Raw genomic sequence first — 57,671 nt, forward strand, 5'->3', positions numbered from 1 at the left:
TTCTTTTACAACACCTGTGTCAACATACTCAATTACCCCTTCGGCTGTTACAGCTTCAAATCAAACATTCGTTTCTGGATCTGTCACATTTGGATTTTACACACGATCAGCGGATGTAACGTCACTCGTTCAAGCTGCTGGATCTGGATCTTATACAACAGGTTCTGTTCCTGGACTTGTAGATCCTTTAGACGCTTCTAATGGAGCCATTAATTCTGCAGGATGGACGCTTATTGTCGCTTATCAAAACGGTTCCTTACCCGCAAGAAATTTAACAATTTACGTAGCTGGTAACCGCGTTTCTGTAGAAACCGGTAGTGCAGATGTATCTGTCTCAGGGTTTTTAACACCTGCCGGGGGACCTGTAAGCGGGAGATTATTTTTAAGTTCTACTGAAGGGGATGCTGATTTAACTGGGGATCAAGCTTTATTTGGACCAAATTTCAGTTCATTAAATGCATTATCTGGGCCAAATAATGCTGTTAATAATTTCTTCGGTTCTCAAATTAATAATGCTGCAGGGAACTTAGATACAACTGGTACATTTGGAACGCGAAACCAGAGTGCCTCTACAAGTACAAATATCTCCGCTGGAAGACAAGGATGGGACATTACTTCCATTGATATTTCTCCTTATTTAACAAATTCCCAAGTATCTGCCTCAATTCGTTTAACTACTAACGGGGATGCATATATGTTAAATACAGTCGGTTTACAAATCAATATAAACTCACCTAATATACAAGCAACTAAAAGCGTGAATAAAAGTGTCGCTACAATTGGAGATATTCTAACCTATACAGTTACTGTTCCTAACACCGGGCTTCTTCCTGCAAATAACGTTACTTTTACAGATGTTCTCCCTAACGGTACTTCCTTTATACCTGGAAGCGTAACGATAGATAACGTACCACAAACAAACGCAAATCCGGTCGCCGGTATATCTCTGGGGACAATTAATAATGGCTCTTCTCGTACAGTAGCTTTCCAAGCGACTGTCGTTTCTCTTCCAAGTCAAAATCCTATCTCTAACACTGCTAATATTACATTTCAATATACACCGATTGCCGGAGGAACGACTTTTAACGGTCTTGCAACAAGTAACTCTGCAGGAACACAAATTAACCTCGCAGATATTAATGGTACAAAATCAGTTAACAAACTTTTTACCGATATTGGTGAAACATTAACTTACAGTATTGCCTTAGCTAATATAGGAAATATCGCTGCAACGAACGTTATATATACAGATCCGATTCCTAGCGGGACTACTTTCATTCCAGGGAGTGTAACTGTTAACGGAGTTACTCAAGCTGGAGCAAATCCCGCTAATGGTATATCAATTGGACCTATTGCTGCAAATTCTACTACTACTATTTCCTTTCAAGTATTCGTTCCTTCTATCCCACAAACAAATCCAATATTAAATAGTGGTACAACAACATATCAATACATTCCTGTACCAAACCAGCCGGCAGTAAGCGGGACTGACACGACGAATATTGTCTCCACGCAAGTGAATAATGCTACTGTAACAATGACGAAAGCAGTAGATAAAAACTATGCAGATATTGGCGATACACTGACTTACACTGTTGCCTTTACAGGTACAGGTAATACGAATGCGAACAATGTTATTTTTACAGATGTCATTCCTACAGGAACAACTTTTGTCCTAAACAGTTTAACAATAGATGGCTCGACACAAGTTGGCGCTAATCCCGCTAATGGTGTGAACATAGGATCCATCCCAACTGGCACAACCAAAAGTGTTTCATTTCAAGTAGTAGTAAACACAATACCCGTGTCAAATGCCGTATCTAACGGATCAAGCGCTTCTTATCAGTACACCGTTAACCCTAGCCAATCACCCATTATGAAAAACATTTCTTCTAACGTCGTTACTACTCAAATTAACAATGCGAATTTAACATTAACAAAGTCTACAAATAAACAATTTGCCACAATTGGCGAAACGATAAGTTATACAATCCTTATTACAAACAGTGGAAATACGGCCGCCAATAACGTTCAACTAACAGATCCACTTCCAAATGGAACGATATTAACATTAGGTTCTGTAACGCTCAACGGAGTTTTGCAAAATGTAGATTCTCTCGTTGCTTTACCTATCGGCACAATTCCTGGCGGAGCTACTTTCACCTTATCCTTCCAAGTAACAGTCATCAATATTACTGCACAAAACCCTATCATTAATAACGCTTTCGCCTCTTATATTTACACTGTAAATCCAAGCCTGCCACCAACTTCAAAAACTGCAAATTCTAATTCTGTTACATCAACAATTAGACTAGCAAATCTTCATGCTAATAAATCTGTAAGTCAAACGTTTGCGGAAGTTGGAGATGTATTAACTTACACCTTTGCTCTTACAAACGATGGAAATGTTACAGCGAACAATGTATTACTATCCGATTCCATTGCGAATGGCACTTCCTTTGTACCTAACAGTGTTATAGTTAACGGTGTTACTCAGCCGGGCGCAACACCAGCTAGCATCAATATTGGTAGCATCAATGCTAATACTACAATTACAGCTTCATTCCAAATATTAATAACTAGTATTCCAAATCCTAATCCTATTTTGAATAGCGCTTCCATCACCTATAACTTTATCGTTGATCCAAACGCTTCTCCTGTAAGTACAAACACAACTACAAACACTACATTTATCCAAGTTAATGATGCAAATGTAATTTCGGCAAAAACAGTGGATCGAGCGTTCGCTACTGTTGGAGATATATTAACTTATACCGTTATTTTAACTAATACAGGAAGCGTTTCTGCTGATAATCCTACTTTCATAGATATAAATCCAGATGGTACTACCTTTATTCCAAATACTTTTCTTATTAATGGCGTTTTGCAAAACAATGCAGATCCAAATATAGGTGTCCTGTTACCTTCTATTCCTGCTAGCGGATTAATTACCGTTTCTTATCAAGTAACTGTCACTGCTTTACCAGCCCAAAATCCAACAACTAATTCATCGAGCACACAGTATAGTTTCGTTCTAAATCCAGGTGATCCACCAATTATAGAAACATCTTTAAGTAATACTGTAAGTACACAAATTAATTTAGCAAATGTAGTTATTGTCAAAGAGGTAGATTTAACTATTGCCGATGTCGGGCAACCAATCACATATACAATTTCCTTAGCTAACCTTGGCAATACTACAGCAAACAATGTTGTTGTTACCGATATAATCCCTCCCGGCACCACTATCGTACCAAATAGTATTTTTATAGGTGGCGCTTTACAGCTAGGTGCAGACCCAAGTACCGGCCTTCAAGTCGGCTCCATTCCTGCAGGTGGTTTTACAACGATTGTTTTTCAAATAAGTGCAAATGGGCTACCTTCATCAAATCCAATTCAAAATAGCGCTTCACTTCAATATAGCTTTATCGCTGATCCAAATTTACCTGTTGTTGTGAAAAACGCTACTAGTAATATAGTAACTACACAAATTAATACTGCTAATATTGTTGCTACAAAACTAACGAGCACAAACTTCGCTGATGTTGGCGATGTCATAACGTATGCAACGATTTTAACGAATAACGGCAATATCCCTGCTTCTAATGTAACGTTTACAGATATCATTCCAGCGGGTACCCTGTTCATTCCTAATACTGTAACGATTAACAATGTCCCTATAGCAAATGCAAATCCTGCTAACGGTATTTTTATCGGTACGATAGGAGCGAATTCATCACGAACCGTTGCATTCCAGGTTCTTGTACCAACTATCCCTGCTGTAAATCCGATTACAAATCAATCAGGCACAACATTCCAATATACGTACGATCCATCCAAGCCAGCTGTAATGCAGATGGTGGCTTCTAACACGGTACAGACAACTATTAATAACGCCTCAATTGCCGCTACAAAATCTGCAGATAAACAGTTTGCTAACGTAAATGATATTATTACGTACACGACTACTTTAACAAATAGCGGGAATACACTTGCATCAAATATAGTATTTACAGATGCCATTCCAAGTGGGACTTCATTTATTCCAAATAGTGTAACAGTAAATGGTACTACACTCCCTAATATAAATCCAGCAAATGGCGTAGCAATTGATCCAATAAACCCCAATACAAATACAACAATCTCATTTCAAGTAATAGTAAATTCCATCCCTAGTCCAAATCCAATCCCGAACCAAAGTAATACAACGTACCAATATGTCGTAAATCCTAACTTACCTCTAGCATCCGCCAATGCGTTAAGTAACGTAATAACAACTCAAATTAATAACGCTACAATCATCGCTACGAAGTCAGTGAATACACCGACCGCTGCAATTGGAGACATCGTAACCTATACGATTGCAGTTACAAATACAGGTAATATCCCTGCTAGTGCTACAGTTTTAACAGATGGGCTTGGACCAGGTGCATCCTTCATACCAAATTCCGTTACGATAAATAATGTTTCCCAACCTGGATTAGATCCTTCATTAGGTATTCATTTAGATGATATTTCACCCGGAGGAACTACTTTTCTTACATTCCAAGTAAAAATTCTTGAGATTCCTCCTAGCGGTACTTTAACGAATAACGCCCTTGTAAATTATGAATATACAGTGAATCCAAACCAAACACCTGCTGTGGGAAGCACTGTAACAAACACGACTGCTACCCCAATTATTGACGCTACTTTAGTTTTAAATAAAAATGCGAGTACAACTTTCGCTACAATTGGAGATACGATTACATTCACTTCATCTGTTACAAACACAGGAAATACTACTGCAAACAACATTATTTTTACAGATACAATTCCAAACGGTACTGCCTTTGTCCCAAATACATTTAAAATAAATGGTGTAACCGTCCCGAATGCAAATCCACAAAACGGTATCAATATTGGTAACTTGAATGCAAATGCATCGATTACACTCAGTTTTCAAGTAAACATTACAACACTTCCAAACCCTAATCCAATTCCGAACAAATCATCGGTTCAATATAGTTTTATTGTAGATATTAATGAACCACCTGTTTCACGAACAGTTAAATCCAATAAAACTTTTACACAAGTAAATACTGCTTCCGTTATCGCAACAAAAACTGCGAGTAGTGCATTTGCTGCTGTTGGAGATACAATTACGTATACAACAACCCTTACCAATAGTGGAAATACAACTGCAAACACACCTGTTTTTATAGATATATTACCACCTGAACTTTCATTCGTGCCTGATAGCGTACAAATTAATACCATCCCACAACTTGGATTTAGGCCAGATAACGGGGTTCCTTTAGACCCAATTCCAGTTGGAGGAACGACAACCATTAGTTTCCAAGCCATTGTCGGTTCAATACCAGCTTCAAACCCTACGATGAACCAATCTAGTACAACATACTCTATCATTGTTGACCCTACCGAGCCGCCTGTTACAGAAACGGCTACTAGTAATCCGGTCTTAGTTCAAATAAATGAAGCAATCATTCAAGCAACGAAAAGTGTGGATCGTATCTTTTCTGACGTAGCACCTGGAAATTCATTTTTAACGTATACTGTTTTATTAGAAAATATAGGGAACACGACTGCTACTAATATCATTTTTACAGATCCGATTCCAAATAATACAGTATTTATAGAAGATAGCGTTCGAGTAGGTGGGGTTTTATTACCTGGAGTAAATCCAGCGAATGGGATACCAATTGGAGATATTATTGCAGGAGATTTTATAAACGTCACCTTCCGCGTGCAAGTAGTTAGTATTCCAAATCCAATTTTCACAATTGGGCCTGGGGGACCAAACTCACCGGTTGTAAACGGTGCTTCTATTAATTATCAATTTATGACAGGACCTAATTTACCACTCGTTTCACGAAGTACAACATCCAATTCTGTTTCGACACAAATAAATTCCGGGGAAATTGTAGCGGTTAAATCCGCGGATAAAAATTTCGCAACGATCGGCGATACAATTTCTTATACAATTACATTAAATAACCCTGGAAATGTCACTTCACAAAATATAATTTTCACAGATATTTTACCTGACGGAACGACATTTATTTCCGGGACTCTTACAAGCGATTCTGGTACACAGCAAATTGGAAATCCAGCTAGCGGGATACAGATTGAAAATATAAATCCAGGTGGAACGGCCATTATTACTCTCAACGTACTTGTTACAAACATTCCAAGTATAAATCCAATTTCTAATTTTAGTTCTGTACAATTTGCACATGTGGTCGATCCTAGCCAACCTGCCGTATCACAAACGAATGTATCTAATGCGGTTTCGACAACAATTAATAGCGCCATATTAAATACGACAAAAACTGTTGATAAATCTATTATTTCCGTCGGTGATACACTTACGTATACAACTACGATTACGAATACAGGAAATACACCTGCTACAAATATAACTTTTACAAGCGCCATTCCTCCTAGCACTACTTTCGTACCAGATTCGGTCACAGTAAATGGCATCCAACAGCTTGGTGCACAACCAGCACTTGGATTAACTATACCAAATATCGCTCCTGGCGCGACAGTAACCGTTACTTTCCAAGTAAATGTTATTTCTGTTCCCCCTTCAAGCTCGATTATGGGTAACGATACAATTTTATATTCTTATACTGTTGATCCAAACGGAGCTCCTGCTACTACTTCTACTTCAACGAATATTGTTACAAACCCTGTATTAGATGCTATGATTACGATAATTAAATCAGTCGATCAAACACTTGTAACGCTAGATGATACCATTACCTATACGACAATTTTAACGAATAGTGGTAATACAAACGCAACTAATATTACTTTCACTGACCTTATACCAGATGGTACAACGTTTATTACTGATAGCGTTACAATAGATGGCATCACGCAAATTGGTCTTAATCCTAATACAGGTATAACGATTGGAGCAATCGCTCCTAACAACTCAATATCAATAGCATTTCAAGTTACCGCTACTTCTACTCCTGTTCAAAATCCTATTGCCAATTCGGCTAGTGCTTCTTACACATTTATCGCTGACCCTAATGCCCCTATTGTTTCAAGGAATGTTACTTCAAACACAGTGTTCACTACAATTAACACAGCTACCATTCTTTCATTAAAACAAGTCGATAAATCTTTTAGTCGTATTGGAGACACACTCACCTATACTGTTACTTTAACAAACAATGGAAACTCATCCGCACAAAATGTTATTTTCTCAGATACAATGCCGAGCGGAACTACATTTATTGCAAACTCATTTTCTATTAACGGGGTTTCTCAAAGTGGTGCGGACCCATCGAACGGTGTAAATATCGGGCCTATAACAGCTGGGTCTACAGTAACTGTTTCATTCCAAGTAAACGTGGCGTCATTACCAACCGAAAACCCAATTGTAAATTTCTCATCAACATCGTATCAATTAGTCTCACCGCCTGATGCAGAAACTTCAATTAGTAATCCTGTTTCAACACAAATTAGAGAAGCTATATTATCTATGACGAAAAATGAAAGTCTATCCTTTGCAGATGTCGGGCAAACTGCTTTTTACACTACTTCTATTGCCAATGTAGGCAATACGGATGCAACTAATATTGTATTCACAGATGTATTACCAAGTGGACTCACATTTGTTCCTAGCACATTAACTGTCAATGGCATTTTACAACCTAATGCGGATCCAAATACAGGTGTATTACTTGCAGCACTTCCACCAAATGAAATATATAGTATCGTCTTTCAAGTTACAGTGAACAGCATTCCACCTATTAATCCAGCACCGAATACAGCATCAACGACATATGAGTTTACTGTTGATCCAGGTAATCCGCCGGTATCGAATACAGCTAGCTCCAACACTACACTTCTTCAAATAAACAACGCAAATATTATTAGCACAAAAACAGCAAATCTTACTTTTGCGGATGTTGGTAATACAATAACATTTACACTTAACCTTCCTAATACCGGAAATGTTGCTGCAACTGATGTAACGATTATCGATATACTTGATAGCAATTTAAGTTTCGTTCCAAACAGTTTCACAGTTAATGGGCAAACCATTCCAAACGCTGATTTATCTACTGGTGTAAATATCGGTTCAATTAATGGTGGAAACACATCAATCGTCACATTCCAAGCCATCGTTTCAACCCTCCCAATCAACAATCCTATTTCTAATTCGGCTCTTACCACTTACCGTTATATTGTTGATCCAGATCAGCCGTTCATTTCAACCTCTAATCAATCTAATACAACGACAACACAAGTTAATAGCGCTATCCTTACTGCACAAAAAAATTCAAATGTGGAAACAGTAGATATTGGGCAAGATATTGTCTACTCAGTTACGATTACAAATAGCGGAAATGTTAGTGCGACGAGTGTTATTTTTACCGACCTAATTCCAGACGGAACTTCATTTGAACCGAATAGTTTTACACTTAACGGAACTACCATCCCAAATGCAGACCTAATTACAGGCGTTCCAATTGGTGATATCGCGCCAAACCAGTCTGTCATCGTAACATTTCATATTAGTGCCGATGAAATTCCGCCTATAAATCCAATTACCAATCAAGCTAGCGTTAGCTTCCAGCATATCGTTAATCCGGCTAATCCACCTGTTTCAAAAAATATTACTTCTAATAGCGTTACAACAAAAATTGAGAGTGCTATTTTAAACACTATTAAAATAGGAGATAAAGCTTTTGCAACGATCGGTGATACGATTACGTATACAACCACTATTACGAATACAGGAAATATCTCTGCTAACAACGTTGTTTTCTCAGACCCTATACCGACATGGACACAATTTGTTGCAGGATCAGTCATTGTTGATGGCACTTCATTACCATCCGCTTCTATCATTGACGGTGTTGGCATAAATACAATAACTCCAAATCAAATCGTAACAATTATGTTCCAAGTCCAAATAATAAGCAATCCAACAACCTTCACACCTGAACTCCAAAACTTAGGATTTGTTAACTTCCAATATAACGTAGGCAATTCATTACAGACTCAGCCTGGCAATGTGGAGACGAACGTCTTCGTTACTTCTATTAATTCAGCAATACTTTCAGCTGTAAAAACTGCTAATACAGCCTTTGCGAATATCGGAGACACAATCACTTATACAGTTTTGATTCAAAACAGCGGCAATACAAACGCTACGAATGTAAATTTCTCAGATCTTATTCCAGCTGGAACGACCTTTGTTGAAAATAGCTTTTCTGTAAATGGAAGTATCATTCCAGGGGCAAATCCAAATAACGGAGTTAATATCGGAACCGTTAGTACGAACAGTTCCTTAACTGTTACTTTCCAAGTCATAGTTACATCTACTCCACCTTCGAATCCAATTACAAACGTTGCATCTATTCAATACGAATTTATAGTTAATCCGGCCTCTCCTCCTGTTACAGGCACGATAAATTCTAATAGCGCTTCAACACAAATTAATAACGCGACTGTTACAACTGTTTTAGAAGCAAATCGTACAATCGTATCTATCGGAGATATAATTACGTATACAGCAACATTAACGAATACTGGAAACTTCCCTGCAAATTCTGTATTACTCATTAACGGAGTTCCTGAAGGGGCATTATTTGTTCCAAATAGTGTCACGCTTAACGGGATTTCACTTCCAGATGCAAGTCCAACTCTCGGTATTCCAGTTGGTATTATCGCACCAGGTGATTCTGCTACTATTACGTTCCAATTTCTTGCAAGTTCTATTCCACCGCAAGGAGCGATTATAAATCAAGCAATTACAAGTTACACGTATATTGTCGATCCAAGTCAACCTCCAGTTACAGCAATATCCTCATCTAATACGGTTAATACAGCTGTCGTTGATGCATCGTTATCCGCAATTAAAAATACAGATTCTCTCGTACAATCTACTGATGGTACAATCACTTATACAGTAGTCGTTCAAAATAACGGCAATACAACTGCAAATACAGTTACTTTAACAGATTTGGTCCCAGAAGGAACTGCATTTATTCCGAATAGCGTGACCATTAATGGCGTTTCAGTTCCAGGTGCCGATCCAAACGTAGGAATACCATTAAACTCCGTTGCGCCGTCAGAAATTGTCACCGTCACATTCCAAGTTATCGTTCAATCCATTCCAAGCGTGAATCCAATTTCTAATATAGCCCGTATTGACTATACTTTTATCGCCGATCCAACCTCTCCTATCATCTCTCGAACAATTACGTCTAATCCAGCTTTCACACAAATTTCGGATGCGAATGTTCTTTCTTTAAAAGCAGTTAATGCACAACAAGCAACAACAGGTGATATTTTGACTTATACGATAACGCTAGAAAATACCGGAAATATTCCAGCTACTAATCTCATATTTTCAGATACTATTCCAGAAGGGACTACATTCGTAGAAAATAGTTTTACACTTAATGGAACAGTTATACTTGGTGCAAATCCAAATGTAGGGGTTGCTTTGCCTAACCTAGTAGCAAACGCTACTCACCTTATTTCGTTCCAAATTCTTATTAACGATTCATTCTCGCAAGAATCGATTACAAATCAATCCAACACAACATATTCAATTCAACCAGATCCAAGCCAGCCGCCTATTACTGAAACATCTACAAGTAATATCGTCATTACAAATTTCGTGCAAGCACAATTGACAATTACAAAAACGTCCAATCCAATAACTGTAGATATTGGCGGAACTATACTTTATATTTCTGAAGTGAAAAATATCGGCAATGTTGACGCAATAAAAATTATTTTTACAGATTCTATTCCAGCTGGGACTACATTCGTTTCCGATAGTGTCACAATTAACGGTGTCCTGCAGCCAGGTGTAAATCCAGAAAACGGAATACCACTTGGAACAATTCCAGCAAACAGTTCCAAAACGATACTATTTCAAGTGCAAACAAACAATCCACCTACTGAAACCGAAATTGTAAATCAATCTTCTGCAAATTACCAATATGTAAGTATTCCTACAGCTCCACCGGTGAATCGCTCTGCAAATTCTAACATTGTTACAACATCACTTCAAAATGCAAATATTATTTCTGTTAAAAGCGCGGATGTAACTTTCGTATCAATTGGGCAAATTATTACCTACACAAATACACTACAAAATATAGGAACCATTCCAGCTAACAATACCGTGTTTATTGATAACATTCCAGAAGGTACTATATTCATTGAAGATAGCTTATCAATAAATAATGTGATTCAGCCTGGCGCGAATCCTGAAAACGGAGTAACTCTCAGCACGATACAACCAAATGAAACAGTCACTATTTCATTCCAAGTACAACTTACAAATATACCGTCCGGCAATACAGTCATTAATATTTCAGACACTTCGTACGAATACCAAATTGACCCTAGCTCTCCGATTATTCAGCGTAGATCGTTATCAAATGCAGTAAACACGGAAGTGCGGACGGCAAATGTTAGTGCAATTAAATCCGCCAATAGATCCATTACACGCATCGGTCAAATCATCACATATACAGTCGCCGTTACAAACGCTGGTACAGTACCTATTACAAATACTCTCCTAATTGACGCAATTGCTGCTGGCACCACATTCGTTCCAAATAGCATCCTTGTAGATGGCATACCAAGACCTAACGAAAATCCAATTACCGGTATCAATCTTGGTATTATCCTTCCAAATAATACGATTATTGTTACGTTCCAAGTAAATGTAGTCTCTATACCTTCTCAAAATAACATTAATAATATCGCCGTCATTCACTATGAGTATCAACCAGACCCAAGCTTACCACCAATTTCAGAAACGACCTCTTCCAATACTACAAATATACAATTTATTGATGCTATTCTTATCGCTACAAAATCCTCTAATAAAGTATTAGCTAACATTGATGAAACCATTGAATATACAGTATTCATTCAAAATAATGGATCGACTACAACTAACTCCATCTTTTTTACAGATACTATCGAGGATGGAACTGTATTTATTCCTGGAAGTGTAATAGTTAACAATACTATAATTCCTGCAGCAGATCCGAATATCGGCTTTACCATTCCTAATATCGCGTCAGGTCAATCGACAACAATAACATTCCAAGTTTCCGTTACGAATTTACCTGCTGTAAATCCAACACCTAATACTGCAAACATCGTCTACGACTTTATTTTCAATCCTGACTTTGCACCAATTCAAAAATCTACTACTTCCAATACTACTTTCGTTCAAATTAATGACGCTGATATCGTTTCACTGAAAACTGTTGATTTGACTTCTGTAACGATTGGTGACATTTTAACTTATACAACAACTTTAACGAATACAGGGAATACGGATGCTACTGCGGTTGTATTTACAGACAATATTCCTGATGGAACAACCTTTATAAACGGTAGCGTTTTAGTAAATAATATTCCTCAGCTTAACGCCAATCCAAGTGCCGGTATACTTGTAGGAACGATTGCTTCTAACATTTCTATCCCAGTCACGTTTTCCGTTACTGTGTTAGCTCTTCCAGCTAGCGGTCGTATTCAAAATCAATCCACTTCTCGTTATACAATTAATGGTGAAGAACAAATATCGACTAGTAATATTACCTTCACTGAAGTTATTTCTGCTAATGTAATTGCAACAAAAACAACGCCTATCCAATACGCTGACCTACAAACTATCATCCCTTACACAATTTCCATCACAAACAATGGGAATATACAAGTAGAAAACATTATCGTTACTGATATCATTCCAGCAAATACGAGCTTTATAGAGAATAGTGTTATTGTGAATGGCAACGCTCGGCCAAATGACAATCCACTTAGCGGTATACCAATTGATAACATTCCGCCTAATACGACAGCAACTATTCTATTCCAAGTCCGGGTTACTTCCATTCCGCAAACAAATCCAATCTCTAACACGAGTACAATTGAATATGAATACACGGTACCAGATAGGCCACCTATTACCGAAACTATTATTTCATCAGCTGCCGTAACAGAAATTCATCACGCGAATTTAAATAGCAATAAAACTGTTGACCTTGCATTTGCAACGGTCGGTGATACGTTAACGTATACGATTACACTAAATCAAACTGGTAATGTTTCAGCAGATGATGTAGTCATTCAAGATATTATTCCTCAAGGTACTACGTTTATAGAAAATAGTGTCATTGTAAACGGAGAAACTGTTCCGGGAGTTAATCCAGTAAGCGGCATACCAATTGGTACTATAATTGTAGGTGGAGATGCCATCGCTTCATTCCAAGTAACTGTAACTTCTATTCCAACACCAAATGAACTCAACAACAAAGCAATTACTACTTTTAACTATATAGTCAATCCAAATAACTTACCTGTTACAAATACGACTACAACAAATACTGTCACAACAACTGTCCAAAATGATAATGTCGTTGCCATAAAATCTGTTAATGCCACGAATGCATTACCTAGTCAAACTTTAACGTATACAATTACAATTACTAATAGCGGTAATGTAACGATTGAAGATCTTCTTGCCATAGACACCGTACCAGTAGATACAATTTTCATTACTGGCAGTGTTACGATTAACGGGATCAATCAGCCTAATGCGAATCCTGAAAATGGTATTCCATTAGGAAACCTTGCTCCTAATGAATCTGTTGTCATTACGTTCCAAGTAACAATATCTTCTTCGACTCTTCTACCTGCAATCAATAACGACGCTTCTGTTTCCTATACTGTTACCATTGATCCGAATGAACCACCTATTACAATTACAAAGCAAACCAATACCGTTACAACAACGATCGTTGATCCAATGGTGCGCATTGAGAAAAACGCTGACAAATCTTCTGTCGTTATAGGAGATATTATTACATTCACATTAGAGGTATTTAATCATTCCCCAATTCCTACAGTAAGTACTTCCATTTTAGATACGATTCCAGCGGGTACAACATTTATTGAAAATAGTGTAACAATTAATGGAATACTATTTCCAAATATTCGACCAGACACTGGTATTAACATTGGTTCCTTATCGGCAGATGGAGTAGCAACTATAACATTTAAAGTTCTCGTAACTTCTATCCCTTCAAACAGTACAATTATCAATTCCGCAACAGTTACAGCTGCTTTCCAATTGACACCACAGGATCCGATTATTACTTTCATCGTTAATTCGAACATTGTTCGCATACCAGTTCAATTTATAACTGCAACTGTGCTTAAAAACGCTTCCGTTAGCTCAGCTTATTTAAACCAATATTTTGATTATACGGTGCATATTACGAATACTTCAGAATTTTCAATTACAAATATTTCATTACAAGACACCATTCCAGCAGGTTTACAATTTATGAACGGTACGGTCTTCATTAATGGGGAACGCTCTCCACTAGCGAATCCGAATATCGGTTTCCTAGTCGCTACTAATTTGGAACCGAACGAAACAATTATCGTGTTATTCACAGTACAAGTGATAAGTCCACCTATTAATAATGAATTTAAAAACACGGCAAACGTTTCTTTACAACTTCAAATCTCTCCAACCGATCCACCAATCACAGTAACCATTACAAGTAACGAAAACATCGTCACCTTTATTCCAGAAAATCCAGATGAAACACTTCCAAATTTAAATTGTTTCTTTGACGGTGAACGTTTCATACGCATTACTCCTCGAAATATACGAAATTACTTTTGGACTTGGATTTGGTGGCAGTAATTCAGTACAACAAAAAAGATTGTATTTTGGTTGATTTGGACCAAATTACAATCTTTTTTTCATTCCACAGACTACACATTTCTCTTTTAAATTGAATTTATCCCGCTATTTGCGGGTAGTAAGGCTCCCACCTCAAAATTCGGCGAATGCGAGGAAGTTAGGTGGAGTCGGGCTGCCCGTAAAAGCCCCATTATGCGGGCTAATAATCAGTGGGGGATGGACAAAACCCCACTGATGAAAGTTTCACTTTATCACGTCGCCTAGTACTCGTCCAAAATTATACAAAGACAGGATCATCTCACGTTATTTTAGTCGTAATAAGCTGACCAACTTCATTAATAGTAACTTTCCATTTCGCTCCACTAGCAGTCTTCATAATTACACCTTGACTCGCTTCCAGCTCAATATCTCCAAACATTCTTCCGCCAGTTGTCGCTAACCAAGCATTTCCATTTTCCATAGAAGACCTTGCAAAAATACGATTAATTCGAAAACGCTTATGGTCTTGAGAGTAACCACTCAATGTAATTCTTACTTTATATAACTGATTAGCTTTCATATTCGATATAACTGTATCTCCAACATTTAATGGAACATCTGCCGCGATAATCCAACTCCCAGTTGCACTTAATGCATATTCAATTTTAATTTTCTTTGGGCTCTCTCCCCATCCAAAGTACATCCCAATACAATTCAACATTTTGATCGGATTTTTCGTAAAGTCCAATTCAATAACAACTGGATTACTATCTGGAACATCAATATAATTCACACTTTGTTCATCTATTAAATTAAAACAATTAGCGATATTTCCTCCGTAAGGTAATTTCCCACTTACTTGCTTAACACTATACTTCAGCTGAGCATTTACTAAAATATCATCTTGATTTCCTATTAAATGTGGTTTATTCAGCGTCAAAGGTAACTGAATCCGAAGTGATTCTTCATAAGTAGACTTACAAACATTGTATTGTCCGTTATCTACAATAGTTGTTGAAAGTAAATTTGAAAAAAGGTAGTTACGATGGGAATTGGAAGAAAATTCAATTACTATTTGTTCACTACTCATCCTGTACGTATCCCAAATCATACAGTTGAATGTATTATAAGCACCTGAACAACGAATTGCTTTTTTCGTTTGTTGTCTACATTGCACTTGAATATCATGAAACGTATTTCCTGAACTTTCATTTGGTAAATCACTATTCCCATCTACTTCTATTCCATACTGACATCCATCAATAAATATAGATTGAAATACATTTGCGTTAATCCAGCAAGGTGTATTTATATTGTCTACATATTCCGTTTTTAAATATATTGCAGTTTGAAAATTTTTAACTTGAACATAGTTAACTTGAAAGAAACTAATATAATCCCACGCTTTTTGACAATAAAAATGTATAGCTTTTCCTTTATATGATGGTGTGGTATTTATTATATTTATATTTGATATGACAGATTGATTAGGCACTTCTATTTGTTGTGAACCGGAAACATAAATAACAGATGACTGAAATACTTGATTAATAACTTGAATAGTACCGCCAGTTATAGAAGCATTACTTTGTAACTCAAACGCATTAAAATCTCCATCAATTTGCAGCGTTACGGTAGGATCTAACTCTAATCTTACGTTGGATTTAATAACAATCGGCTTCAATATTTTATACGTATTAACCCCTGTAATTCTTACCGTCGAAATTCGGTTCGCTACACAATAATTAATCGCTTGTTGAATCGCTAACGAACTATCACTTCCTGAATTCGGAACTGCACCAAAGCAATCAATATGAACACTATTTTCTGGCGCATACTCCTCTTGTGAAGAAATATATTCTGACAAAATAAATTCACTCCTCATATTGCCTTTTTCATATAATATGTGAGTTCTCTCTTAAAAGTTTGTATCATAAAAAAAACAAACGACCTCCACGGTCATTTGTTTAATTCATATATATCCTTCGTTTCTTCTACCATTTTAGTTAACGAGAAATTTCTTTCCGCTTTTTCTCGCGCTTTCACTCTAATATCATTCACCTTTTCTTCATTTCCTTGTAATTCCTCCAGCACGTCTGCGAATTCAGATTCGCAATATTCAGATATTAAAACACCTGATTCTCCATCTATTACCGCTTCATTTATTCCGCCGACATCTATTGAAACCATTGGTGTTCCTGTAGCCATTGCTTCAATTACTACCATTGGAAACACTTCACGAAAAGATAATAAAAGTAATACATCCATATTTCCTATAAACTTATGTGGCTCTGAAATATTTCCTAACATCTTTACACTTTGTTGCAAGTCATATTTTTCTATTTCTTTCATAATAGATTCTTTCTCTGGTCCATCACCAGCAATATAAAACATAAAATCATTTCTCTTTTTTAACACATTTGCAATTTTAACAAATAGTTGATGATTTTTCTCCTTGGATAATCTAGCTAATATACCTACTTTATAAGTAGATTCTTTCTTTTTCTGCTGGAATAAAAATTTTTCAATATCCACACCGTTGTAAATTGTCTTTACTTTCTCTTCAGCTACATGAATTGAAATTAAGTTATTCTTTTCAAATTCACTTACTGTAATAATATTGTTCACATATTTATTCATGACATAACGAAAAAGAATTGGCATTTTCTTTTCTAGTATCGTTACATTATGTTTCGTATACACGATTTTTATCTTTCTTTTAATAAACTTTTGAAGTAGAAAAGCATATAATACCATTCGCAAACTATTTGCATGAATAAGTTCTATCTTTCGTTTATAAATCTCTTTTCGTAAGTAATGAATATTTCTCAAATGATTCCATCGACTAAGTAACATGAAATTTTCTTTTCTAGTAAGAGATTGATATAATTCTCCCTCACCTGCAGCTGTATAAACCGTAATGTTTTCATATTGCAAATTGTTTTCCAATTTACAAAAGTAACTCTCGGCTCCCCCAGTTATCAATTTATCTGTCATCAACAATATATTCATACTTGCGTCTTCCCAACTACATTGATTTTATTTTTTCTGTAAGCATGATAAGCATACTTACTAAAATAAAAAAAGATTTGCAATGAATTAAGTGGTTTTTGTGCTCTTAACAGCTTCCAATATCGGAAGGCCGCCCTTATTTTATTTCTTGAAACAGAATTTGTAACAATTCTATATTTTGCCAATACCTGCTGTATCCCTTTCGCTTCATATCCTTTATATAACAATTGTAGCCATAACGCTGTATCTTCAGGCTGCACACTGGGCATTTCAATACAAGGAATCTTCTCACGATCAAGCATCACTGTTAAACACCCAATAATTGTGTTTCCCACTAAATAATGATAATCAACAAATTCCGGTACGTTCACCTCTCTATTCAGATCATTATTATTTTCATCTATTAAACTATAGGACGTATACGAAAACGCAACATGTGTTTCTTCCATAAATAACAATTGCGTCTCCAATTTATTTGGTAGCCAAATATCATCACTATCTAAAAAAGCAATATACCTTCCTCTCGCTTCTTTAATCGCTATATTCCGAGCTTTAGCAGCCCCCATATTTTCTTCTAATGATAATAACCGAATTCGTGAATCCCCTTCTATCATCTCTTTAATTTTTACAGCTGAGTGGTCCGTTGAAGCATCATCAACGATAAGCATTTCCCAATTTTTATAAGATTGACTCTGCACAGATCTGATTGTCTCACCAATAAAACGTAAACTATTATAAGAAGGTGTTATTATAGAAATACAAGGCACCTCGTTATGTACTGATAGACACTTTACCATCTATCATTCCCCTTCCTTCATATGTTGAAATGTACTTCACAACAACTGCTAAAAATAGAAAGAAAGCTTCGTTAATAATAAGTGATAATGACATCATCTGAAATAAAAATGCAATCATAGTCAATAAAAGATATGGCTTTTCACAAAACAAGTTATACTTAGTCAACTTCACCATTAAAATACATAAAAAAGCGCTATATAAAAGAAAACCAATTGTACCCGATTCAGATAAAATTTCTAAAAATGTATTGTGCACATATAGTTTTTCATTGAACTGATACTCATAATAATTCGAAAAATTAAAAGCACCGATACCGATATATGGATTAGATAAAAAATATTTGAAAGCAGCTTCCCATAGTGTAAATCTGCCACTCCCATTATCGCGTGAAAAATCAGAAATTCGACCGTTCAATATATCATCTAGTTGTCCACCCATTACTACATTCGCTAAACTAAAAATAACAACACTAAACAATACTAAGCCCATTATTATTTTTACTTTTTTGGCAAAACTGGACATGCATACATATACAAAAATGACGAGCACAATTGCTAAAATACCACCTCTTGAAAAAGTTAATAAACTCGTTGTAACACATAGAATCAATCCTATTACGTTGGTGATATTATATAAATTTGTCATATAATACATAAAAAATATTGTATTATAAAAAATAAAGATGTTGGGATCATCTAATAATCCAATTAATCTCGGATATCCTCTATCTACTAATAATCCAGCATAAATCTCTCTCTCTTCTCCGCCATATAATCCAAAATGTTGTAATCCAACTATATAGAGTATGAGACTTACAATATTAAATACTAATCCTACATAGACAATGGCTGACTCGAGCACTACTATTTCGGTGTTCCCCAGTAAATTCCTCATAATAAAATAACATCCTAAAACAAGTAATACGCCGAAAATCATACGAATACTAGCACTTAAATATATAGAAAGAATGCCACTTAAACAATAGATGAAATAAAACAGTAAAAATACAACTTCATGAAAATATAGCTTTCGAATATAAAAATCTTTAATTGTTAAACAAAAATAAATGACTAGAAAAATCATATATATCTTCAAAGAAAACCCTATATATATGTTGTATTTACTTAACATAACAAACAAGATTAGAAGAAAAGTCCATTTCATTGAAATTTGCATATTATTTTCCATAGGCTATATCTCCTGCTTCGTAATATAATCCTTTTCTCGTATTTTTCTTATAAATGAAAGAATAAGTTTTTTTAACTCATAATCATATAGGAATATACCAACTACTACGATAAACGTATTAAGAACAAGTGCAATCAAATTATATGTCTTTAATACATATTGCACTCCAATAAAAGTTACACCAAAATAAATTGTATACGGTATTACAATTTGGAATACAATTTTTTTCCTCACTGTACTTACTGCTGTATATCCAATCAAAGCCACTATTTCAAATAAAATCATAGCGTAAGCCGCTCCTCTAACTCCACCAATGCTACTGAAGCTATATAGCATAATTCCTCCAATTACTAAAGCAACACACTGTACGGCAGTTCTCTTATTTTGAAATCCACTCGTTGTTAAACCATCGGCAATAGCAACATTTAAACTTTGTAATACAATGAGAAAAGATAGTATTTGGAGCGGCTCTACTGCATTACTCCATTCCGCATGAAAAAATATAGAAATAAAATAGGGTGCTAAATTATATAAACCTATCGTCATACATATTCCCACGACCGCCATTGATTTTATTTGAATCATATTTAATTTCGTATGCTCTTCTAAATTATTCTGGTTATAGTGTTTAAAGAGCACTGGGAAAAATGCCCCTGCAATTACCCCTGGCACTTGATATAAAGCCGCTGGCATCCGATAAGCTACCGCGAAAACACCCACCATACTTAATGGTAATGTATAATTGAGTAAGATGGGTGCTAATTGTGGCGTACTCATTATTAAAAACCCACTAACAATAAAAGGACCTAATTTCCAAAACAATCCTTTATGAATTGCTACTTTCATATTAATGTTCGTCTTTTTTCTCATAACGTATATGCTAAATAAACCGCCAATCATATAACCAAAACCATATAAGCGAGCTGTTATATACACTGGTAATTCTCCGAAAATGCAAAAGCATGTAATTATAATGACAACTGTTGCGGATACAACTTTAATTAGTGCTATATATTTCATACGTTCCATAAGCTGAAAGTAGGCAATCCCTATATTTTGACATGTAAGGCCTATTAACATCAGGAACATTACGTTTAACATCATATAAATTAAATTCTTATCCTCGTACACATAATGAATAGCTATATAACCAATTACAGAAATAAAAATAAGAAGAAGTATCCTTATCTTTATGTATGAAGATACAATCGTCCCTAAATCTACTCCATCCTTTGCCCCTTCTCGAAGAAATGTATTACTAAGCCCTAAATCTGTAAAAAATAACATTACAAACGTAAATGCTATCGCAACACTAAACATCCCGTAATTTTGTGCATTAAAAAAGTTGGCTAAAGCAATTAAGCTAATGGCTTGAAGAAGATTAGCTAAAATCGTACTATAAAATAGATGTACAATATTGTTTAGAATGGATCTACCCATACCAGTTCTCCTTTGCATGTAACCTACTTATATTTGTTGTGTATTAATTTAATATTTACATAAAATTATATTTACTATGTTTTTTATCTTGCGCCATTCCCATTCAATACAATAAAAACTGTCTTACATAAAATACGAATATCCATTCTAATCGTCTTCACTTCAATATATTCCATATCAAATTCCAACTTTTCTTTCGGATCAAGATTATATCCTCCATTTATTTGTGCCCACCCTGTTAACCCTGGTTTTACTAATAAACGGTGCCTGAATTCTGGAATATTAACTTCGAATTTTTCATAAAAATACTCTCTCTCTGGCCTAGGACCAACAAAAGACATATCACCTTTTAAAATATTTATAAGTTGTGGTAATTCATCCATTCTCGTTTTTCTTATAAACAATCCAACCTTTGTAATTCTCGGATCATTTTCATTTGCCCATTGTGGTCCGTTCTTTTCAGCATCGCTAACCATCGATCTTAATTTAAATAAATAAAATCTCTTTCCATTGATTCCTAAACGCTCTTGAAAATAGATTGGAGCCCCTGATGTTTCTAAAGCAATCAAAATACAAAAAAACAACATAATTGGTATCGTAAAAAGTAACAATATGAGTGAAAATATAATATCAAACAAGCGTTTTACACTTCGATTCAAAACCTTATCCTTTTCTTGAGCCGGAATAGCATACAACTTAGCTTGATTTGTTTCACGAATCATGGATCGTTACCCCCAAATTCAAGAATATAAAACTATACCTAGCAATTCACATTCTTTTCTCTTTATGTCCGCTATTACTTTTTTCACTGTACGCAGCGAATCTTTTCGTTTTTTGACTGCCAAAATTACTCCATCACATTTCTCCGCAATAATATACGTAGCAGGAAGCTCAAATACTTCGGATGAATAAAAGAAAATATAATCAAAGTCTACTTTCCACTTGTCTATTACATTATCAAATTCATCCATAGCAACTAAGGGCGTCCCAGTATGTACATTTTTTTTTGCGGGAATACAATATAAATATTCAGAAAAAGAACTAGAAAAAGATTCATAATTTAAGGCGGAAGAGCTTAATATATCGTTTACTGTTGTCATATGGTTGCTGTGTAATAGTAGATGGAGTTTAGGATCAGAAAAATTCATATCGACAAGTAATACTTTTTTTTTCATTTCCGCAAAAACTAATCCCATATTTACTATAAGTGAAGCAACAACACCTCTATCCTTCGTTGAGCTAACTGTGAATACTCGTTTTCCTGATTTTTTCAATTCATGATATATAGTATAAAATTGCTCTTTCATCAGAGCATCATGCGGATCGAATGGCAGCTTTTTCTTTGTCTTAAACATCGACATGTTCACCTCGATATATAGATGATTGCTTATCAACCTCTGTAGGTTTCTTTTTTCTTTTCGGTTTCATATTTATATGACCAATAACAGAGACTGTCGTTATTTTCTCTAAATCCTGTTCCACGTATATACGTTCATCAAAATAATCTCGAAATACAGCTAAACCTACACCAACAAAAAAACTAACAATTAAAGAGATAGGAATGATAAGTTGAAATTTCGGAAACAGCTTTTCAGCTTCTTCCTGTAACTCTCGGTCAGTTAATATTTTTACCCCCTGTACATTCGTATACTGTTGAAAGCTTTTTTGAGATTGTTCTGCCAATGACTTTACAATTTCTTTCACGATTTTAGGATCCGAATCTTTTACTGTAACAGTAACAATTTGTGAGTTGTCCGTATTCAACACCGAAATTTTTTGTGCTAATTCATAACTTGATTGTTCTAATTTCAAAGTGTTTCTTACTGTCGAAATAATAAGTGGACTTTTTAAAATGTCAACAAACGATGTTACAAGTTGCTTATTTTCTTGTGTTTTATTCGCTGTATTTTCCTTATTAAACTCATCTAAATTTCCAACAAGAATTTGCGCTGAATATTGATACGAAGGCTTTAGCACATACATAGAAATAATAACTAGAGAAACGGTTAAACAACACATCGTCAAAATGATCGTTACGAATCTTCTTTTCAGTAACTGTTGAAAATCTTTCATACTAATTTCTTGCTTCAATGATTCCACCGCCTTTTTATGAATAGCATCCTGTTAATCATTTTGTACAGATAACCCTTTCTTTTCTATATCTTCTTGTTTTGTTATATACTTTCCTAATCTGAATGAAAATTTCTCTACAAACAAATATGAAATCGTTGCAAGTATAAAAGAAAGAATGAGCGACATAATCAAAATAATAGTTAGCGGTAATATTTCATTGAGCATGTATATTAAGGAAAATAATGATATAAGATGATACAAATAAAGACTGTAAGAAATTTTTCCCAAATACAACAAGTATTTATTGCGTAGCAAGGTTGAAAATGTTGACACTGAAAGGCTTAATATGACAAATAGACATGCGCTTATCGCTACTACGTAGTCTCGAAATATAAAATTATTGAGCACTTTAATTTCTCCAATAAGCCCTTCATACATATAAAGTAAAATCGCAAATAAAAACCATGTAATTTTCGTATTTTTAGTACAATTACTATAAAAAGCTATTAAATTATTTTTATACTTCGCAACTAGTGCTCCTAGTAAAAACAGCACTGTGTAATGCAACGTTAATACATAGCTTGTTAATGTTAAACTCGAGCGAAATAAAAATAATATCACGACAGAACATATACTAAAACTAAACAATGATAGTAATGAACCCCTTACTGTTTTGCGTAAACAAACCATCAAAACTAACGGGAAAATTATAGATATTCGCATTTCATGTACAAGTGACCAAATCACACTGTTATATGTATCTGTATTATATTTCCCAACCAATAAAACATGCTGTGCTATTAGACTTAAAGAACTTTCAATCGTCCATGAGCGATTAAACCATTCGCTTAAATAAGAAATACCATATTTACTTATTGTAGTCTGGCATATAATAGCTATGACTATTGCCACAATATATGGAATGTATATTCTGCATATACGTTTTAAAAGGTATGATCCATAGCTACTATTTGTTTTTTGAATAGATTCATACAAAACAAATCCACTCAAAACAAAAAAGATAATAACAGATTCGTTACCACTACTAAAAATAAGACGTGCAGGCGTTTCTTTTAATAGATATACAACAAATGGTTTATTATCTTCATAACTGTAATTTTGAAATGCTGAGAAAATCATCAAATAATGACCAATCATTACTACCAATGAAGAAATTCCTCTTATAGAATCCAGTTCTTCATGCCTCTCCATCGTTTTACATCAACTCCTAATGAAATGATAATAATCATTTCAAAGCGACATCTATATTCATATTCCTCTCCTTTCTTTTCATTCCAATTTTTCATATTAAAATGATTTTATAGTATAAATTTGAGTGTATTGTAACATTTTTTGTAATATTATGAATAGTAAATCTTAAAAATTGGTATATGCCAATTTCAACCTCGAAAAATTGGTAATATTGTTAGAAAAACACTATAAAAATATGTTGCATACTTACAAAATTAAAGAGAGGACTAGTGTTTTTTCAATATAAAATAAAAAAGATAGCCTTTATTTATAGGCTATCTTTTTTATTTTATTTAATTATTAGCACCATTATATGCTACATGTCGTTTCTCAATCCGTTCTTCAATTTCTTTCATATTCTCTTTATTAGTTAGTAGGGATTGTTTATTTTCTATTAATAATTGTTTAAAGGATTTTCTCACTTTTTTTCGCATGTTTATTTTCCTCCTTGGGGGATGGTTTATATAAAAGATAAGGAATTATCTGTGTGTTCTTATAATAATTGATTGTTGTGAATTCCATTTGAACTTCAGATGAAAATTCCGTTTATTTTCTGACAACTTTGTGAACAAAAAAAAGAAAGGTTAATCAAAAATATATTTGATCAACCTTTCCATGCTCTTTAAAGCATATTAATTAATATTTCAGGTCTTCCCCAATTCATTTCGTTACAAACAAAGCGTAGTTTTTCTTCGTCCATTGTGTGTAACCCTTCTTCTAATAAGCATGAAATTGGAACTTCACAATGAATTTGCGCTAATTGTAAAGAGATATTTAAATTCTCTAAATCACTTTCAATTTTTGTGCGCTGCGCTTTCGTTAATGATGCTATATTTTCTAGCACTGCCGATACTGTCCCGTATTCTTGAATCAGCTTATACGCTGTTTTTTCACCAATACCTTTTACACCCGGATAATTATCACTTGTATCTCCCATGAAAGCTTTCGCATGAACAATTTGCCAAGGTTCTACACCTTTCTCTTCCATGATTTTTTCCGGTGTGTAATACTCGTAATTTCCAATTCCTTTACGAAGAAGCATAACTGTAACATTCGTATCAACAAGTTGAAGTAAATCTGTATCACCTGTCAAAATATAAACTTCCGCTTCATTGCAATATTGTTTTGCAAGCGTACCGATACAATCATCCGCTTCATAACCTTTCATACCGATTACAGGCATAGATAATTTCGCAGTCATTTCTTGCACTAAATCAAATTGCGGAATTAATTCTTCCGGCGGTGCTGCACGATTTGCTTTATAATTCGAGAAAGATTCCGTTCTAAATGTCGTACTTCCCATATCCCAGCACGTTACAATGTGCGTTGGTTCGATTGCTTGTGTTGCTGTTAATAAATGCTTCATATAACCATGAATCCCATTCGTCGGGGTACCATCTTGTCGTTTCATAAATTGTCCATATACACTTGTTGCGTAAAAAGCACGAAATAATAGTGCCATACCATCAACTAATAATACTTTTTTCATAATTCCTCTCCTACTAACAAAAAATAATAACCTCACGTTATCACGTAAGGTTATATATAGATTACCATTCTACGTTTTTGTTCAACTTTGTCTATTATACATTGTTTTTGTATATTTAGCATCATTAACACATTAAGACATTCTACCGTAGCAAGTATGAAGTATTCCTGAATACGTATTTTTACCTGTCGAAACAACTACAGCCTTTGCATTTCCGTCAACAATATACGTACCTTTGAAACATACATTTTCAAGTTCAAGTGGATTATAGTCTTTCATCCGTTTTAATGGAATAAATCGTTTACGTTCAAGATGATAGCAACTTTCAAATTTCTCAATACTAGCATCGTTTCCTGTCAGCATAGATTCATTTACTAATAAATCATTTGCATAAATAATACGTACATCTGCTGGCACTGTATCGCCCTCTGCAAGAAAAATCATATCTCCAGGTACAAGCTCTTGTACTGGTAATTTCATCATTTTTAGTTCACTGTTTAGCCCTGTTACGCTACAGCCAGCTACTCTAGAAACAGTAACTGTTTCACATTGTAATTCATCACCCATATTTTGTTTTGAAAGACCTGGGATCATTCCACTTAGCTTCATCATTACTTCCGCAATACGCGCTCTTTTTGAAGTTAATTCATTTCGGCCGTATACTTGAATACGCTTTTGTGCCTCTTTCATAGATAGTCCGTCTCTTGTTGTTTTAAAATACGCAAATACAGATTTTACATCTCTTGTTGCGATTTCAATTAATAAATCTTTATTTTTTTGAAGCATTGTTTGTTCTTTCATTGCTTTTTTACTTAATTTATACGAAGTGTTACCCACACTTTTATTTACATATAACATATTATCGTCTCCTCCTTTACAACATAGGAAGAAACGCTTTGTTTCTCAATTTATCCACTTTACTGTGAAAGTGTCTAGCGCTTAAATACTCGAATAAACGCTACATTATGATAAATATAGAGGGAGGAACAAGTCGTTTCCTGCCTACATCATATATTTTTGATTTGAAGTATATGGGTAACGGAACCGAGTCAGAATTTGACATGCTCCTCACCTCCTCTTTAATTTTTTAGTTATAATCTATACTATGAAATTACTCATAGCTTGCTAACAAAAAAGACCCTTACTCATAAGAGAGCAAAGGTCATTGCATACACAAATAAGCGATTCCTAATATAATACAATTAGAAATCTATGGACCTCTCCCTCGCCGAGTTTTAGCACTGTATAGCATAGGTTCATTACCAGCTACGTTAAGAAAAACCTTAATTCGATCATTCCTGTTGACCCATTGGCGTCTCTCGACATTTTTGGGCAGTAGCATTTCTCTATACAGGAGCCTCACCTAACAGAGACTTATTATAATTACATAGAAAATGTTACTCTTATTTAAAATAGATGTCAACACTTTGTATGGAAACTTTTCCTTATTACAATAACTATCTCGAGTTTAGTACACTAATACGCATCCTGCTCAGCGTTCGGCTACATAAATTAATTGAACACATATTGCAAAAAATTAGCAAATGAAAAATAAAACCCTTACGTTAAAATGTAAGGGTTTTAATACGTTACACAACCAGCAATTACAATTCCGATGGAAAGTGATAAAAACATAAGGAAAAGACCAACTGCTTGATTATCTTCTTCAAGACTTTTATTAATATTAAAACGTGGTGTAAGCCATTCCGCTAAATAAAAGACAATAATTTGAGCTAAAATCCCAACAGCTCCCCATGAAACCATATCAAGAATTGAAATAGAATTAGCAGCCGTTGAATATAAAACGATAGCAAGACCAAGTAGTCTTCCTCCAAGTACATAGCTTACCGCTTTATTCCCTTGAGCCATTAACTTAAATTCCTTAACTTTCGTTGTCACTTCCATAAGAAAAAGACCGATACACAAAAGTACAAGTGATACTGCTAAATATAGTAAAAAATTAATCATTTATTTTCCTCCTTCTTAATACCTACCGGTAAATAATACGATTCATTTCCCGTAATTTTTTCTCCGGCACGTATACCGATGCTGCTCGCTTTTCCAGCAATTAAAAAAGCCCCAAACACGTACGACAGCTTCTCAATTCCTTTTTCAGTTTCCAAAAATACAACTGGAAGCTCTGTATATTTCTGAAATATAGGCAGTGACGATTTATACGTTTCATGTGCATTTCGAATCATAATATTTGTATCCTTATCACGAATCGTAATCGTGTCACCTTCCCTACCGAACGAAGGTTTTTGAACGAACGGACTTTTCCCAAAAAATAAATCTGGCTCTAAATATGTAGGAAGCATATATTCTTTAATCCACTTTTGTTCCTCACTTGTGTAAAAAGCACCTTCTTCTGCTAATCCCCAAATAAGACATTGAATTGATTTCGGCTGAAGTAAAAAGGCCGACAAAGGATTTATAATAAAAAGCTTTCCTTCTTTTACAAGTTGCAAAAGTTCTACTCCCACCAAATCCCCCGTTTCGGGATCTTGATCTTCAATTAAGTCTTCAATTGGATATGTTTGGCGATACAAAACATCAATTGGTACACCATCTCTATCTACTAAAGCATCATCTGTAATTCTAAGTTCTGTCATTGGCATTACTTTATTTTCAACATGACATAGCCTACTTAAATACATAGTCGTATTCCAATCTTCTATATGTTCAGGATGAGCTGTGAAAACAACATTTGGATCTTCCATTCCTTTTGTAAACTCCATTACGGCTTTTGTAATACCAGAAGAAAGTAAGCGCTCTTGATTTGCATTTGGATCATCATAGTCAAGTTCTTCACAAACTTTTCCATTCATTTGAAAGCATTCCACAATAAAAGTTGGAGTATCACTATTAAACTCAAGCATTTTAATACGATTATCCTCTGTTAAAGCAAAATCAAATCGTGAAATAACAGATTCAGGATACATCCCTTTCAGTCTAATAAAAGGCAAGCTTGCAGTTGGAAAACCGAGTTCAAGAAGCTGTTCATTAGATAAATTCCGAAGAATTCTAGCAGTCTTAAAAAATATTTTTCCCATTCGTTCAGTTGCTACTTGTAATTGTTTCATTGTTTGCTCTGTTATCGGGAAAACATGAAACAAACTATACTCACATTCATATAAGTCCGACCAGAAATGAGGATAATTCGAATAAAATTCTTTTCTTTTCTTTATGTATTGCGACATATTTTAACCTCCAAATCCACCTTTTGAACCGCTTCCAATTCCACCTTTAAATTCGGCCGAAGATTGATAAGTTTTAAACTCTGATGAATTTTTGAAGGTGGATTTATTTTGATAGTATGTACCACCATAAAAGTAATGTCCACGATAACCTGAACTACTATCATCACACTGCCAAACACCAAGCTCATCATCCCAATCCCAATCAGAACAACTATTATCATTCGGTTCGGGGGGAATATCTTGCGCGCAGCCAAATAAAGTGCCCGTCATTAAAGATGTTAGGACACCACCTACTAGCCATTTCGTTTTTGTCACCTTTGCACTCCCCTTTTTAAATTATATTTCTATTATATAAGATGTCATGATAAAGTAGAAGAAAAAGGAAGAAGAGGGATAAAATGCGATTGGAATATCGGCTCAATGATGAAACAAACGGGTATCCAGCTTTATGGAACTACGCAAATATTTCTAATTCTGAAATTGTCGCGCGCATGACTTGTGAATATTTTATAAAAGATGGAAATACATATATCGTTACTGCAACTTCAGTAGATCCAGACGGGACAGCAGTGTTATATATACAAAAAGAAGTTTTTTCCAACGACCCTTCAGATCCTACATACTCGCACATAGGTTTTGAAATTAGAGAACTAAAGGAAACCTGCTCAATTATGATAGAAAGTAAAGATATTTGGAATTACGAGGATATCTTACCCTCTCTCCATTCAGATATTATATATATTCAACGGGATGGAATACATTTGGAATTCACCCTCGATTCAAGAGAAATTGATGAAGACCGCAAGTGCTATATTTATTATGGGAACTTTACAGGTAAATCTAGATAACATGAGTATATTTATTCAACAAAAAAACCTTACGTATAAAACGTAAGGTTTTTTATATAGTCCCACATATGCCGTTATCTATAGATGTCCATAAACCTGCTTTCACAGGTGGATGTTCTCACAAATGTTTGTAACTTCCTTCTTAAAAAGATGGCCTGCTATCTACATTTAAATATTGAACTTCCGCATTATACTTATTGGTTTAAGACATACACAAGCTACGTACACCGTAGGAATTTTATATACTATTAGTTGAAATAAGACCCCCGCAAGTGCCGTCTCTCGTAAATGTCCAAAAACCCGCTACTCGCAGGTGGATGCCCTCACAGTTACCGTATATCTTCCTCCACAAGGAAGGCTTGATAATGGTCACTAAATATTGAGCTTCCGTAAAACTAACATCGGTTTTAGACATAAATAAGTTACGCACACCGCAGGATGTATTATTTACTTGTCGTTATATTATCACATTGTTTCCAATGTGTAAAATATAATTTTTTTGAAGCAATCTCTTGCTTGTGACCTTATTTTAATACAAATTATTTTTGCATGCAAGTGATTAATCTTCTTCTTTTGCAATTTGATTTTCTGGATAAGAAATCCAATCACTCCAGCTACCTGTATACAATTTAACATTTTGAAAACCAGCTAATTTTAATGCAACTATGTTCGGACACACTGTAACACCAGAACCGCAATATACGATTGTTTCCTTCTCTTTATCAAGATTTTGGAAACGCCCTTGCTGTTCCTCTTCGTTTTTAAAGTGTCCCGATTCTAAAATCCCATCTTTCCAAAAATAGTTTACTGCCGTCGGAATATGCCCTGCCTTCGAATCAACGAGCTCTTCCGCACCAGCATAACGTTTTGGTTCCCTAGAATCAATTAATGTCATATTTGCACCTGCACGAATTTTCCCTCTCACATCTTCCATCGTTACAAGCATATTTTCTTGTATTTCCGGTATAAAAGGTTTTCGTGCAATAACTGGGATATTCGGCGTTGTGTGTAGTCCATTCTCTTTCCAAGCTGGAAATCCGCCATCTAATATATATACTTTCTCATGTCCTACATAGTTTAATAACCACCAGAGACGAGAAGCATTTGCACCCGCTTGACTGTCATATGCAATTACTGTCGTATGTTCACCAATACCAGCTTGTGAAAGCTTGTCTGCAAACTCCTCAATATTCGGCAATGGATGGCGACCACCATGTTCTGTTACAGGACTTGATAAATCTAAATTCAAATCAAAATATAACGCATGAAGAATATGTTCTTCCTCATACTTTTCTCTACCCCAATTAGGATTCGCTAAATCAAAACGACAATCGATTATACGGACATTCTCATCTTCTATATGCTCACGTAACCATTCGACTGTAACTATCATCTTTAACGACCTTCTTTCTCTTGCAAACGACTTACATACTCCATAACCATTTCTTCTGTAACAAATTTACGCTGCAGTGTAACACCATTTTTTGCAAGATCATTAATTTGCTTTGTTACAACATTAATGATATCAACCGAAAATTCTTTCCCCTTTGACGCAAGAGATACGGCTGCTTCAATAGCTGCTTCACGCTGCGCATCTAATTGTAAACATGCTTTTACACTTTCATTTTGTTTACGAGAATGTGCTGTAATTGCTTTATGTACTTCCATCTTCTCTTCCCCCTAAATAAGTTATACGTTCTTATTCAATTCCATTGCAAGCCGAATCATATCGCGACATACAATCCCATTTTCAATAATCTCTTCTTCATAATGCTTTGAAAAGTAATCAAAATCAATAGAAAAAATACGAAATCCACATTTTTGATATAAAGCAAGTTGTGAAACACTAGAATTGCCTGTACCAACTTCAAGTTTTGACATACCATATCCTTTAGCAGTTTCTACGGCATGACTTAATAGCTGCTTTCCAATCCCTTTTCCTTGCAAATGCTCTACAACCGCAATATTCATAATTTCCATTGTCCTTGGTCTTGTTTCCAAAAGCACATATACACCGATGATTCTTTCTTCTTGTTTAGCTATATACGTAAACCCTCTCTGTACATATGCATCAATTTGGCTTTCACTTGGATCAGCAAGAAGTAATAAAGATTTCGGTATAGCTTCTTTCGAAATACGCTCTATGACAACAGACATAAAAATTCCCCCTCCTCTATTGTTCTAAACCCCCCTTGTCTACCATAGATAATAGAAAGGAGGGATTCACCATGGACAACAATGAGAAAAAATGCAACGTCATCTCTATTGATGGAAAGAAAAAGAAGAGCGACACATATTCCTATCCAAAATTAGTAGTAGAAAACAAAACGTATGAGTTTTCTTCATTCGTCTTATGCGGTGAAACACCAGACGGCAGACGCTTAGTTCTTACCCATATGATTTCTACTGATGAGTTTGCAGGGTTTGTAAAATCTTTAGATACTGTACTACAAAAGAAAATTGAACGAATCTTTTTTTCATAACAGCTATTTAATATAAATTTCTTTTTCAATTTCTACTAACTGCTTTTGTAGCTCTTCTTTACTTTGTTCGTATAGTGATACATCAATTGTTTCAGCTAAAGCGAATAATATACTTTCATAATAATTCTCAACATCTTGCTGCATCACTTTTTGGAATAGGTTCCATTTTGCATCCCACTCTTGTTTATAATGATGAACGAATAAATCTTCTTCATCAACTACATAGTTTGATACGAAAGGTTCTAACACTCCTTTAGCGTCTTCTTGCATAAAAGCTTTATCATTTTTTTCAAAAAAGCTTTTCTCATTTTTAAAATGTGCTAGTGCCTTTTTAAAATCTTTTATTTCTATTGAAGGAAACGGCTCTTTATGTGTAATAATTTTATATTCATAATCCACTGTTCCACCCATAGAAATCGATTCATTTTCCACTTTGCAATTCACAACAATTTCATCCTTTGCACGCTTCATCGCTTCATCTATCCATTTTTCAAGACGTAATGATGTCGCACGCATTTCTTGTAATAAATCATGTTGAATAAATGAAACTAATTCCATTACACATTGCTGTAACTGCATTTTCACATTCCCATCTGTTCGTAACGACGCCGGATTAATAAATTCAGTAAACACATCGTTATAGCGTAAAAATAGACGTTGGTGTACATAATAAAGCAATTCTTTCACTTCATTTTGCATTGCTTGCTCTTCAGCAAGTACACTATATGATGAAATAATATGAAGTAGCTGATTACGCTCTGCTTCATATTTTTTTGTTTGCTTCTCTTTCTCATCATTTCCCTGCTTTGCGCCATTTATCATATTTACAAGAAGCTGATTCGCTCCTTGCAATGCACCATATAAAGCATGCACAGATACAAGCATTAAATCCCTCATCATAAAGGACGTAAATGATTCTTCAAACTTAGTAATCCCGGAGTTTTGTAAAATACCATACTTTTCTTTATCAATACTTTTCCCTTGCTTTTCTTCAAGCGCACATAAACTTGAAATTGCAAATAAACGTGGATTTCTAATACCGTATTGCAGGAGCTGATCCGCAATATAACCTTTTACCATTTCAAGTTCTTCTTCAGATTGTGCTAAATCGGCAGCATTTATTAAGAAGAACATTTTATCAAGTGCAAATGTATCCTTTACACGACCGAGCTGAATTAAAAATTCACGATCCGCACGAGAGAAAACATGATTATAGTATGTTACGAATAAAATAGCATCTGCGTTTTTAATATACTGGAATGCAACATCCGTATGGCGCGCGTTAATAGAATCCGCCCCTGGTGTATCTACAAGAGCTACTCCTTGCCTTGTTAAAGCACAATCATAATAAAGCTCCATATACTCAACAAAGCATGATTTTTCTTCATTAGCTACATAATCAGAGAACTCCTCTAATGTAACTTGTAATTGTTCCCCTAAATGATTAGCAACTGCCTCATATCCTTTTTGTACCGCTCGCAAAAAGCTAAATGTTGTTTTTTGCTTCCCGCTTGGTGAAGGGTATTTCATAATTTGATCAATTTTCGTTAACGCTTCTTCCAATGTAGCAATTTCATAGTGAAACATTTTATAAACAGCTTTCATATCTTCTAACAGCGCTTGCTCTGACTTAAACTGGACAATTACCGTTCCATGTGGTTTATCTTCTGTAACTGGCAAAATTTGATTTATTGTTGCTGTCGTTGGGTTTGGCGATACAGGAAGTACCTTTTCACCGAGCAATGCGTTAGCAAATGATGATTTCCCAGCACTAAAAGCTCCAAATAACGCTACTGTAAATTGCTTCGTTTCTACACGCTGTCTTTTTCCAACTACTTCTTGCTGTAGATGTTTCAGTGTAGGCAATGGATCTAATATCGTTTCAGCTTTCTTCACTTTTTCTAATATACGCTGAATATTTAAAGCTTTCGTTCCTTTAATCTCTTCTTCACTAGCCGCTACGTTATCATTTACAATTTCTTGCTCTTGTAGTGTAAACTTCTCACTAACAACTTGTTTTTTACTTTGTAATATTTCGTCTATTTGCAATCCATCTGGTATAGAAACATTTTCATTCCAAATATCTCCTAAATAGCTCTCATATTCCTCATACGTCTTAATGTATTGTAATTTTGTTTCTTTTGCTGTTTGTAACATCGTGTATTTTTCAATTTCTTCTTCAATACGAGCAATCTCTATCTTCACTTTCTTCTGCAATATACCCGTACTTTTTCCAAAGATTTGCTGAGATTTCATAAAGTATCTTTTCTTTAACTCATTTGCAACGTCAGCAGTATAAAGAAGTAAGTAATCACCGGTAAATCCAGCCCCCTGTTTAATTGTTTCAGCCAACACTTCCGGTCCGAAAGCAATTTCTAACGCATATATGTCTTTCCCTATTTCCTCTGTAAATAACCCGTCTTCTTTTAAGAAGGCTACAATAAATTCTTTCACATGAAAATCAAGTTGCGTTTCAACAGTCTTTTGAAGAGCAGAATAAAAAGCATCTACACGTCTCTGTTTTTCTTGCTCCGTCTTTCCTTTCGCAAATAACAAACCAACTTTAAACTTCGTTAATTTCGTTTCTAAATATTTATTTGCCAATTCTCTCATTTCAAATGGCATTAAATACGCGTTATCTAATATGGCTTGTAAACCTTTTATAAATTCATTTCTCACATCAGATTCTTTACTAGCCACCCGATTTTTATTTTCAGTTAACTCTTCCTTTTTTTCAACTATCTCTGAAAGTGACAGTGGTGATGTTAATTCTTCTTCATATTTCATGAGATGTTTTTCATTTTCAGAAAGAATAAACGAACAATGTTCTTGCAGTAAATATTCTGTTTCTCGCTCCATTCCCTTTCTTACATACTGCTCTTTTTCTTTCATGATAGAAAAGATTAATGCTTCTAAACTTTGAATTTCATTGTATGGATGATTCATCATTCGCAATGATGTATAGAAAATACCATCTACTTCAATATCCCAGTTAGAAAAAGACTGTTTTACACTATCTCTATACTCTTCAAACGATAACTCATTTGCTTTATGTTTATCTATTTGGTTTACAACGAGATAAACCGTTTTATTACGTTGTTTCAATTCTTTAACAAACTGTAAGTTAACCTCTGATTGGACATGGTTATAATCCATCATATAGAAAATAACATCTGCTAGATGCAGTGTTGATTCCGTCGCTAATTGGTGGGCATCATCCGTAGAATCAATTCCGGGCGTATCAACTAACATAACCCCATCAGGAATTGGCGCATCATTTCGATAAATATGAACACCAATTACTTCATCACCGTCTTTACATATTTGTTTTAATTCTTCTGCTGAATATGCGCCGTCATATTCATACTCTTCTCCAGACTTAATCGTTACAACAACACGATCAGATCCTCTTTCAATTTTAACAACGTTAGCACTCGTTGGAATCGGACTTGTCGGTAATAATTGCGCTTTATATAGGTGATTCATCATTGTCGATTTCCCCGCAGAAAAATGACCACAAAAAGCTAGCATAAGCTGCTCTTGTTTATATTTTTGAATCACTTCAAACAACTTCAAACTATTCTCTACATCGCCGTTTTTTTGCCACTCTTCATAAAAACAAACAAGTTTTTTCATACCGTTTGTCTGTACTATGTTTGTCATCCCCTTGTTCCCCTTTATCCAAGATGTATATACTTTATCCCGCTATTTGTGGGCAGTAAAAACCCGTTTCGTGCGGGCTAGTAATCAGTGAGGGATAGACCTCCCCGCTGATTAAAGTTTCACTTTATTATCATACTAAATTTTCAGCATATTCACATCAAAAATAAAAAATCCCTTTCATTCTTTTTACAAATGAAAGGGATTTTATGTAATATTATTCATTTTGTTGTTCCTACTCCATTTAATACATACTTTGTAACACCAACATATATAGCAATCGTTCCTGCAACAAGCGCATACACCATATTAACACACCAACCTTTTTTGATAATGATTATCACTTTTGAATACATTTTATCATTAAAGAGAATCATTATCAACAAATTTCTAAAAAAAGAAAGCTCCTTCGGGAAAAGGAGCTTTACTGCCTGTTTTAAAGAAGTTTAAAACTTGCTGTGCACTCTTATTATATCTCATAATACACATCTTAGCAGTTTTAAAAATTGGAAATAACCTATATACCCTCCTCTTTACATTTTGTATAATAGAGTGAAACTGTAATTAGTGGGGATATTTCCCATCCCCACTAATTATTAGTTGAACCAATCGGGCTTTTACAAGCAGTCGATCTCCCACCTAACTTCCTCGTATTCACTGAATTTTGAGGTGGGAGTCTTACTGCTTGTTAATGCGGGATAAAAGGGAATTACTTAACAAGGAGGAAAATAATGACACAAAATATTTCACAAGGCGAGAGGATACATTCCATCGATATTATTAGAGGAATAGCTGTACTAGGTATTTTTCTTGTTAACTGGCCAGTTATCGCTGGTGTTGATTCTCGAGATATTTCCGGCGTTTATGATGGATTAGACAGCTATATTCGCTTATTTTATGACATGTTTATTCAAACGAAGTTTTATACTATTTTTTCATTTTTATTCGGATTAGGTTTTTATATCTTTATGAATCGTGCTGAGGCGAAAACAGATCGTCCGAAAACTTTATTTGTTCGCCGCTTGCTTATTTTATTATTATTTGGGTTCTTGCATTACGTTCTTTTATGGGACGGAGACATCTTACATAGTTATGCCATCGCTGGATTTTTCTTATTGTTATTTTATAAGAGAGAGCCTCGTACTATTTTAATATGGGCATTAGTTTTACTAAGTATTTTTCAATTTTTCATGCTAATCGCTAGTATAGTGGTTGCCTTAGTACCAAAGGCAGAGTTAGGGTTTTCCTTACCGATCATGCCACTTGAAGACTGGGTGTCACAAATACAAAATCGTTTCCATGCATTTTATTCTGAAGGAATTGGACTAAATGTATTCATGCTCCCAGAAACAGTTGGACTATTTTTACTTGGTTTATACGCCGGCAAAAAAGATATTTTCCGCCGCACGAAAGAGTTGGATCCAAAGCTTAAAAAATGGCAAATCATTATGTTCATTTTGACATTACCAATGTGGTTCTTCATGGTCCGTTACTTCTTATCAAAACCATCTTATGAACCATTTTATATGCAGGCCTTTACAATGTTTAGTGGAAAAACATTATTCATATTCTACATTTTCACGCTCATGCGTTTATTACAAAAAGAAAGATGGCAAACATTATTACGTCCGTTCCAGTATGTCAGACGAATGGCGTTAACAAATTACATCACGCATACGATTGTTACGTTACTTGTATTCGGCCTATTTTCCAAAAATTATTATCCCGCTCCATTATGGGTGGGACCACTATTTTGCATCGGCTTTTATACGTTACAAATCTTTATTAGCCACTGGTGGCTTTCACGTTACCAATATGGGCCACTTGAGTACATTTGGCGTCTTGGTACGTACGGGAAAATGATGCCACTTAAAAAGAAAAGCAAGGTCTCATAATGAGACCTTGCTTTTCTATGCTTCTCTTACTGCACTTTGCATCGGAACTGGCTCTTCTTTTACTTTACGCTGCGGCACCATATTAAATACAATATTTAAAAGTACTGCTGATGCACTTCCAAGTACAATTCCGTTATCTGTCAAAATACGAATGTTTTCCGGAAGCTGTGAAAATAACGTTGGAACAACTGTAACTCCAAGTCCGATTCCGACAGAACATGCAACAATTAATAAATTTTCTTGTTTTCCAAAATCAACACTGCTTAACATTTTAATACCATATGCCATAACCATGCCGAACATTGCTAGCATTGCACCGCCAAGTACTGATTTCGGAATAATTGTTGTAATGGCTGCGATTTTAGGAATAAACCCAAGAGCAATTAACATACCACCACAAGTATAGATAATGACGCGATTTCTTACTCCAGTTAATTGAACAAGTCCTACGTTTTGAGAATATGTTGTGTATGGAAATGCGTTAAAAATACCACCTAGAACCATTGCTAATCCTTCTGCGCGATAACCTTTTGTTAATTCTTTTTCACCGATCTTTTTATTACAAATATCAGATAATGCAAAATATACCCCTGTTGCTTCCACAATTCCTACGCAAGCAACGAGAATCATCGTAATAATTGGCGTTAATTCAAATGTTGGTGTACCGAAGTAAAATGGCTGAATACCGTGGAACCAATCCGCTTCTCCAACCGCTTGCAAACTTACTTTCCCCATAAATGCTGCAACGATTGTACCGAACAATAGACCTAGTAAAATAGAGATTGAACGAATAAATCCGTCAAAGAAACGATACATAATAATGATAAATAATAAAACACCAAATGCTAACGCTAAATTTTCTAGACTTCCGAAATCTTTACTTCCAACTCCTCCAGCCATATCATTAATAGCTGCTGGAACAAGTGTAACCCCAATAACTGTAACGACAGATCCTGTTACAACAGGAGGAAACAGTTTTACAAGCTTCCCAAATAATTTCGCGAAAATAACAACAAATAATCCCGCAGCAATAATTGCTCCATATATAGAGGACACGCCGTATTGTTTACCAATTGCAATCATCGGTCCAACCGCTGTAAATGTACAACCAAGTACAACCGGAAGCCCAATACCGAAAAAACGATTTGATAATGCTTGTAAAATCGTTGCTACGCCGCACATTAATAAGTCAATCGATACTAAATACGTTAATTCTTGTTGATTTAAACCAAGTCCCCCGCCGACAATAAGAGGAACAATAATTGCGCCAGCGTACATGGCAAGCATGTGCTGAATACCAAGCGATGCGATTTTAAATGGGTGCTGCTTCATCGTTAGTTCACCTCCGCAGTTTCTTGCTGTACAAATGTAACTGTGCCGTTATCAAGTGATGCAATTTCTGCTAGTGATTCAACACGAACACCCTGTTCACGCAGCTTCTTTCCTCCATCTTGAAATGCTTTTTCAATAACAATGCCAATTCCCGCAATACTTGCCCCGGCTTGCTCTACTAAACTCATTAAACCTAAAGCAGCCTGACCATTTGCTAAAAAGTCATCAATAATTAATACATGATCATTTTCGTCAATATGATTTCGAGATAATGAAATCTCGTTCGTTTCTTGTTTTGTAAATGAATATACGTTTGCAACATACATATTATCTTGTAACGTTAACGATTTACGCTTTCTTGCAAAAACTACTTTTACACCAAGCTCTAAAGCAGCCATAACCGCTGGTGCAATGCCTGAAGATTCAATCGTCACGATTTTTGTAATGTTCTCTTCTTTAAAACGCTTAGCGAATTCTTTTCCGATTTCTTGCATAAGTACTGGATCAATTTGATGATTTAAAAATGCATCTACCTTTAATACATCACCAGATAAAACCTTTCCTTCGTTCAAAATCTTTTCTTGTAATACTTTCATGTTAGTTCCTCCTCTTATGCAAATAAAAAACTCCAAAAGCCGCCACCACTCGTTACAAGTGAGAGACGTGCTTTTGGAGTTTCGCAAAAAAGAATGCTAAACAAGCAAATATATTCGTCCTCACTCATAGTCAAAGTATTTACGGTACTTCGGTAGAAACTTGCAGGCCATATCCCCGCGATTATATGAGTGTAGCTAACTTATTTATTTATAGAAGGATTATAACGCACTTTTTTCACTTTGAAAAGCATTTATCGAAAAAACACGTACGAATTTTATGAAAATACCATTTTCGTTCGAGTTTTTCAAACTTTCACATTTCATATTACAACGTCGTTAATATGATAGGACCATCCTTCGTAATCGCAATTGTATGCTCATATTGAGCTGATAATTTACCGTCCATCGTTCTTGCAGTCCACCCATTTAAATCTACTTTAGAATATCGCATACCTACATTTACTATGGGCTCAATTGTAATTACCATTCCTTCTTGTAACTTAGGCCCTTGTCCTTGTTTACCAAAATGAAAAATCGCTGGTTCTTCATGAATCTCTTTACCGATCCCGTGTCCCGTAAAGTCTCTTGCAACAGAAAACCCTTCAGAGGCTACATAACTTTCAATTGCGTATCCAATATCTCCAACATGGTTACCACTTATTGCTTGCTCAATCCCTTTATATAAAGCACTCTCTGCTACTAACAATAACCTTTTTGCTTCATCAGAAATATCTCCAACTATATACGTCCATGCAGAATCCGAGAGCGCACCATTTAAGTTTACTACCATGTCAATTGTCACAATATCTCCTTCCTGTAAAGGTACATCACTAGGGAAACCGTGACACATTTCATCGTTTACAGATGCACATATCGCATATGGATACCCGTTGTAACCTTTCTGTTCAGATGTTGCACCATGCTTTTCTAAATACGCTTCAACAAACGTATCAATTTCTTGTGTCGTTATTCCTGGTTTCATCATTTTTGCAATTTCTCTATGACAAGAAGCTAGTAACTTCCCAGATTCATGCATCAAATCTATTTCATTTTTCGTTTTAATTGTAATCATACTACCTCTCCTTACTAAACTTGCTATTTGCTACTAAACTTCAATCATACACATCCTCTTCCAAAATTTCAAAACTTCTAATTACAACAAGTACAAAAAAAACAGAAGCTCTCCTCTGTTTTTTAATCATTTTTACATATATAATTCATTTTCAAAAACTCAAAACAACTACCATTTGTTTTCTGTATAAACGTTCCAACAGCTTCGAATCCTGCTCTTTTATACACTTTAATCGCTCTTTCATTAAATGTCGCTACTGATAGTGTTATATAATTACATCCGTATTTTTCTTTACTAAAAGCTAGTCCAGCTTTTACGAACTGTAGACCAAATCCATTCCCAGTTATATCAGGTCTCATTCCAAGACCTATATCAACCGTTTGATTATTTATGTTACTAAAACTAAAGAAACCAATGAGAGTACCATTTTCCTTCACAGAAAATGTATGATTCCCTCTACTCTCATCCTCTAAAAACTCAGCTAAATCTTCTTCATCTGCCTCTATATCATAAAAGGAATACTCCCCTTCATAATGCCAGTTATATGCAATTTCTTCTGCTTCCGCTCGCGACATTACTGTAAACATATAGCCCATTTCTCTCACTCCCTCATAAAAAAAAGCTGCAATTAAGCAGCTCCTGTTTTATAACTCATAAATCTCTTTATATTTAGCTTCTAAATAATCAGCTAAGTAGTTTGCATTTAAACCTTCACCTGTCACATCTTTTAAAATTTCAAGTGGTTTTTTCGTTTTGCCATATTGGTGAATATTCTCTGTTAACCATTCACGAATTGGTGTCACGTTTCCTTCTTCTAATAATGCATCAAAGTTTGGAATATCCTTTAGCATCCTATGTTTAAATTGCGCTGCATACATATAACCAAGCGCATAAGATGGGAAGTATCCAAATGAACCACCAGCCCAGTGAACATCTTGCAATACACCTTGTGCATCGTTTTCCGGACGAATTCCTAAATATGCTTCCATCTTATCATTCCAAGCCGCTGGCAAATCCTTCACTTGTAATGTACCATCAAATAATTCTTTCTCAAGTTCATAACGAACCATGACGTGAAGCGGATATGTAAGCTCATCTGCTTCTATACGAATAAACGATGGCTTCGATTCGTTAATCGCATCATAAAACTCATCTACTGATATATCATTGAATTGACCATCGCTATACTCTTTTAATAAATCATAATTTTTCTTCCAGAATGATTTATTACGACCGATAAAGTTCTCAAAGAATAATGATTGTGACTCATGAATACCCATAGAAGTTCCACTACATAGCGGTGTACCTTCAAATTCCTCCGCAATATTTTGTTCATATACAGCATGACCACATTCATGAATCGTGCCGAAAACAGCCATACGGAAGTCTTTCTCATCGTAACGAGTCGTAATACGAACATCCCCTCTATTTAATGTAATTTCAAAAGGATGTACCGTTTCATCAAGACGACCCGCTTCAAAGTTATAGTTCAATTGTTTTAATAACTCTAAAGTAAAATTCTTTTGTTTTTCTTTTGAAAAATGTTCAGCTAAAGCATTTGTTTTTAATTCTTTTTTAGACTCAGAAATTTCTTTCACAAGCGGAACGATACGTTCACGTAGTTGACCAAATACATGATCTAACACTTCTACTGTGATTCCGGGCTCATACATGTCTAATAGCGTGTTATATTTGTACGTTTCGTAACCCCAATATGTAATAAACTTCTTTTTGAATTCAACAATTTTTTCTAAATACGGACGGAACATTTCGAAGTCAGATTTTTCGCGAGCTTCTTCCCATACACTTTCCGCTTTCGCTTCTAATTTCACATACGCTTCATATTCCGCTTGTGGAATTTTCTTATTTCTATCATATTCTTTACGACACTCTTCAACCATTTTCTTTGTCGTTTCAGAAAGTTTATTTTCAACAATTAAAGATTCTAGTTCAGTTAAATAGTTCCCCATCTCATCTGAAGTCGACATCGCAAACACTTCGGATGAAAGCATTCCAATTACTTCTGAACGCTGGTCTACTCCTTGCTTTGGTGCACCTGTTCTTAAATCCCAAAACATTAAGCTTAATGCCTCTCCGTAATTCTCTATCTTCTTCACATATGTTAAAAATTGTTTTTCCACTTCATATGTAGCAACTGTCATAGTATAAAAAACCTCCTTTTTCTACCTCAAACTTATTTCGACACTGAAACATAAATTCCTTTTCTAATAGAAAAAAAGCTTGGCAAATGCCAAACTTTTCCCTACAACATTTTTTCGCTTAAAGTACTTTTCCTTCTACCGGAAGTACTTTCTTCACTGCTTCTATCACTTTTTCATCTTCATTATCTGATAAGAATAATGATATAGCACCTTTATCTTCACTTGTACGAATTAAACGTCCAATTCCTTGACGAAGACGTAAAATCATATAAGGCACATCTACGTCCCAGAATGGATCATTCACATGTTTACGCTTCGCCTCAAACACAGGATCGTTTGGAGGGAATGGTAATGACCAAATAATAACATGTGATAATGATGAACCTGGAATGTCTAAACCTTCCCATAAATGAACGGCACAAAGTACAGTCTCTTCTTCATTTTGGAAACGAGAAACGAGCTGACTAATTTCTTGATCTCCTTCATATAGGAACGGAACTGACATTTGCTCTTTACTTACATATTCTTTAAACGCTGCAAGTTCTTGCGTTGTACGGAATAATACGAGTGTACGTCCATTTGTTTTTTGTATATTTTCAAGTGTATATTGACACTTTCTTTCCCATTCATTTTCTTTCGTATACGGAAGTAAGTTTACTGTCATTTGCTCTTCATAATCAAACGGCGAAGCAACTGAGAATGATAAGTAATCTTTTACCCCTAGACTATTTGCAGTAAATGCGAACGAATCATTGTCAGATAATGTCGCAGAAGAGAAAATATATGGAATCTTCTTCGAGAATACTTTTTCTTGTAACACTTCTTCAACTGCACGCGGCATAATAACTAACGTGAAAGCACCATCGCCTTCTTCACCCCACGTAATTACATTTTTCTCGTGCATGAAAAGACGAAGTGAATGCTCTAACACATCTAAATGCTCATCAACAATATTTAAATCGTATGTGTTTACTGTATGCATTTCACTTTCAAATACTAATGCATCACCGACTTCACCGATTTTCGCATAAAGTCTTTTCGCTTCTGCAGTTACCTTTTCTGTCACAGTAATTTCTAAACGATCAGAACCTTCAATTTCCTTTTTATTCTCTTGTAGTACCCCAAAGAATTGTTCAGTTTGCCAAATTGTTTCTTCTACTAAATGTGCGAACTCTTCACGAATATCATTTTGTAATAATCTCGTTAAAAGTTGCTCCATCATCGTTTGTTTTAAACGGTACGTTAAAGCTTTTTGAGCTGCATATTCTACAAGATGCCCTTCATCGAATACAACGCAACTACTTTCTGGTAATAACGGAATTTGTCCTTCACGTTTGCGAGCTTCGTACGTCCAAATATGATCCATATAGAAATCTTGAGAACAAATGATTAAATCTGCCGCTTTACGATAATGCTCGCGCGAAAGAGTTTGACCACAACGATGACGAGAATCACAAGTGAAGCAATCTTGGAAGTAATCCCAGTTTACCTTTGACCATTCCTCGTCATTTAACAGTGGAAATTCTTTTCGATCACCATAGTGAGTAAAGTTCTGCATCGTACCATGATCGAATACGAACTGAGGTAATTCGTAATATACATCTTCAATTACTTCTGGAGCTCGTCCACTCATAACATCTTCAAGTTTACGTAAACATAAATAATTATCCATTGACTTCGCAAGTCTAACATCAACAGATAGCCCTAATGCTTCAGATAACTTAGCAATGTCTCCTTCTTCTTTCACAAGCTGCTCAATTAACGTTTCATCTGCACAAGCGATAATAGCCGGCTTCCCTGTATAACGTGCATAACAAATTGCATATAAAAGATATACAATTGTTTTCCCTGTTCCTACACCTGCTTCTGCAAACATAACTTTCTTCTCTTGGAAAGCGCGCTCTAACTGAAACGCCATAAAAATCTGTTCATCACGCTCTTCAAAGCCTTTTTCCGGAAGAATGTCGTAAAACACATCTCCAATCCACTCATTCAACTTATCATAAAAATTATCTTGTTTTCCTACTTCAAATGGTAACCTATTCTCAGTAAACATCCTTAGCCTCCAACCAAACAGTTTTTCTATAAAAAGATATAGCAACTGCTACTCACATGTGTGCAGCCACTTTCCCCTGTTACAATACATAGAAATACACGAAAAAAAATTTTCCTTTCGAAAAAGGAAAATTTTTTTCTATATTAATGACCTTAAATAACGTTTATCAATCGCTGTTTCATGTGAAAGAGCTGACAAATATTCTTCCTGCGCTTTTTGTATTCCATCTACAATTGCACCTTGACTATCCACTTCTTTTCCGAGCTCATCATACGTACGGTGAATAGCTTTTTGAATCATCGATAATTGGAAACTATCCATATCACTTCCTCCTTTACGCATTACATAATAGCCAGTATATGCGTGCTGGAGGAGTTTTATACTATGAATTACGCGGTGGACGCTTTCCGAAGTATTGATAGTAATCTGTACGGATAAATCCGTTAAACAGTTTACGCTTTTTCGATGCATCTTTCCCATAACATTTCTCAAATGCTTCATAACTTGTTAATAAATACATTGACCACGTATCTAATGGGCGGAATACCTCTCCCATTTCTTTATATAATTTTTCAACAAGCGCTCTTTCACTTAAACGTTCTCCGTATGGAGGATTCGTTACAACATAGCCATATTCCTCTTTTGTCGTGAAATCTTTTACTTGCATTTGTTTAAATGATATAAGATCCCCTAATCCAACTTCTTCTGCGTTATCTTGGGCAACTCTTATCATACGGTGATCGATATCTGATCCAATGATTTGCAATGGTTGATTATAATTAGCTAAATCTTCAGCTTCTTGACGAGCTTCGCGCCAATTTTGTTTACCAACCCAGCCCCATTCATCCGATGCAAAGCCTCGGTTAAATCCTGGTGCGATATTTTGTCCAATTAATGCAGCTTCAATTGGAATTGTACCAGATCCACAGAAAGGATCAACGAAAGGACGATCCGCCTTCCAGTTTGTTAACTTAATTAAAGACGCAGCTAATGTTTCTTTTAAAGGCGCTTCACCTTGCTCAAGACGGTATCCACGTTTATGAAGACCTACACCACTCGCATCGATTGTTAACGTCGCAATATCCTTGAGCATTGCAATTTCAATACGGAATAACGGTCCATCTTCTTCAAACCAAGTTGTGCGTCTATACGTTGTTTTTAATTTCTCAACAACAGCCTTTTTAACGATACGTTGGCAGTCTGAAACGCTAAATAATGTTGATTTCAAAGATTTCCCAATAACAGGAAATTCTCCGTTCTCTGGAATATAATCTCCCCAGTTTAACGCTTTTGTTTTTTCAAATAACTCATCGAATGTTGTTGCTTTAAATTCGCCGACTTTAATTTTCACACGGTCTGCAGTACGTAACCATAAATTCGTACGACAAATCGCTTTTTCATCCGCTTCAAACGTTACCTTTCCGTTTTCCACTTCACATTCATAACCAAGATCGCGAACTTCTCGGGCAACTAACGCTTCAATACCCATTGCCGCTGTTGCAATTAAAGTAACTTTTCCCATTTGCATTCACCTCTTATGTATAATCAAACAATAATTAATAACATGTTGTCCTATTAATTATCACATATTACGAAGAATATTCTCACTTACCATTTTAACTCACAACTTATAACTTCATACAAATAAAAAGCCCTCCTCTAACAAAGGAGAGCTGAGTTATTTCATAGTTGGTTCATAACGTTCTGTAAGCCATGTTCTGTTCCTTTGTACTGCAAACGGCCCACGCCTCGTACTCCGGTGGTAATCATCTATCTACAGGTTACGAAAACCTGTCCTTTTCCGTCGTTCATTTCCTTGGAAAAGATTCCCCTACCATTATTTGGGTTTCTCGCTCGTGGGGTTTACCTCGTTCCACTCCTATCATTTCTTCAAGGACTTCGTCACTGTGGCACTTTAAAGGTAGTCAAACCATATCCGAAAGGACTTAGGTTTTTTCCCTGCCGTTAAACCAGCCTTGCAGCCAGAATACCCTAGCTTATGACTTGGCTAGGCACGAACACTACAGCCATCTCAGGCCGTGCGAGCATGGACTTTCCTCTACAACGTTGGCGTTGCAGCGATTACCCAAACGTTATGACAAACATTAGTATAGTGGAAACAAAAAGATTTTGCAATGTTTTTTTCTATGTAAAATGCTTTAACCTTTTTGTTACCTTAATTTATTCGTATAACTTACTTCCAAATACAGCTTTTTCTAAATTAGATAGACGTTTTAAAATATCCGTATTCGTATTGTTATACACTGGTTGTGCAACTGGTGTTTGTACCGGTTGTTGCGGAACTTGTGTTGCCGCTACTTTTTGTTCTTCTAATTCACGTTTCAAACGAGCATTTTGTTGTTTTAATTGATCAAATTCCTTATGAAAAGCTTCATAATCTTTAATAATCATATCAAGAAACTTATCTACTTCTTCTTGTTGATAACCTCTCATACCTGTTTTAAATTCTTTTTCTAAAATATCTTTCGCTGTTAATTTAATTTTATCCGAAATCATTTTCTTCACCTCAAATTTTTGCCAAAGCTTTCATTAACTAAATTTTTTCAGAAACAACGCCTTTTGTCAATCAAATATACGAGTACTATATTACATATTACTCTGCATTATTCCACTGTTCCTCTTCCATTATATCTTGTAAATCAGAAAAAAGAATGAAATAACTGTGATAATTTTCTATTTCTCCTTTTTTCTTAGCTGCTTCTACAATATATTTAGGGCTCCCAGACTTTTCTTCATCATATACAGCTAAAAGTGCATCGCTTTTTTCAATAAAAAATTGATTCTTTAATTTAAATTGCTCTGGGCTTTCGTACTTCCGTTTCGTAATACTATCAATATGATCTGCTTGTGAAAGAATAAATTCGTAATATTCACGGTTATCTTCCTTCCAATTTTCCTCTTGTTCTAAAAAAGGAGTAAATACAGCTAATTTTAAATTTGGATATTCTACTTGAATTTCAAAAACAACTTCAGCAGCCCATAGCTCTACTCCTAACTGACCACTTATAATAACCCACTCCAAACCTTCTTCTACAAAAACAGTTAATTTACGAAGCAGCGCCTTTTTTATACACTCTACTCCTGGATGATCATTTTTAAATATTCCAAGTTCAAACGGCTTATATCCTGTTACAGCAACAACCTTCATATCAACACTCCAATTACAAAAAAAGAACTAGCATTTCGCTAGTTCTAACATATCATTTACTTTTTAAACATTCCACCAACGTTTGGTCCGATATTTGGTCCAAATGGTGATACATTCGGTCCTGGTCCAAATGGTGATACGTTCGGTCCTGGTCCAAATGGTGACACATTCGGTCCTGGTCCAAATGGTGATATTTGATGCCCATGGTGATGATGGCCATGACCACATGGTCCACATCCGCCGCCAAATCCACCAACAGATCCTGGATCACCAGGGTCTACAACGTTTACGTTCGAGTTTGTTTGTGGGAAGAAGCTTTGATTTTTAATTTGTTGATGATGAACATGCGTTGTATGAGTTGGAAAAATGTGTGGCACCAACGTTGTTGAAAAAGAATGTGTTACGCATTGTTTCGTTGGGTGAATGACAGGAGCTGTCGTACAAATAGGTCCTACAGGCTTATGCCCTCCAAAGCAAGGATGACAATGATGCATAGTTTTTTCTCTCCTCTCTCATTAAAAAAATCTGACTACACTTTACAATATGAGCGAGGGGCTAAAGCCGCTTGTTATATATACCCATTTATTTCATGGAAATTTGTCTAGTATCCAATTTCATACGTAATACCTATTATAGACAACCCCCTACTATTATTTACCAAAAAAGCCCCCAACTTGCTTAACAATCCCTGTTACTTGATTCATCGCGTTCATCATTTGTCCAGCCGTGTTCATCATTTTATTTACATCGTAGTTACCATCTGATGATTTAAATTGTGAAACAAAACTAGAAAACTGACTTGGTTGCTGTTGCTGTTGCTTTTGTTTATTCATCGTTGGATATGGTTGTTTTGGTGGATAAAACATAGCTTGTTGATTTACATATTGAGCTGGCGACATGTAGTTTTGTGAATTCATATACGCTTGCTGTGGTTGATTCGTATACATTTGCTGCGGCTGATTCATATGCGGTTGTTGCGGTTGATTCATATGCGCTTGCTGTGGTTGATTCGTATATGCTTGTTGCGGCTGATTCATATGCGCTTGCTGCGGTTGATTCCCAAACGACACTTCAAATGGTTGATAATAATTTTGGTTTCCATAATGAGGCTCGAAAGGATACATATTATATCGTAAATATGTATCCTCATTATATTGGTACATATTTTGCTGTGCATATGGATTTGCTTGCTGATATACATTAGGTTGTTGAAACATGCATTCTCTCCTCCTTGGCATAAGTTTCTACATATAGAATATGTACCTATAAAATAAAATGTGTGACGGAGTACCTGTCTGTTTTTGTCGGAAGTTTAAATTTTTAAAAAAATTAGAAAGTAAACCCTTCCATGCTATGATAATAAGGAAGAAGATTCTCATGGGGGAGGAATCAACATGGTATTAGGGGATTTAAAACAAGCGTTTTCTCAAAAAAAGGGGTATTACACAGAAAATTCGAATGAACTGTTAGACTTTGCAAGACATTGTTATCTTGAAGGAAAAGTATGCATATCAGATTACCGAACATTAATACGAGAGTTAGAAATAAACGGTGCAACAAAACCTACAACAGTGACAGAGGCATAAAAAAACAAGAGGGTTTTCCCTCTTGTTATTTACATTGATCTACGATATTTTGCAAAGTGTACGAAATAGCTTGATGAGTTTCAAAGAAACGTTTGCCTTTTCCCTTATTAACAAAACATTGTAGCACATTAGTTTGTAAATTATCATACACTTGATCAATTTGTTGTACATGTATATACTTAGGTCGTTCTTCCTTTATCCACCTATAAGCTAATTCTTTCCACATCTCTAACTCCGCATCTACAATATCAACAAATGGCTTCATATCCTTATAAAAATCATATTCAGCCATCTCTCTTTTTTTCACATTCGCTTCATCATTATACTGCATTAACTTCTCCGAAGACTGGATTAATGCTTCATGTCCCATTTTGTTCCCACCTTATTATGCACTCACTACGACGTTTTGAAATGTCTTTACCCAGCTCCCTTTTTCTTCGTGATGCACTAATTTATTTTCCATATGTTCTATATGCATTTCTGTTATTTCTATCTTATTGCGTATTTTTTCACCTTTATCCTTCAATGCATGATTCATTCTAATCCCAATCTTCATTTCCAGCAAATCGAGAGAACTTAACATTTGATCCATTTTTTTCATAACATCTTCCTTCTGAACCATCGCCATATTTAAAACGCCCCCTTCTTTGCCTTTCCTTTGTCATGTAATTTCGCCGATTGATTAATTACTCCTTCTCACATGACAAAACTAGTTGATATTCGTCAAAGAAATCATTTAGTATGCCATTATTAGAAATGGTAACAATACAAAAAGGAGGTGTATTACGATGGCAAAAAATAAAAACGAAAAAAAGAAAAAGCAAAACAAACAACAAAACAAACCTGAGACTGGTAATCCAAAGCTTGATGGTCCAAATTTCCCCGCTACATAAAGTGAAACTTTAATCAGTGGGGTTTTATTCATCCCCCACTGATTATTAGCCCGCACCAATCGGGTGTTTACGGACAGCAGGGCTTCCACCTACCTTCTTTGCTCCAGCCAAATTTTGAGGTGGGAGTTTTACTGTCCGCAAATAGCGGGATAAAATGACACTTTAACCAAAGTGGCTTTTACAAACAACTATTTTCTAGTCTACCTTACCTCTTCGCTTTCGATAAGTGTTGAAGTTAAAGTCGTACTGCCGGCAAATAGCCGATTAGAAAGTAACTTGTTGTAGAGCATATTACTTTTAATAAAGAAGTCCCGCCCTCATTTAAGAAGGCGGGACTTCTTTATTATATCATGAACTCATCCATTCTTTTAACAAAACTACTTAATATAGAAAGAGTATGTATTTGCTCCCTCTTCTTTCTATACCATTCTGTTATATTAATTTCCCCCTTAGGTTTTTCAAGTAAAAATAATGAATCTATTTCCAACCCTTCACTAAACCAATCTTTTTCAATTAATTTTTCATGAGTGACAATAGAATACACATCCCGAAGAGCCGGCGTACATGATTTTCTAATTCCCCTTATATTACATTCATAATCCATCCTTGATCCTGTATGCCTAGTTTGCACTGCAAATTTATAAAAAGAAGCCTTATACTTTGAATGAAATAATAACCAAGCTAATTGTTTCCCCAGTTCTATACGTTTTTGCAACGTTTCAAATTGATAAACTGAAAATCCATACATTCCCCCTTCCACCATTGGAAAAATAACTGCACTAACGTGAAATATTTCTTGAAATTTGAATAGTGCAGTATCAAATACATGTTTTTGAAAGTATGCATTCTCAATTACTGGTTTTTGAATTTTATTTTGTTCATTAATAATAAGTGCCGTCATAAGCCTATTTATATCTTTTTTCTCCCAAAACGCGCCCCATTCTTTTTCCATAAAAATTGATATGTTGAAAAATTGTAACAAATGAAAGAGCGGCGCACATCTCTTTTTACTTTCCTCATACAGTAATAGTTGAGGAAATGCATCTAAAAAAATGAGCCAATTGGCTTTCTCATACAAATGAAATAATCGTCTCTTAACTGTTTGAGATAAAAGATTAGAATAATATTCTCCTTCTAAATCTGTCATGTTCCATCCCCCATTCCTTGAAACCATGCTTGCTAAAAAAGACCATCTAATTTCTCTATTTCTCAAATAATATTCTTGGTAAGATTGTGTACGTGAAATATTATCTACGTTAGCTACATCCGTGCTCTCCTTAATATTAAGAACTATAGCTTTTTCCTCTTCTGTACAAAAAATATCATTACGGGTCTGTTTAATTTTTTCGTAATCATTCCATCGAAACATGAGTAAGTCACCATACCTTTCTTGAAAAAGGTCACATCTTTTTTCATTTTTTGATATAATCACCTTTGTAAGTAAATCTTATCAAGTTGGGAGTGGACAAAATATGACCATTCGTTACCCAAATGGAAAAAGGTACGATCAAGCTTCACAACCTCATAAAACACCAATAAAAAAACATACTTACAGTAATAGAGGTATGTCCCTTGAAGAGGAATTGAATGACACCAATCAATATTACTTAACCCATAATATTGCATGCGTACATAAAAAACCTACACCTCTTCAAATTGTAAAAGTAGATTACCCCGCTCGAAGTGCTGCAGTGGTAAAAGAAGCGTATTTCAAACAACCTTCTACAACAGATTACAACGGTGTATACAAAGGGAAATACATCGATTTTGAAGCGAAAGAAACTAAAAATAAAACCAGTTTTCCACTTCAAAACTTCCACCTTCATCAAATTGAACATATGAAGCAAGTAGTCGCTCATAATGGAATTGCATTTGTTATTATTAAATTTACACTTTTTGATGAATTTTATTTATTAGATGCAAAACATATTATTGCATTTTGGAATCGTCAAAATACTGGTGGACGTAAATCGATTACAAAACAAGAAATAGAAGAGCATGGGTCTTTATTATCATGCGGTTATCACCCTCGAATTGATTATATCCGCGTACTAGACACGGTTTATTTTTCGTGATAGAGTCATCACTAAGGCTCTTTTTTCGACTTTTGGGGGAGAGAATGAAAGGTAGGAGAAAGTATAATGTCAGATAATTATCGTTCTCGTACAGAACGAAATCATGTAAAAAATCAAACGAAAGAAACAAATAATAAAGAAGAAAAACCAAAGAAAAAAGGTTCCTTTTTCAAGAGATTTCTTATAGGTTGTCTACTTCTTGGTATCGTCGGTCTCGTAGCTGGCGTTTCGGCCTTCTTTGTTATGGTAAAGGACGCTCCAAAACTAGACAAATCAAAGCTAGTCAATCCTTTATCAACAAAATTCCTTGATAAAAACGGGAATTTCTTCTATGAATACGGTGCTGAAAAACGAACCCATGTTACATACGATCAAATTCCAAAAGTAATTGAAAGTGCATTCCTTGCGACTGAGGATGCTCGTTTCTACGATCATAATGGAATTGATTTTAGACGTACTGGAATGGCAGTCATGGAAAATGTCACTGGTGGTTTTGGATCACAAGGTGGTAGTACGATTACACAGCAAGTAGTTAAAAACTATTTTCTAACGATGGACAAAACTGCAAAAAGAAAAGTGCAGGAATGGTACTTATCTTATAAGTTAGAGCAACAGTACTCAAAACATGAAATTTTAGAAATGTACTTAAATAAGATTAACTTAGGTAATCGCTCTTATGGTATTTCCACAGCTGCCAAAAAATATTACGGCAAAGATTTAAAAGACATACAACTACACGAAGCTGCAATGCTCGCTGGTTTACCCCAAGGTCCTAACATTTATGATCCAACAAAACCAGATAACGTTGATAGAGCAACGAAACGTCGTAATATCGTATTAACATTAATGAACCGACACGGGTATATAACGAAACAAGAAATGAATGATGCGATGCAAATCCCTGTAATACAAGGACTTCTTCCATCTTCAGAAGTAACTGAAATGAAATACCAATCATTTTTAGATGCTGTTGTAAAGGAAGTTGAAAAAGAATACCCTGATGTAAATATCGGTTCAGATGGTTTAACGATTCATACAACACTTGATCAAGATGCTCAAGATTACGCTGAGAAAATTATGGATGGCAATCTCATTAAATATCCAAACGATCAGTTCCAAGGATCATTTGTATTTATGGATACACAGTCTGGAGAAGTTCGAGCAATTGGTGCTGGGCGTAAAGAAAGTAAGTCTACTTTCAAAGGTCATAATATGGCAGTTGATTTAAAACGCCAAGTTGGTTCAACAATGAAACCAATTTTCGACTATGGTCCAGCAATTGAGAATCTTCAATGGTCTACTTATCATCAATTAAATGACTCTGAATATACTTACTCTGATGGCACAAAGATTAAAAATGCTACAGGTAATTTTAAAGGTGACGTTTCACTTCGTGAAGCATTGAAGAAGTCATTAAACATCCCGGCTTTAAAAACAGCTCAAGCAGTCGGTATTCCTAAGTCACAAGAGTTTGCTGAAGGTTTAGGAATGACGTTTAAAGATGGGAAAGCATATGAATCTACTGCAATCGGTAGTAATGAAGGCTCTCCGTTAGATGTCGCTGGAGCTTATGCAGCATTTGGAAATGACGGTGTATACAATAAACCTCATTTCGTTAAAGAAGTTATTTTCCCAGATGGGAAAAAGAAAAGCTTTAAATCGAAAGAACAACGCGCAATGCATGACTATACAGCTTACATGGTCACTGACGTTCTTCGTGACGTAGTAAAACCTGGTTCTGGCGGTACAGGTCCAACAGCATATGTTTCAGGTGTAGACGTAGCAGGTAAAACCGGAACACAAAACTTTGATAAATCAGTTATAAAAAAATATGGTATCCCAGATGACGCAAACAGAGACAGCTGGTTCGCTGGATATACACCACAATATACAATGGCTGTATGGACTGGTTATGAAAAAGATAGTCCAGAAAATTACATTAGCGATCGTTATACTAAAATTGCACAACAAATGTTCCAAGTAATGATGAGCAAATTCGCTACAGATAAATCTCGTTTCGAACGCCCTTCTTCTGTACAAGAAATAAACGGAGAGTTATACGTAAAAGGTGCGAAGAAAGATGCAATTAAACAAATTAAAGTAGATCCGCCTAGTGGTCTTAATGTCGCTTTCGATGGCGCTAGCACAGTGACACTGAACTGGTCTGGACCATCATCAAATGTTGATGCATACGCAGCAAGCTATAAAGCTACTGACGGTTCTAGTGGTAGCTTATCAGTAAGCGGTACGACAGCTACTCTTGGTGGTATTAAACCAGGTGTTACTTACAGTTTCTCTGTAGTAGCGAAAAAGGGTACTGGAACAAGCCCTGCAGTTGGTGCATCCTTCACTGCGCCTGGCGGAACTCCAGATGCGAAAAAAGCTGACGAAGAAGCCCTGAAAAAGACCAATGAAGATAAACTAAAACAAGAAGAAGCTAAGAAAAAAGCTGATGAAGATCAGCGTAAACAGCAAGAACAGCAAGAACAGCAACAGCAACAGCAACAAGAACAACAACGTAAACAACAAGAACAACAGCAGCAACAAGAACAACAACGTAAACAGCAAGAAGAAGCTCAAAAGAAAGCCGCTGACGAAGAGGCTAAGAAGAAAGCTGACGAAGAAGCTAAGAAGAAAGCTGACGAAGAAGCTAAGAGAAAAGCCGACGAAGAAGCTAAGAGAAAAGCTGACGAAGAAGCTAGAAAAAAAGCTGAAGAGCAACAACAGCAACAAAATACCGAGGGAGATACACCTCACGCGGACGGAAATGTTGTTACAACAGAGTCTTAATAAACAAAAAAAGAAGTCGGTTTCTCTTAATGAGAAACCGACTTCTTTTTTGTTATCATTTTCTTTACATATAGCTTTTCTATTTCGATATACAACTGTACTAATTGAATATACGAATGGTAATTACTCAGTTTCTTTATAATAAATGAATATCGCTCCATAAAATTAACAGGTTGTACTTCCAATTTATTCGTATTTACTTGCATCTCATTCAAACTATGAACAGGCTGCTCATTTAACCAATATATAACCGATAGAAAGTGCGCTGCAAAAAGAATCATCGGACCCTCAGCTTCTTGTTTTTTTCTGTTCCGAAATAGTATAGCAATTTCTTCATGCTTGCTTTTCCATATATTTAACACCGCTGGAATACTTGTTTCAATTTCATTCCATGGCTCATATTTTCTTTCAATATCAAATATAAAGTAAGTATTTTGTATTATCTCTTCAAAAGATTGGTCTGTGTGATACGTAATCGAATTTGCACTCACTTTAAAAAATGGTACGCACCGAAACTCTTTCGGTATTTCTATAACTCGCTCCATCCTTTATTTCCCCTTCATTCGTTTCTTTCCTTCGCGACATATTTCTAGTAATCGACACTCTTCACATTGTGGTCGCTGCGCCTTACAGTAATAACGTCCGAAGAAAATCATACGGTGGTGTGTAACTCCCCACTCATCCATTGGAATTTTCTTCATCAATGTCTTTTCCACTTCTAACACAGAATCTTTCCATCTACAAATTGCTAACCGTTTACTCACTCTCTCTACATGCGTATCAACAGCAATCGCTGGAATCCCAAATGCTACCGAAACAACTACATTCGCTGTCTTTCTCCCTACTCCTGGTAATTTCGTCAGCTCATCACGGTCTTCTGGAACTTTCCCGTTATAATCATCTAGTAACATCCGGCACAATTTTTGAATATTTTTCGCCTTATTTCTAAACAATCCAATGGAACGTATATCTTGTTGTAACTCTTCTAAAGACACACTCAAATAATCTTCTGGTGTTTTATATTTTTGGAATAAGTTTTTCGTCACTTTATTCACAAGTGCATCTGTGCATTGTGCAGATAATGCCACTGCGATTACAAGTTCAAATGGATTATCATGAATTAATTCACAATGCGCTTCTGGATACATATCCGCCATTGTATCTAAACAATAACGAATTTGCGTTTTGTTCAACATATATTTCCTCCTACACTACTGCTCCAACCAATTATAAAAAGGCACTTTCCCAGTAAATTTCGTCTCTTGTTTTGTCGTTTGTTGTGTGCGTTGTTGATTCGCTCTAAATTTCTGGCCTTGATTTTGCGCTTGATCTACCGTTTTAATTCCGTTCTTTTTCCACTCAAACAAAATACGATCAATATACCGAAAATTAAGTTTACCACTCATAACAGCTTCACGAAGAGCCGCTTGAATTAAATTCGGATGGTGTTGATCTTGATCTTCCCACATCCCTAATGTTTCACATTCAAATGGGGAAAGTGGTCTTCCGAATTCTTTTTCAAATACTGTATATAAATTTACTTGAATTTGTTTTTGTTCTTTTTGCTCTTCCTCTATAGATTCATTCATTAAAAAGTGCAATATTTTTTCCCACAGTGGTTGTAAAGAATAACTTTCACACATCATCGCTTCAGATCTTCGTCCACCTTCTAGTGCTAAAAAACCTTTTTGGATTAAAGTCTGAATCACTTCCATGCATTTCATTTCTGTTATCGTCATCCGTTCTGAAATCTCTGAAGGAGTCGGGAACGAATTACCTGATTCTAAAAATGTGTGTACATGAAGTACTACCATAAATTCCGTCTCATTTAAACCTAGCTTTTTATAATGCATCATAAGCAATTTAGGAATCGCTATGCTTCCCTGTTCAAACCATTGTAACATC

Annotated in this window: 46 protein-coding genes, 3 other RNA genes and 2 riboswitches (2 of these 51 only partly in view); of the genes, 8 read left to right on the forward strand and 41 right to left on the reverse strand. The window is 35.3% G+C overall.

Annotated features, from left to right (window positions below; all coding sequences use genetic code 11):
* Positions 1-14,719, forward strand: the 3' portion of a protein-coding gene (locus CQ058_RS05710) for a DUF11 domain-containing protein (RefSeq protein ID WP_105589523.1). The gene continues 314 nt to the left of window position 1, outside the view; the window shows 14,719 of its 15,033 coding nt (coding positions 315-15,033); the start codon falls outside the window, past its left edge; it ends in the stop codon at positions 14,717-14,719.
* Positions 14,720-15,017: 298 nt separating this feature from the next.
* Here the strand turns inward: CQ058_RS05710 and CQ058_RS05715 are convergent, their stop codons facing one another.
* From CQ058_RS05715 to CQ058_RS05785, 15 genes are all read right to left on the reverse strand, one after another.
* On the reverse strand, positions 15,018-16,565 hold the full coding sequence (locus CQ058_RS05715) for a glycoside hydrolase family protein (RefSeq protein WP_142396328.1): 1,548 nt from the start codon (positions 16,563-16,565) through the stop codon (positions 15,018-15,020).
* 92 nt (positions 16,566-16,657) lie between these two features.
* The gene (locus tag CQ058_RS05720) at positions 16,658-17,710 is read right to left on the reverse strand and encodes a glycosyltransferase family 4 protein (protein WP_002141070.1); all 1,053 of its coding nucleotides are present in this window, start codon (positions 17,708-17,710) and stop codon (positions 16,658-16,660) included.
* Positions 17,707-18,507: a glycosyltransferase family 2 protein gene (locus tag CQ058_RS05725; protein ID WP_002141068.1), complete on the reverse strand. Its 801-nt coding sequence runs from the start codon at positions 18,505-18,507 to the stop codon at positions 17,707-17,709. The genes CQ058_RS05720 and CQ058_RS05725 overlap by 4 nt, the downstream gene beginning before the upstream one ends.
* Positions 18,482-19,696: an O-antigen ligase family protein gene (locus tag CQ058_RS05730; RefSeq protein WP_002141067.1), complete on the reverse strand. Its 1,215-nt coding sequence runs from the start codon at positions 19,694-19,696 to the stop codon at positions 18,482-18,484. The genes CQ058_RS05725 and CQ058_RS05730 overlap by 26 nt, the downstream gene beginning before the upstream one ends.
* Before the next feature lie 3 nt (positions 19,697-19,699).
* Positions 19,700-21,136: an oligosaccharide flippase family protein gene (locus CQ058_RS05735; RefSeq protein ID WP_142396329.1), complete on the reverse strand. Its 1,437-nt coding sequence runs from the start codon at positions 21,134-21,136 to the stop codon at positions 19,700-19,702.
* 83 nt (positions 21,137-21,219) lie between these two features.
* Positions 21,220-21,858 (reverse strand): sugar transferase, encoded by a 639-nt coding sequence (locus CQ058_RS05740; RefSeq protein WP_105589526.1) that lies wholly within the window; start codon positions 21,856-21,858, stop codon positions 21,220-21,222.
* 18 nt (positions 21,859-21,876) lie between these two features.
* The gene (locus tag CQ058_RS05745; protein ID WP_002186267.1) at positions 21,877-22,497 is read right to left on the reverse strand and encodes a CpsD/CapB family tyrosine-protein kinase; all 621 of its coding nucleotides are present in this window, start codon (positions 22,495-22,497) and stop codon (positions 21,877-21,879) included.
* Positions 22,484-23,227, reverse strand: a complete 744-nt coding sequence (locus CQ058_RS05750; protein WP_002193180.1) for a YveK family protein — start codon at positions 23,225-23,227, stop codon at positions 22,484-22,486. The genes CQ058_RS05745 and CQ058_RS05750 overlap by 14 nt, the downstream gene beginning before the upstream one ends.
* A 33-nt stretch (positions 23,228-23,260) precedes the next feature.
* Positions 23,261-24,421 carry an acyltransferase family protein gene (locus tag CQ058_RS05755; RefSeq protein WP_002189032.1) on the reverse strand — a complete coding sequence of 387 codons (1,161 nt, stop codon included), beginning with the start codon at positions 24,419-24,421 and terminating at the stop codon, positions 23,261-23,263.
* Between the two features lie 332 nt (positions 24,422-24,753).
* Complete coding sequence (locus tag CQ058_RS05760; RefSeq protein WP_001228050.1) at positions 24,754-24,894, reverse strand: FbpB family small basic protein; 141 nt, start codon at positions 24,892-24,894, stop codon at positions 24,754-24,756.
* A gap of 188 nt (positions 24,895-25,082) precedes the next feature.
* Complete coding sequence (locus CQ058_RS05765; protein ID WP_002135339.1) at positions 25,083-25,949, reverse strand: 5'-3' exonuclease; 867 nt, start codon at positions 25,947-25,949, stop codon at positions 25,083-25,085.
* 132 nt (positions 25,950-26,081) lie between these two features.
* The gene (locus CQ058_RS05770; RefSeq protein WP_002189031.1) at positions 26,082-26,807 is read right to left on the reverse strand and encodes a P-type ATPase actuator domain-containing protein; all 726 of its coding nucleotides are present in this window, start codon (positions 26,805-26,807) and stop codon (positions 26,082-26,084) included.
* Positions 26,808-27,161: 354 nt separating this feature from the next.
* Positions 27,162-27,327: riboswitch (M-box (ykoK) riboswitch) on the reverse strand.
* Between the two features lie 203 nt (positions 27,328-27,530).
* Positions 27,531-27,917: a DUF350 domain-containing protein gene (locus tag CQ058_RS05775; protein ID WP_002086561.1), complete on the reverse strand. Its 387-nt coding sequence runs from the start codon at positions 27,915-27,917 to the stop codon at positions 27,531-27,533.
* Positions 27,914-29,149: a glutathionylspermidine synthase family protein gene (locus tag CQ058_RS05780; protein WP_002193181.1), complete on the reverse strand. Its 1,236-nt coding sequence runs from the start codon at positions 29,147-29,149 to the stop codon at positions 27,914-27,916. The genes CQ058_RS05775 and CQ058_RS05780 overlap by 4 nt, the downstream gene beginning before the upstream one ends.
* A gap of 3 nt (positions 29,150-29,152) precedes the next feature.
* Positions 29,153-29,464 (reverse strand): hypothetical protein, encoded by a 312-nt coding sequence (locus CQ058_RS05785; RefSeq protein ID WP_002126505.1) that lies wholly within the window; start codon positions 29,462-29,464, stop codon positions 29,153-29,155.
* A gap of 83 nt (positions 29,465-29,547) precedes the next feature.
* On the opposite strand from CQ058_RS05785, the gene CQ058_RS05790 reads away from it, so the two are divergent.
* Positions 29,548-29,997, forward strand: coding sequence for a hypothetical protein (locus tag CQ058_RS05790; RefSeq protein WP_002030848.1), 450 nt, complete (start codon positions 29,548-29,550; stop codon positions 29,995-29,997).
* Positions 29,998-30,052: 55 nt separating this feature from the next.
* Here CQ058_RS05790 and ssrS (CQ058_RS05795) read toward each other — a convergent pair.
* From ssrS (CQ058_RS05795) to CQ058_RS05815, 5 genes are all read right to left on the reverse strand, one after another.
* Positions 30,053-30,236: non-coding RNA, 6S RNA (gene ssrS / locus CQ058_RS05795), on the reverse strand.
* Between the two features lie 21 nt (positions 30,237-30,257).
* Positions 30,258-30,440, reverse strand: a non-coding RNA gene (gene ssrS, locus CQ058_RS05800) — 6S RNA.
* A 116-nt stretch (positions 30,441-30,556) separates the two neighbouring features.
* Positions 30,557-31,390, reverse strand: a complete 834-nt coding sequence (locus tag CQ058_RS05805; RefSeq protein WP_002193182.1) for a sulfurtransferase — start codon at positions 31,388-31,390, stop codon at positions 30,557-30,559.
* Positions 31,391-31,392: 2 nt separating this feature from the next.
* Positions 31,393-31,665, reverse strand: coding sequence for a YpbS family protein (locus tag CQ058_RS05810; protein WP_000451806.1), 273 nt, complete (start codon positions 31,663-31,665; stop codon positions 31,393-31,395).
* Positions 31,666-31,686: 21 nt separating this feature from the next.
* Complete coding sequence (locus CQ058_RS05815; RefSeq protein WP_002086567.1) at positions 31,687-32,154, reverse strand: GNAT family N-acetyltransferase; 468 nt, start codon at positions 32,152-32,154, stop codon at positions 31,687-31,689.
* Between the two features lie 71 nt (positions 32,155-32,225).
* Here CQ058_RS05815 and CQ058_RS05820 point away from each other — a divergent pair, with 71 nt between their 5' ends.
* The gene (locus CQ058_RS05820; RefSeq protein ID WP_000369740.1) at positions 32,226-32,480 is read left to right on the forward strand and encodes a DUF3931 domain-containing protein; all 255 of its coding nucleotides are present in this window, start codon (positions 32,226-32,228) and stop codon (positions 32,478-32,480) included.
* 3 nt (positions 32,481-32,483) lie between these two features.
* Here CQ058_RS05820 and CQ058_RS05825 read toward each other — a convergent pair whose 3' ends face one another.
* Positions 32,484-36,143 carry a dynamin family protein gene (locus tag CQ058_RS05825; protein WP_002193183.1) on the reverse strand — a complete coding sequence of 1,220 codons (3,660 nt, stop codon included), beginning with the start codon at positions 36,141-36,143 and terminating at the stop codon, positions 32,484-32,486.
* Positions 36,144-36,361: 218 nt separating this feature from the next.
* The gene (locus CQ058_RS31720; protein ID WP_002011935.1) at positions 36,362-36,517 is read right to left on the reverse strand and encodes a hypothetical protein; all 156 of its coding nucleotides are present in this window, start codon (positions 36,515-36,517) and stop codon (positions 36,362-36,364) included.
* A gap of 354 nt (positions 36,518-36,871) precedes the next feature.
* Between CQ058_RS31720 and CQ058_RS05835 the strand changes: the two genes are divergently transcribed.
* Positions 36,872-38,035 (forward strand): DUF418 domain-containing protein, encoded by a 1,164-nt coding sequence (locus CQ058_RS05835; RefSeq protein ID WP_105589527.1) that lies wholly within the window; start codon positions 36,872-36,874, stop codon positions 38,033-38,035.
* A 15-nt stretch (positions 38,036-38,050) separates the two neighbouring features.
* On the opposite strand, the gene pbuX is transcribed toward CQ058_RS05835, so the two are convergent.
* The 13 genes from pbuX to CQ058_RS05900 all read right to left on the reverse strand — a co-directional run bounded on the left by pbuX (position 38,051) and on the right by CQ058_RS05900 (position 49,639).
* Positions 38,051-39,367 carry a xanthine permease PbuX gene (gene pbuX, locus CQ058_RS05840; protein WP_002126498.1) on the reverse strand — a complete coding sequence of 439 codons (1,317 nt, stop codon included), beginning with the start codon at positions 39,365-39,367 and terminating at the stop codon, positions 38,051-38,053.
* Positions 39,368-39,369: 2 nt separating this feature from the next.
* Complete coding sequence (locus CQ058_RS05845) at positions 39,370-39,963, reverse strand: xanthine phosphoribosyltransferase (RefSeq protein WP_002086571.1); 594 nt, start codon at positions 39,961-39,963, stop codon at positions 39,370-39,372.
* Between the two features lie 107 nt (positions 39,964-40,070).
* Positions 40,071-40,172, reverse strand: a riboswitch (purine riboswitch).
* 116 nt (positions 40,173-40,288) lie between these two features.
* Positions 40,289-41,035, reverse strand: coding sequence for a type I methionyl aminopeptidase (locus tag CQ058_RS05850; protein ID WP_002193184.1), 747 nt, complete (start codon positions 41,033-41,035; stop codon positions 40,289-40,291).
* A gap of 122 nt (positions 41,036-41,157) precedes the next feature.
* Complete coding sequence (locus CQ058_RS05855) at positions 41,158-41,631, reverse strand: GNAT family N-acetyltransferase (protein ID WP_002189017.1); 474 nt, start codon at positions 41,629-41,631, stop codon at positions 41,158-41,160.
* Positions 41,632-41,679: 48 nt separating this feature from the next.
* A complete protein-coding gene (gene ypwA / locus CQ058_RS05860; RefSeq protein ID WP_002030824.1) occupies positions 41,680-43,197 on the reverse strand; it encodes a carboxypeptidase in 1,518 nt (505 codons plus the stop codon).
* Positions 43,198-43,315: 118 nt separating this feature from the next.
* Positions 43,316-45,253: an ATP-dependent DNA helicase gene (locus tag CQ058_RS05865; RefSeq protein ID WP_002011942.1), complete on the reverse strand. Its 1,938-nt coding sequence runs from the start codon at positions 45,251-45,253 to the stop codon at positions 43,316-43,318.
* Between the two features lie 138 nt (positions 45,254-45,391).
* Positions 45,392-45,574, reverse strand: coding sequence for a DUF3921 domain-containing protein (locus CQ058_RS05870; protein ID WP_002126488.1), 183 nt, complete (start codon positions 45,572-45,574; stop codon positions 45,392-45,394).
* A 61-nt stretch (positions 45,575-45,635) separates the two neighbouring features.
* Entirely contained in the window at positions 45,636-46,775 is a 1,140-nt protein-coding gene (locus CQ058_RS05875; protein WP_002011868.1) for a THUMP domain-containing class I SAM-dependent RNA methyltransferase, read from the reverse strand.
* Positions 46,776-46,955: 180 nt separating this feature from the next.
* Positions 46,956-47,347, reverse strand: an RNA gene (gene rnpB / locus CQ058_RS05880) — RNase P RNA component class B.
* Between the two features lie 87 nt (positions 47,348-47,434).
* Positions 47,435-47,770, reverse strand: a complete 336-nt coding sequence (gpsB, locus tag CQ058_RS05885; protein WP_000622426.1) for a cell division regulator GpsB — start codon at positions 47,768-47,770, stop codon at positions 47,435-47,437.
* 97 nt (positions 47,771-47,867) lie between these two features.
* Positions 47,868-48,422, reverse strand: coding sequence for an SLOG family protein (locus tag CQ058_RS05890; RefSeq protein WP_002193186.1), 555 nt, complete (start codon positions 48,420-48,422; stop codon positions 47,868-47,870).
* 56 nt (positions 48,423-48,478) lie between these two features.
* Positions 48,479-48,916 carry a CotD family spore coat protein gene (locus tag CQ058_RS05895; protein WP_105589528.1) on the reverse strand — a complete coding sequence of 146 codons (438 nt, stop codon included), beginning with the start codon at positions 48,914-48,916 and terminating at the stop codon, positions 48,479-48,481.
* 156 nt (positions 48,917-49,072) lie between these two features.
* Positions 49,073-49,639 (reverse strand): YppG family protein, encoded by a 567-nt coding sequence (locus CQ058_RS05900; RefSeq protein ID WP_105589529.1) that lies wholly within the window; start codon positions 49,637-49,639, stop codon positions 49,073-49,075.
* Between the two features lie 177 nt (positions 49,640-49,816).
* Here CQ058_RS05900 and CQ058_RS05905 point away from each other — a divergent pair, with 177 nt between their 5' ends.
* Complete coding sequence (locus CQ058_RS05905; protein WP_002030817.1) at positions 49,817-50,008, forward strand: YppF family protein; 192 nt, start codon at positions 49,817-49,819, stop codon at positions 50,006-50,008.
* 25 nt (positions 50,009-50,033) lie between these two features.
* Here the strand turns inward: CQ058_RS05905 and CQ058_RS05910 are convergent, their stop codons facing one another.
* On the reverse strand, positions 50,034-50,378 hold the full coding sequence (locus tag CQ058_RS05910) for a YppE family protein (RefSeq protein ID WP_002011864.1): 345 nt from the start codon (positions 50,376-50,378) through the stop codon (positions 50,034-50,036).
* 15 nt (positions 50,379-50,393) lie between these two features.
* The gene (locus CQ058_RS05915; RefSeq protein ID WP_002030820.1) at positions 50,394-50,636 is read right to left on the reverse strand and encodes a hypothetical protein; all 243 of its coding nucleotides are present in this window, start codon (positions 50,634-50,636) and stop codon (positions 50,394-50,396) included.
* A gap of 118 nt (positions 50,637-50,754) precedes the next feature.
* Between CQ058_RS05915 and CQ058_RS32695 the strand changes: the two genes are divergently transcribed.
* Complete coding sequence (locus CQ058_RS32695; RefSeq protein ID WP_306302660.1) at positions 50,755-50,901, forward strand: phage portal protein; 147 nt, start codon at positions 50,755-50,757, stop codon at positions 50,899-50,901.
* A gap of 343 nt (positions 50,902-51,244) precedes the next feature.
* On the opposite strand, the gene CQ058_RS05920 is transcribed toward CQ058_RS32695, so the two are convergent.
* Positions 51,245-52,270 (reverse strand): DUF2515 domain-containing protein, encoded by a 1,026-nt coding sequence (locus CQ058_RS05920; protein WP_002030803.1) that lies wholly within the window; start codon positions 52,268-52,270, stop codon positions 51,245-51,247.
* 103 nt (positions 52,271-52,373) lie between these two features.
* Here CQ058_RS05920 and recU point away from each other — a divergent pair, with 103 nt between their 5' ends.
* Together recU and CQ058_RS05930 are read left to right on the forward strand one after the other, a co-directional pair.
* Positions 52,374-52,976, forward strand: a complete 603-nt coding sequence (gene recU / locus CQ058_RS05925) for a Holliday junction resolvase RecU (RefSeq protein WP_002030800.1) — start codon at positions 52,374-52,376, stop codon at positions 52,974-52,976.
* 66 nt (positions 52,977-53,042) lie between these two features.
* Positions 53,043-55,766: a penicillin-binding protein 1A gene (locus CQ058_RS05930; protein WP_002193188.1), complete on the forward strand. Its 2,724-nt coding sequence runs from the start codon at positions 53,043-53,045 to the stop codon at positions 55,764-55,766.
* Between the two features lie 26 nt (positions 55,767-55,792).
* Here CQ058_RS05930 and CQ058_RS05935 read toward each other — a convergent pair whose 3' ends face one another.
* The 3 genes in view from CQ058_RS05935 to dnaD are tightly spaced (at most 15 nt apart) and all read right to left on the reverse strand, a layout consistent with a single transcriptional unit that may run on beyond the window.
* Positions 55,793-56,311, reverse strand: a complete 519-nt coding sequence (locus CQ058_RS05935) for a YpoC family protein (RefSeq protein WP_105589530.1) — start codon at positions 56,309-56,311, stop codon at positions 55,793-55,795.
* Positions 56,312-56,314: 3 nt separating this feature from the next.
* Positions 56,315-56,962 carry an endonuclease III gene (nth, locus tag CQ058_RS05940; RefSeq protein WP_000933020.1) on the reverse strand — a complete coding sequence of 216 codons (648 nt, stop codon included), beginning with the start codon at positions 56,960-56,962 and terminating at the stop codon, positions 56,315-56,317.
* Between the two features lie 15 nt (positions 56,963-56,977).
* Positions 56,978-57,671 carry the 3' portion of a DNA replication protein DnaD gene (gene dnaD, locus CQ058_RS05945; protein WP_000728546.1) on the reverse strand. It continues 14 nt past the right edge of the window, so the window shows 694 of its 708 coding nt (coding positions 15-708); its start codon lies beyond the right edge, outside the window — the gene reads right to left on this strand; its stop codon occupies positions 56,978-56,980.

This window comes from Bacillus sp. MYb56, from assembly GCF_002976445.1.
In the GTDB taxonomy this organism is placed as follows: Bacteria; Bacillota; Bacilli; order Bacillales; family Bacillaceae_G; genus Bacillus_A; species Bacillus_A mycoides.

Coding starts and splice junctions, on each gene's coding strand:
- CQ058_RS05720 (WP_002141070.1), bottom strand. CDS start 17,710: ATGAATATATTGTTGATGACAGATAAATTGATAACTGGGGGAGCCGAG.
- CQ058_RS05725 (WP_002141068.1), bottom strand. CDS start 18,507: ATGGTAAAGTGTCTATCAGTACATAACGAGGTGCCTTGTATTTCTATA.
- CQ058_RS05730 (WP_002141067.1), bottom strand. CDS start 19,696: ATGGAAAATAATATGCAAATTTCAATGAAATGGACTTTTCTTCTAATC.
- CQ058_RS05735 (WP_142396329.1), bottom strand. CDS start 21,136: ATGGGTAGATCCATTCTAAACAATATTGTACATCTATTTTATAGTACG.
- CQ058_RS05740 (WP_105589526.1), bottom strand. CDS start 21,858: ATGATTCGTGAAACAAATCAAGCTAAGTTGTATGCTATTCCGGCTCAA.
- CQ058_RS05745 (WP_002186267.1), bottom strand. CDS start 22,497: ATGTCGATGTTTAAGACAAAGAAAAAGCTGCCATTCGATCCGCATGAT.
- CQ058_RS05755 (WP_002189032.1), bottom strand. CDS start 24,421: ATGGAGAGGCATGAAGAACTGGATTCTATAAGAGGAATTTCTTCATTG.
- CQ058_RS05760 (WP_001228050.1), bottom strand. CDS start 24,894: ATGCGAAAAAAAGTGAGAAAATCCTTTAAACAATTATTAATAGAAAAT.
- CQ058_RS05765 (WP_002135339.1), bottom strand. CDS start 25,949: ATGAAAAAAGTATTATTAGTTGATGGTATGGCACTATTATTTCGTGCT.
- CQ058_RS05770 (WP_002189031.1), bottom strand. CDS start 26,807: ATGTTATATGTAAATAAAAGTGTGGGTAACACTTCGTATAAATTAAGT.
- CQ058_RS05775 (WP_002086561.1), bottom strand. CDS start 27,917: ATGATTAATTTTTTACTATATTTAGCAGTATCACTTGTACTTTTGTGT.
- CQ058_RS05780 (WP_002193181.1), bottom strand. CDS start 29,149: ATGTCGCAATACATAAAGAAAAGAAAAGAATTTTATTCGAATTATCCT.
- CQ058_RS05790 (WP_002030848.1), top strand. CDS start 29,548: ATGCGATTGGAATATCGGCTCAATGATGAAACAAACGGGTATCCAGCT.
- CQ058_RS05805 (WP_002193182.1), bottom strand. CDS start 31,390: ATGATAGTTACAGTCGAATGGTTACGTGAGCATATAGAAGATGAGAAT.
- CQ058_RS05810 (WP_000451806.1), bottom strand. CDS start 31,665: ATGGAAGTACATAAAGCAATTACAGCACATTCTCGTAAACAAAATGAA.
- CQ058_RS05815 (WP_002086567.1), bottom strand. CDS start 32,154: ATGTCTGTTGTCATAGAGCGTATTTCGAAAGAAGCTATACCGAAATCT.
- CQ058_RS05820 (WP_000369740.1), top strand. CDS start 32,226: ATGGACAACAATGAGAAAAAATGCAACGTCATCTCTATTGATGGAAAG.
- CQ058_RS05825 (WP_002193183.1), bottom strand. CDS start 36,143: ATGACAAACATAGTACAGACAAACGGTATGAAAAAACTTGTTTGTTTT.
- CQ058_RS31720 (WP_002011935.1), bottom strand. CDS start 36,517: ATGATTCTCTTTAATGATAAAATGTATTCAAAAGTGATAATCATTATC.
- CQ058_RS05835 (WP_105589527.1), top strand. CDS start 36,872: ATGACACAAAATATTTCACAAGGCGAGAGGATACATTCCATCGATATT.
- pbuX (WP_002126498.1), bottom strand. CDS start 39,367: ATGAAGCAGCACCCATTTAAAATCGCATCGCTTGGTATTCAGCACATG.
- CQ058_RS05845 (WP_002086571.1), bottom strand. CDS start 39,963: ATGAAAGTATTACAAGAAAAGATTTTGAACGAAGGAAAGGTTTTATCT.
- CQ058_RS05850 (WP_002193184.1), bottom strand. CDS start 41,035: ATGATTACAATTAAAACGAAAAATGAAATAGATTTGATGCATGAATCT.
- CQ058_RS05855 (WP_002189017.1), bottom strand. CDS start 41,631: ATGGGCTATATGTTTACAGTAATGTCGCGAGCGGAAGCAGAAGAAATT.
- ypwA (WP_002030824.1), bottom strand. CDS start 43,197: ATGACAGTTGCTACATATGAAGTGGAAAAACAATTTTTAACATATGTG.
- CQ058_RS05865 (WP_002011942.1), bottom strand. CDS start 45,253: ATGTTTACTGAGAATAGGTTACCATTTGAAGTAGGAAAACAAGATAAT.
- CQ058_RS05870 (WP_002126488.1), bottom strand. CDS start 45,574: ATGGATAGTTTCCAATTATCGATGATTCAAAAAGCTATTCACCGTACG.
- CQ058_RS05875 (WP_002011868.1), bottom strand. CDS start 46,775: ATGGGAAAAGTTACTTTAATTGCAACAGCGGCAATGGGTATTGAAGCG.
- gpsB (WP_000622426.1), bottom strand. CDS start 47,770: ATGATTTCGGATAAAATTAAATTAACAGCGAAAGATATTTTAGAAAAA.
- CQ058_RS05890 (WP_002193186.1), bottom strand. CDS start 48,422: ATGAAGGTTGTTGCTGTAACAGGATATAAGCCGTTTGAACTTGGAATA.
- CQ058_RS05895 (WP_105589528.1), bottom strand. CDS start 48,916: ATGCATCATTGTCATCCTTGCTTTGGAGGGCATAAGCCTGTAGGACCT.
- CQ058_RS05900 (WP_105589529.1), bottom strand. CDS start 49,639: ATGTTTCAACAACCTAATGTATATCAGCAAGCAAATCCATATGCACAG.
- CQ058_RS05905 (WP_002030817.1), top strand. CDS start 49,817: ATGGTATTAGGGGATTTAAAACAAGCGTTTTCTCAAAAAAAGGGGTAT.
- CQ058_RS05910 (WP_002011864.1), bottom strand. CDS start 50,378: ATGGGACATGAAGCATTAATCCAGTCTTCGGAGAAGTTAATGCAGTAT.
- CQ058_RS05915 (WP_002030820.1), bottom strand. CDS start 50,636: ATGGCGATGGTTCAGAAGGAAGATGTTATGAAAAAAATGGATCAAATG.
- CQ058_RS05920 (WP_002030803.1), bottom strand. CDS start 52,270: ATGTTTCGATGGAATGATTACGAAAAAATTAAACAGACCCGTAATGAT.
- recU (WP_002030800.1), top strand. CDS start 52,374: ATGACCATTCGTTACCCAAATGGAAAAAGGTACGATCAAGCTTCACAA.
- CQ058_RS05930 (WP_002193188.1), top strand. CDS start 53,043: ATGTCAGATAATTATCGTTCTCGTACAGAACGAAATCATGTAAAAAAT.
- CQ058_RS05935 (WP_105589530.1), bottom strand. CDS start 56,311: ATGGAGCGAGTTATAGAAATACCGAAAGAGTTTCGGTGCGTACCATTT.
- nth (WP_000933020.1), bottom strand. CDS start 56,962: ATGTTGAACAAAACGCAAATTCGTTATTGTTTAGATACAATGGCGGAT.